This window comes from Bacillus pretiosus (assembly GCF_051294775.1).
Classification (GTDB): domain Bacteria; phylum Bacillota; class Bacilli; order Bacillales; family Bacillaceae_G; genus Bacillus_A; species Bacillus_A wiedmannii.
Genome location: NZ_JBPPHF010000003.1, coordinates 56,355 through 114,025, shown reverse-complemented (window position 1 = coordinate 114,025; position 57,671 = coordinate 56,355). Strand labels below are relative to the sequence as shown.

60 protein-coding genes, 2 pseudogenes and 1 riboswitch (2 of these 63 cut by a window edge) are annotated in these 57,671 nt (G+C 36.0%); of the genes and pseudogenes, 22 read left to right on the top strand and 40 right to left on the bottom strand.

Annotation, left to right across the window (positions count from 1 at the left end; translation table 11 throughout):
- The 3 genes from ACSG5Z_RS17145 to ACSG5Z_RS17135 form a co-directional block, all read right to left on the bottom strand.
- On the bottom strand, positions 1 to 61 hold the 5' portion of the coding sequence (locus ACSG5Z_RS17145) for an amino acid ABC transporter substrate-binding protein (protein WP_000732834.1). 737 nt of this gene lie to the left of the window's left edge; 61 of the gene's 798 nt are visible here — the first part of the coding sequence; the start codon lies at positions 59 to 61; its stop codon lies beyond the left edge, outside the window.
- 271 nt (positions 62 to 332) lie between these two features.
- On the bottom strand, positions 333 to 2,333 hold the full coding sequence (locus ACSG5Z_RS17140) for an ABC transporter ATP-binding protein (protein WP_087985761.1): 2,001 nt from the start codon (positions 2,331 to 2,333) through the stop codon (positions 333 to 335).
- Positions 2,330 to 4,090 (bottom strand): ABC transporter ATP-binding protein, encoded by a 1,761-nt coding sequence (locus ACSG5Z_RS17135; protein ID WP_435711808.1) that lies wholly within the window; start codon positions 4,088 to 4,090, stop codon positions 2,330 to 2,332. Before ACSG5Z_RS17135 ends, ACSG5Z_RS17140 begins: the two co-directional genes overlap by 4 nt.
- 585 nt (positions 4,091 to 4,675) lie before the next feature.
- Between ACSG5Z_RS17135 and gapN the strand changes: the two genes are divergently transcribed.
- The 6 genes from gapN to ACSG5Z_RS17105 all read left to right on the top strand — a co-directional run bounded on the left by gapN (position 4,676) and on the right by ACSG5Z_RS17105 (position 12,479).
- Positions 4,676 to 6,115 carry an NADP-dependent glyceraldehyde-3-phosphate dehydrogenase gene (gapN, locus tag ACSG5Z_RS17130; protein WP_353841518.1) on the top strand — a complete coding sequence of 480 codons (1,440 nt, stop codon included), beginning with the start codon at positions 4,676 to 4,678 and terminating at the stop codon, positions 6,113 to 6,115.
- A gap of 178 nt (positions 6,116 to 6,293) precedes the next feature.
- Positions 6,294 to 6,475, top strand: a riboswitch (Lysine riboswitch).
- 147 nt (positions 6,476 to 6,622) lie between these two features.
- A complete protein-coding gene (locus tag ACSG5Z_RS17125; RefSeq protein WP_001186291.1) occupies positions 6,623 to 8,047 on the top strand; it encodes an amino acid permease in 1,425 nt (474 codons plus the stop codon).
- A 60-nt stretch (positions 8,048 to 8,107) separates the two neighbouring features.
- Positions 8,108 to 9,307: an ABC transporter permease gene (locus tag ACSG5Z_RS17120; RefSeq protein WP_262750365.1), complete on the top strand. Its 1,200-nt coding sequence runs from the start codon at positions 8,108 to 8,110 to the stop codon at positions 9,305 to 9,307.
- A 192-nt stretch (positions 9,308 to 9,499) separates the two neighbouring features.
- Positions 9,500 to 11,497, top strand: a complete 1,998-nt coding sequence (locus ACSG5Z_RS17115) for a catalase (protein ID WP_435711807.1) — start codon at positions 9,500 to 9,502, stop codon at positions 11,495 to 11,497.
- Between the two features lie 23 nt (positions 11,498 to 11,520).
- The gene (locus ACSG5Z_RS17110; protein ID WP_000037553.1) at positions 11,521 to 12,036 is read left to right on the top strand and encodes a type 1 glutamine amidotransferase domain-containing protein; all 516 of its coding nucleotides are present in this window, start codon (positions 11,521 to 11,523) and stop codon (positions 12,034 to 12,036) included.
- 239 nt (positions 12,037 to 12,275) lie between these two features.
- Positions 12,276 to 12,479: a hypothetical protein gene (locus tag ACSG5Z_RS17105; protein WP_001063864.1), complete on the top strand. Its 204-nt coding sequence runs from the start codon at positions 12,276 to 12,278 to the stop codon at positions 12,477 to 12,479.
- A gap of 46 nt (positions 12,480 to 12,525) precedes the next feature.
- Here ACSG5Z_RS17105 and ACSG5Z_RS17100 read toward each other — a convergent pair whose 3' ends face one another.
- Positions 12,526 to 13,782 (bottom strand): MDR family MFS transporter, encoded by a 1,257-nt coding sequence (locus ACSG5Z_RS17100; RefSeq protein WP_137012795.1) that lies wholly within the window; start codon positions 13,780 to 13,782, stop codon positions 12,526 to 12,528.
- Between the two features lie 105 nt (positions 13,783 to 13,887).
- Here ACSG5Z_RS17100 and ACSG5Z_RS17095 point away from each other — a divergent pair, with 105 nt between their 5' ends.
- Together ACSG5Z_RS17095 and ACSG5Z_RS17090 are read left to right on the top strand one after the other, a co-directional pair.
- Complete coding sequence (locus ACSG5Z_RS17095) at positions 13,888 to 15,627, top strand: SgrR family transcriptional regulator (RefSeq protein WP_435711806.1); 1,740 nt, start codon at positions 13,888 to 13,890, stop codon at positions 15,625 to 15,627.
- Positions 15,628 to 15,657: 30 nt separating this feature from the next.
- Positions 15,658 to 16,176, top strand: a complete 519-nt coding sequence (locus ACSG5Z_RS17090) for a general stress protein (protein WP_262750358.1) — start codon at positions 15,658 to 15,660, stop codon at positions 16,174 to 16,176.
- Positions 16,177 to 16,225: 49 nt separating this feature from the next.
- On the opposite strand, the gene ACSG5Z_RS17085 is transcribed toward ACSG5Z_RS17090, so the two are convergent.
- Together ACSG5Z_RS17085 and ACSG5Z_RS17080 are read right to left on the bottom strand one after the other, a co-directional pair.
- Positions 16,226 to 16,774 (bottom strand): NAD(P)H-dependent oxidoreductase, encoded by a 549-nt coding sequence (locus tag ACSG5Z_RS17085; RefSeq protein WP_435711805.1) that lies wholly within the window; start codon positions 16,772 to 16,774, stop codon positions 16,226 to 16,228.
- A 19-nt stretch (positions 16,775 to 16,793) separates the two neighbouring features.
- On the bottom strand, positions 16,794 to 17,333 hold the full coding sequence (locus ACSG5Z_RS17080; protein ID WP_137012787.1) for an ester cyclase: 540 nt from the start codon (positions 17,331 to 17,333) through the stop codon (positions 16,794 to 16,796).
- 170 nt (positions 17,334 to 17,503) lie between these two features.
- Between ACSG5Z_RS17080 and ACSG5Z_RS17075 the strand changes: the two genes are divergently transcribed.
- A complete protein-coding gene (locus ACSG5Z_RS17075) occupies positions 17,504 to 17,842 on the top strand; it encodes a winged helix-turn-helix transcriptional regulator (RefSeq protein ID WP_001059468.1) in 339 nt (112 codons plus the stop codon).
- 136 nt (positions 17,843 to 17,978) lie between these two features.
- On the opposite strand, the gene ACSG5Z_RS17070 is transcribed toward ACSG5Z_RS17075, so the two are convergent.
- The 5 genes from ACSG5Z_RS17070 to ACSG5Z_RS17050 form a co-directional block, all read right to left on the bottom strand.
- Complete coding sequence (locus ACSG5Z_RS17070) at positions 17,979 to 19,181, bottom strand: MFS transporter (protein ID WP_088062081.1); 1,203 nt, start codon at positions 19,179 to 19,181, stop codon at positions 17,979 to 17,981.
- A gap of 210 nt (positions 19,182 to 19,391) precedes the next feature.
- On the bottom strand, positions 19,392 to 19,970 hold the full coding sequence (locus tag ACSG5Z_RS17065; RefSeq protein WP_001993037.1) for a TetR/AcrR family transcriptional regulator: 579 nt from the start codon (positions 19,968 to 19,970) through the stop codon (positions 19,392 to 19,394).
- Between the two features lie 150 nt (positions 19,971 to 20,120).
- Positions 20,121 to 20,435 (bottom strand): DMT family transporter, encoded by a 315-nt coding sequence (locus ACSG5Z_RS17060; protein ID WP_000539670.1) that lies wholly within the window; start codon positions 20,433 to 20,435, stop codon positions 20,121 to 20,123.
- Between the two features lie 2 nt (positions 20,436 to 20,437).
- Positions 20,438 to 20,782 (bottom strand): DMT family transporter, encoded by a 345-nt coding sequence (locus ACSG5Z_RS17055; protein WP_000796014.1) that lies wholly within the window; start codon positions 20,780 to 20,782, stop codon positions 20,438 to 20,440.
- Between the two features lie 414 nt (positions 20,783 to 21,196).
- Positions 21,197 to 21,556, bottom strand: coding sequence for a MerR family transcriptional regulator (locus tag ACSG5Z_RS17050; RefSeq protein ID WP_046957245.1), 360 nt, complete (start codon positions 21,554 to 21,556; stop codon positions 21,197 to 21,199).
- A gap of 137 nt (positions 21,557 to 21,693) precedes the next feature.
- Between ACSG5Z_RS17050 and ACSG5Z_RS17045 the strand changes: the two genes are divergently transcribed.
- A complete protein-coding gene (locus tag ACSG5Z_RS17045) occupies positions 21,694 to 22,464 on the top strand; it encodes an SDR family NAD(P)-dependent oxidoreductase (RefSeq protein ID WP_435711804.1) in 771 nt (256 codons plus the stop codon).
- A 67-nt stretch (positions 22,465 to 22,531) separates the two neighbouring features.
- Here ACSG5Z_RS17045 and ACSG5Z_RS17040 read toward each other — a convergent pair whose 3' ends face one another.
- Both ACSG5Z_RS17040 and ACSG5Z_RS17035 read right to left on the bottom strand, forming a co-directional pair.
- Entirely contained in the window at positions 22,532 to 22,987 is a 456-nt protein-coding gene (locus tag ACSG5Z_RS17040) for an N-acetyltransferase (RefSeq protein WP_048545675.1), read from the bottom strand.
- A gap of 128 nt (positions 22,988 to 23,115) precedes the next feature.
- Positions 23,116 to 23,610, bottom strand: a complete 495-nt coding sequence (locus ACSG5Z_RS17035) for an Lrp/AsnC family transcriptional regulator (RefSeq protein ID WP_048545677.1) — start codon at positions 23,608 to 23,610, stop codon at positions 23,116 to 23,118.
- Between the two features lie 204 nt (positions 23,611 to 23,814).
- On the opposite strand from ACSG5Z_RS17035, the gene ACSG5Z_RS17030 reads away from it, so the two are divergent.
- Positions 23,815 to 24,726, top strand: a complete 912-nt coding sequence (locus ACSG5Z_RS17030; protein WP_137035381.1) for a DMT family transporter — start codon at positions 23,815 to 23,817, stop codon at positions 24,724 to 24,726.
- A gap of 34 nt (positions 24,727 to 24,760) precedes the next feature.
- Here the strand turns inward: ACSG5Z_RS17030 and ACSG5Z_RS17025 are convergent, their stop codons facing one another.
- The 9 genes from ACSG5Z_RS17025 to ACSG5Z_RS16985 form a co-directional block, all read right to left on the bottom strand.
- A complete protein-coding gene (locus ACSG5Z_RS17025; RefSeq protein WP_435711803.1) occupies positions 24,761 to 25,246 on the bottom strand; it encodes a PRK06770 family protein in 486 nt (161 codons plus the stop codon).
- Positions 25,246 to 25,647, bottom strand: a complete 402-nt coding sequence (locus ACSG5Z_RS17020) for a nuclear transport factor 2 family protein (RefSeq protein WP_340436061.1) — start codon at positions 25,645 to 25,647, stop codon at positions 25,246 to 25,248. Before ACSG5Z_RS17020 ends, ACSG5Z_RS17025 begins: the two co-directional genes overlap by 1 nt.
- Positions 25,648 to 25,802: 155 nt before the next feature.
- A complete protein-coding gene (locus ACSG5Z_RS17015; RefSeq protein WP_087985777.1) occupies positions 25,803 to 26,207 on the bottom strand; it encodes a DoxX family protein in 405 nt (134 codons plus the stop codon).
- A 160-nt stretch (positions 26,208 to 26,367) separates the two neighbouring features.
- Positions 26,368 to 27,432: a DUF871 domain-containing protein gene (locus ACSG5Z_RS17010; RefSeq protein WP_435711802.1), complete on the bottom strand. Its 1,065-nt coding sequence runs from the start codon at positions 27,430 to 27,432 to the stop codon at positions 26,368 to 26,370.
- Positions 27,433 to 27,480: 48 nt separating this feature from the next.
- Positions 27,481 to 28,845 (bottom strand): PTS transporter subunit EIIC, encoded by a 1,365-nt coding sequence (locus ACSG5Z_RS17005; protein ID WP_000711311.1) that lies wholly within the window; start codon positions 28,843 to 28,845, stop codon positions 27,481 to 27,483.
- A gap of 24 nt (positions 28,846 to 28,869) precedes the next feature.
- Positions 28,870 to 29,754, bottom strand: a complete 885-nt coding sequence (gene murQ, locus ACSG5Z_RS17000) for an N-acetylmuramic acid 6-phosphate etherase (RefSeq protein ID WP_088608447.1) — start codon at positions 29,752 to 29,754, stop codon at positions 28,870 to 28,872.
- 150 nt (positions 29,755 to 29,904) lie between these two features.
- Entirely contained in the window at positions 29,905 to 30,768 is an 864-nt protein-coding gene (locus ACSG5Z_RS16995) for a MurR/RpiR family transcriptional regulator (RefSeq protein WP_000648163.1), read from the bottom strand.
- 29 nt (positions 30,769 to 30,797) lie between these two features.
- Entirely contained in the window at positions 30,798 to 31,112 is a 315-nt protein-coding gene (locus ACSG5Z_RS16990) for a hypothetical protein (protein WP_046956701.1), read from the bottom strand.
- 126 nt (positions 31,113 to 31,238) lie between these two features.
- Positions 31,239 to 32,462 carry a cation:proton antiporter gene (locus ACSG5Z_RS16985; RefSeq protein ID WP_435712023.1) on the bottom strand — a complete coding sequence of 408 codons (1,224 nt, stop codon included), beginning with the start codon at positions 32,460 to 32,462 and terminating at the stop codon, positions 31,239 to 31,241.
- Between the two features lie 178 nt (positions 32,463 to 32,640).
- Between ACSG5Z_RS16985 and bcaP the strand changes: the two genes are divergently transcribed.
- Complete coding sequence (gene bcaP / locus ACSG5Z_RS16980; RefSeq protein WP_088608446.1) at positions 32,641 to 34,044, top strand: branched-chain amino acid transporter BcaP; 1,404 nt, start codon at positions 32,641 to 32,643, stop codon at positions 34,042 to 34,044.
- A 210-nt stretch (positions 34,045 to 34,254) separates the two neighbouring features.
- Here the strand turns inward: bcaP and ACSG5Z_RS16975 are convergent, their stop codons facing one another.
- Positions 34,255 to 34,458, bottom strand: a complete 204-nt coding sequence (locus ACSG5Z_RS16975) for a hypothetical protein (protein WP_000391504.1) — start codon at positions 34,456 to 34,458, stop codon at positions 34,255 to 34,257.
- Positions 34,459 to 34,538: 80 nt separating this feature from the next.
- Positions 34,539 to 37,001, bottom strand: a complete 2,463-nt coding sequence (locus ACSG5Z_RS16970) for a LamG-like jellyroll fold domain-containing protein (protein WP_435711801.1) — start codon at positions 36,999 to 37,001, stop codon at positions 34,539 to 34,541.
- A gap of 351 nt (positions 37,002 to 37,352) precedes the next feature.
- Between ACSG5Z_RS16970 and ACSG5Z_RS16965 the strand changes: the two genes are divergently transcribed.
- Complete coding sequence (locus tag ACSG5Z_RS16965) at positions 37,353 to 37,778, top strand: S-Ena type endospore appendage (protein ID WP_087985783.1); 426 nt, start codon at positions 37,353 to 37,355, stop codon at positions 37,776 to 37,778.
- A 57-nt stretch (positions 37,779 to 37,835) separates the two neighbouring features.
- Here ACSG5Z_RS16965 and ACSG5Z_RS16960 read toward each other — a convergent pair whose 3' ends face one another.
- From ACSG5Z_RS16960 to ACSG5Z_RS16945, 4 genes are all read right to left on the bottom strand, one after another.
- Positions 37,836 to 38,180, bottom strand: a complete 345-nt coding sequence (locus tag ACSG5Z_RS16960) for a DUF3992 domain-containing protein (RefSeq protein WP_000525813.1) — start codon at positions 38,178 to 38,180, stop codon at positions 37,836 to 37,838.
- Between the two features lie 20 nt (positions 38,181 to 38,200).
- A complete protein-coding gene (locus ACSG5Z_RS16955) occupies positions 38,201 to 38,569 on the bottom strand; it encodes a DUF3992 domain-containing protein (protein ID WP_435711800.1) in 369 nt (122 codons plus the stop codon).
- Positions 38,570 to 38,680: 111 nt separating this feature from the next.
- Positions 38,681 to 39,286 carry a DedA family protein gene (locus tag ACSG5Z_RS16950; protein ID WP_000435010.1) on the bottom strand — a complete coding sequence of 202 codons (606 nt, stop codon included), beginning with the start codon at positions 39,284 to 39,286 and terminating at the stop codon, positions 38,681 to 38,683.
- Positions 39,287 to 39,297: 11 nt separating this feature from the next.
- The gene (locus ACSG5Z_RS16945; protein ID WP_000733852.1) at positions 39,298 to 39,579 is read right to left on the bottom strand and encodes a YkvA family protein; all 282 of its coding nucleotides are present in this window, start codon (positions 39,577 to 39,579) and stop codon (positions 39,298 to 39,300) included.
- Positions 39,580 to 39,929: 350 nt separating this feature from the next.
- Between ACSG5Z_RS16945 and ku the strand changes: the two genes are divergently transcribed.
- Entirely contained in the window at positions 39,930 to 40,742 is an 813-nt protein-coding gene (gene ku, locus ACSG5Z_RS16940; RefSeq protein ID WP_435711799.1) for a non-homologous end joining protein Ku, read from the top strand.
- A 17-nt stretch (positions 40,743 to 40,759) separates the two neighbouring features.
- Here ku and ACSG5Z_RS16935 read toward each other — a convergent pair whose 3' ends face one another.
- The gene (locus tag ACSG5Z_RS16935; protein ID WP_435711798.1) at positions 40,760 to 41,539 is read right to left on the bottom strand and encodes a DUF2935 domain-containing protein; all 780 of its coding nucleotides are present in this window, start codon (positions 41,537 to 41,539) and stop codon (positions 40,760 to 40,762) included.
- Between the two features lie 14 nt (positions 41,540 to 41,553).
- Positions 41,554 to 41,967, bottom strand: coding sequence for a VOC family protein (locus ACSG5Z_RS16930; RefSeq protein WP_097891327.1), 414 nt, complete (start codon positions 41,965 to 41,967; stop codon positions 41,554 to 41,556).
- Between the two features lie 48 nt (positions 41,968 to 42,015).
- Between ACSG5Z_RS16930 and ACSG5Z_RS16925 the strand changes: the two genes are divergently transcribed.
- From ACSG5Z_RS16925 to brnQ2, 4 genes are all read left to right on the top strand, one after another.
- Positions 42,016 to 42,231 carry a spore coat associated protein CotJA gene (locus ACSG5Z_RS16925; RefSeq protein ID WP_046957262.1) on the top strand — a complete coding sequence of 72 codons (216 nt, stop codon included), beginning with the start codon at positions 42,016 to 42,018 and terminating at the stop codon, positions 42,229 to 42,231.
- A gap of 8 nt (positions 42,232 to 42,239) precedes the next feature.
- Positions 42,240 to 42,503, top strand: coding sequence for a spore coat protein CotJB (locus tag ACSG5Z_RS16920; protein WP_000194492.1), 264 nt, complete (start codon positions 42,240 to 42,242; stop codon positions 42,501 to 42,503).
- A 12-nt stretch (positions 42,504 to 42,515) separates the two neighbouring features.
- Positions 42,516 to 43,085: a spore coat protein CotJC gene (gene cotJC, locus ACSG5Z_RS16915; RefSeq protein WP_000265275.1), complete on the top strand. Its 570-nt coding sequence runs from the start codon at positions 42,516 to 42,518 to the stop codon at positions 43,083 to 43,085.
- Between the two features lie 217 nt (positions 43,086 to 43,302).
- Positions 43,303 to 44,619, top strand: coding sequence for a branched-chain amino acid transport system II carrier protein BrnQ2 (gene brnQ2 / locus ACSG5Z_RS16910; protein WP_435711797.1), 1,317 nt, complete (start codon positions 43,303 to 43,305; stop codon positions 44,617 to 44,619).
- Between the two features lie 39 nt (positions 44,620 to 44,658).
- Here the strand turns inward: brnQ2 and ACSG5Z_RS16905 are convergent, their stop codons facing one another.
- From ACSG5Z_RS16905 to ACSG5Z_RS16895, 3 genes and pseudogenes are all read right to left on the bottom strand, one after another.
- The gene (locus ACSG5Z_RS16905; protein WP_435711796.1) at positions 44,659 to 46,581 is read right to left on the bottom strand and encodes an FtsX-like permease family protein; all 1,923 of its coding nucleotides are present in this window, start codon (positions 46,579 to 46,581) and stop codon (positions 44,659 to 44,661) included.
- Positions 46,582 to 46,720: 139 nt separating this feature from the next.
- Positions 46,721 to 46,957 (bottom strand): annotated as a pseudogene (locus tag ACSG5Z_RS16900) (peptide ABC transporter permease); the annotation flags it as partial.
- A gap of 15 nt (positions 46,958 to 46,972) precedes the next feature.
- A complete protein-coding gene (locus ACSG5Z_RS16895) occupies positions 46,973 to 47,707 on the bottom strand; it encodes a YwaF family protein (protein WP_088093047.1) in 735 nt (244 codons plus the stop codon).
- Between the two features lie 211 nt (positions 47,708 to 47,918).
- On the opposite strand from ACSG5Z_RS16895, the gene ACSG5Z_RS16890 reads away from it, so the two are divergent.
- The 4 genes from ACSG5Z_RS16890 (at position 47,919) to entC (ending at position 52,781) form a co-directional block, all read left to right on the top strand.
- Positions 47,919 to 49,022: an efflux RND transporter periplasmic adaptor subunit gene (locus ACSG5Z_RS16890; protein ID WP_097891335.1), complete on the top strand. Its 1,104-nt coding sequence runs from the start codon at positions 47,919 to 47,921 to the stop codon at positions 49,020 to 49,022.
- Entirely contained in the window at positions 49,019 to 49,693 is a 675-nt protein-coding gene (locus tag ACSG5Z_RS16885; protein ID WP_000609098.1) for an ABC transporter ATP-binding protein, read from the top strand. Before ACSG5Z_RS16890 ends, ACSG5Z_RS16885 begins: the two co-directional genes overlap by 4 nt.
- 26 nt (positions 49,694 to 49,719) lie before the next feature.
- Positions 49,720 to 50,874, top strand: coding sequence for an ABC transporter permease (locus ACSG5Z_RS16880; protein ID WP_435712022.1), 1,155 nt, complete (start codon positions 49,720 to 49,722; stop codon positions 50,872 to 50,874).
- Positions 50,875 to 51,371: 497 nt separating this feature from the next.
- A complete protein-coding gene (entC, locus tag ACSG5Z_RS16875) occupies positions 51,372 to 52,781 on the top strand; it encodes a cell wall-binding protein EntC (RefSeq protein WP_431145158.1) in 1,410 nt (469 codons plus the stop codon).
- A 76-nt stretch (positions 52,782 to 52,857) separates the two neighbouring features.
- Here entC and ACSG5Z_RS16870 read toward each other — a convergent pair.
- From ACSG5Z_RS16870 to ACSG5Z_RS16840, 7 genes and pseudogenes are all read right to left on the bottom strand, one after another.
- Positions 52,858 to 52,980 (bottom strand): annotated as a pseudogene (locus tag ACSG5Z_RS16870) (HEAT repeat domain-containing protein); the annotation flags it as partial.
- Between the two features lie 80 nt (positions 52,981 to 53,060).
- A complete protein-coding gene (locus ACSG5Z_RS16865) occupies positions 53,061 to 54,146 on the bottom strand; it encodes a DUF871 domain-containing protein (protein WP_087985792.1) in 1,086 nt (361 codons plus the stop codon).
- Positions 54,136 to 54,414 (bottom strand): hypothetical protein, encoded by a 279-nt coding sequence (locus ACSG5Z_RS16860; RefSeq protein ID WP_087985793.1) that lies wholly within the window; start codon positions 54,412 to 54,414, stop codon positions 54,136 to 54,138. Before ACSG5Z_RS16860 ends, ACSG5Z_RS16865 begins: the two co-directional genes overlap by 11 nt.
- On the bottom strand, positions 54,390 to 55,700 hold the full coding sequence (locus ACSG5Z_RS16855; RefSeq protein ID WP_002063903.1) for a PTS sugar transporter subunit IIC: 1,311 nt from the start codon (positions 55,698 to 55,700) through the stop codon (positions 54,390 to 54,392). The genes ACSG5Z_RS16860 and ACSG5Z_RS16855 overlap by 25 nt, the downstream gene beginning before the upstream one ends.
- Before the next feature lie 79 nt (positions 55,701 to 55,779).
- Positions 55,780 to 56,085, bottom strand: coding sequence for a PTS sugar transporter subunit IIB (locus ACSG5Z_RS16850; protein WP_000275649.1), 306 nt, complete (start codon positions 56,083 to 56,085; stop codon positions 55,780 to 55,782).
- Position 56,086: 1 nt separating this feature from the next.
- A complete protein-coding gene (locus ACSG5Z_RS16845; RefSeq protein ID WP_000131328.1) occupies positions 56,087 to 56,407 on the bottom strand; it encodes a PTS lactose/cellobiose transporter subunit IIA in 321 nt (106 codons plus the stop codon).
- Positions 56,408 to 56,517: 110 nt separating this feature from the next.
- Positions 56,518 to 57,671 carry the 3' portion of a BglG family transcription antiterminator gene (locus ACSG5Z_RS16840; RefSeq protein WP_098649138.1) on the bottom strand. The gene runs 787 nt beyond the window's last position, so only the last 1,154 of its 1,941 coding nucleotides appear in the window; its start codon lies beyond the right edge, outside the window; its stop codon occupies positions 56,518 to 56,520.

The window sequence follows — 57,671 nt, the reverse complement described above, 5'->3', positions numbered from 1 at the left end:
AGCCCGCTACAATCCCGATTGCTAATGTAGTTACTGCAAGTACTGAAAATAATTTTTTCATAATGGTAATCCTCCAAGTATTCTGATAGGAATTTAAAAACTATATTGATTGTATGCAATCTTGAACAATTTTTCAATGAAAATGTTCTTATTTAGTTTATCCTTTTTCTTCATAATCAAACAAAAGGGGAAAATAACGCTACATACAAAAAATAAGTAACATTTTTTAATATAGCATTTATAAAGAAAAAGGTAAAACAATACTTCTTATTTAACAGCCCTGATTCACTAAAAAAGAACTTGTGAAAATCACAAGTTCTCCTCCATACATATTAAGCGCTCTGGTTTCCTTCCATTTGCGTTTTGTACATATCGTAATAACGCCCGCGCTTTTTCATTAGTTCATCATGAGAGCCTTTTTCTAAAATCGTTCCTCTATCAAGCACAATAATTTGATCTGCGCTTTTAATTGTTGAAAGACGGTGAGCGATAATAAATGTCGTTCTTCCTTTTTTCACAACTTCTAACGCTTGTTGGATCATCGCCTCTGTTTCTGTATCAATACTAGACGTTGCTTCATCTAAAATTAAAATGGCTGGATCAAAAGCGAGTGCTCTAGCAAACGAAATAAGCTGACGTTCTCCGGTTGAAAGTGTGCTTCCTTTCTCCGTAATTTCTTCATCTATATTGTTCGCAAACCGTTCAGCACCAACATCACGCAATGCTTTTACGATGCGATCTTCTGAAATTTTTTCATTCTCTAAGCTTACATTAGAAGCGACCGTCCCGCTAAATAAAAACGGATCTTGCAGTACGATTCCCATATGTTCACGCGTTGCTTGTTTCGGCATCTCTTTTACATCGTGACCATCAATCGTAAGCTTCCCTTTTTCAAACTCGTAAAACTGGAAGAGTACATTCATAATGGAACTTTTTCCTGATCCAGTATGACCGACAAGTGCCACTGTCTCTCCTTGTTTCGCTTCAAAAGAAATATTTTTTAGCACTTCATCTTTTCCATTATAAGAAAACGACACATTATCAAACTTTACATTTCCTTGTAAGCGAGGCATACGTTCCTCTTCTACTGCTTCCCCTTTTTCCTCTAACAATTCAAAAACACGTTCTGATGCAACACGCGATTGTTCTAAGTTAGCAAGCTGATTTACCATATTTGTAATTGGCGAGAACAATCGTGTTAAATAATCAACGAACGCATACAGTATCCCTAGAGAAATGACGCCTGAAGCACTTAATGAAGCACCACCGAAATACCAGATCACACCTGTGAAAGCGATATTTCTTAATACAGACACTAAATTATGAGAAGTTGCTGCATTTAAATTCAAAATTTTATTTTGATATTTAAAATAATCGCCATTTAATTCTTCAAACTCTTTCTTCGTTTCACGCTCTTGACGAAACGCTTGAATAATCGGCATCCCTTGAATAGATTCATTCACTGTTCCGTTAATATCAGATAAACGTGAGCGCATTTTATGATTGTATACAGACGCATACTTTCTATAAAGAATTGCCCAAACAATTAAAATCGGGATGATAAGTAAACATAACGTCGCCAATTTTACATCGAGTAAAAATAGCGCAGCGAATATCCCAATAATATAAATGATACTAGAAACGAATGTCGCCAGTACCGTTACGTATAAATCACGAATGGCTTCCGTATCATTCGTTACACGCGATACAATTTTCCCTGCTGGTAAATGATCGAAATAACGAATCGGCAACGTTTGAATATGAGAAAAGACATCTTCCCTCATAATTTGAATAATTTTGTTCGCTGCCTTCTGTAGGAAAAATTGCTTTCCGTATGCAAATAATGAGACAACTACTAATAAAGCGAAATAACCACCACCAAGTAATAATAGGGGGTTTATTTCTGGTTTATAAAACGCAAACACTTCTTCTTTCGTTAATGCTTTCGCTTTATACACTTGCACTGCCTTACCATTTTGGACGGTAATCATATCATCTTTTACAGTACGTGACCCTTCAGCATTCACTTTATTCGGTACAAAGTAATATTGAAAACCGACTTGCATCACGCGTACTTCTTTTCCTTTTTTCTCACCTTCCTGGAAGCGATCACTTCGCTTATAAAAGGCGCCATTATACGAAACAGCCTCTTCACTCTTTTCTGTTTCATACCAAGGTTTCTCTATCCCGACGATATGATCGTCAATCATCGTTTTCGCGACGAAAGGACCAGCAAGCTCTGCGATAACGAAAATAAATAACATTAGCATCGCTGCAAAAATTGTCCCTTTTACTTTCATCGCATATTGAAACAATCGTTTTGAAACGCTCATATTTTCACCCCACTATCCGCACTTTCATTTTCCCCTTGTTGTCTTTCAAACTGCTCAGCATACCAGCCTCCGCTTTGAATAAGCTGTTCATGCGTACCCTCTTCCATTACTTCTCCTTCATCCATAACGAGAATCCAATCCGCATGTTGTACGGCAGATAAACGGTGCGTCGTAATAATCGTCGTTTTTCCGCTTCTTTCTGTTCTTATATTTTCAATGATCGCTGCTTCCGTACGAGCATCAACAGCTGATAAAGAATCGTCCAAAATTAAAATTTCTGGATTTTGAATGACAGCTCGCGCAATTGAAATCCTTTGTTTTTGCCCTCCTGATAAAGAAACACCCTTCTCTCCAACGAGCGTTTCTAACCCTTCTGGTAAAAACTCTAAATCCTTTGTAAACGCCGCAATTTCAATCGCTTTCTCGAGTTCTTCTTCAGTCGCTTCTCGGTTTCCGAATAAAATATTTTCCCTCGCTGTTTTTGAGAACAAAATATGTTCCTGAGGTACATACCCAATCCATCCGAGTACATTTTCATTCGTTATGTTATCTAACGTCACATCAGAGACTGCAATATCCCCATCTCCAAGTGGGTATTGACGAAGAAGCTGGCGTACGAGCGTCGTTTTTCCGCTTCCTGTTTTTCCAACAACCCCAAGCGTTTCCCCTTGTTTTAATGTAAATGAAACCTTTTTTAAATTTGTTTCAGTTGATGAAGGATATGAAAAGGTAACGTCATCGAACTGAATATAATCCGGCTCTTGTACAAGCTTTGGATTTTTCGGATCCTTGACATCCGGTTCATACGCTAACGTTTCATTCACACGGTCTAATGAAGCATTTCCTCTTTGCATAACATTAATTAATTCGCCAATTGCAAACATCGGCCAAATCATCATCCCTAAATACACGTTAAATGAAACAAGTTCACCAAGTGTTACCTTTGATTGAAATACAAGATACGCGCCATACACTAAACCAATTAAATAACTAAGACCAACAAGCATTTTCACAGTTGGCTGGAATAATGCATCGATTCTAGCTACTTTCATATTTTTTTCGTATACGTCATCTCCTAAATAATGAAATCTTTCCTGATCCGCGTTCTCTTGTACGTATGCACGAATAACGCGCACACCAGCGATCGATTCAAGTACTTTATCATTCATATCTCCGAACGCATCTTGCGCAACTGTAAATCTCTCATGCAATTTCTTTCCATATATGTTCATCGCATACGCCATAATCGGAAGCGGTATAAGTGCCGCAAATGTAAGCTCCCAACTAATTGTAAATCCCATCATAAAGACAATCGTAAGCATATATAAACTCGAATCCACGAGCGTTAATATACCGAAACCAGCTGTCATAGCAATTGCTTTTAAATCATTTGTCGCTCTCGCCATTAAATCACCAGTACGATTTTTATGATAAAACGTCGGTGTCATCTTAAGTAAATGCCCCATAAATTTAGAGCGCATCGTCTTCTCCAGTACGAATGCTCCCCCAAACAATTGATGTTGCCAAACGAAAGTAAGACCATATCCAATTACCGTAACCCCTATTAAAATAAGAATAAATTGCATAATTGCTGCATTCGTTAACGTTCCTGTTTTTATATTATCAATCGTAACCCCTAACACTTTCGGGGGAATGACTTCAACTATATTTACAATTAAAAGAGCTCCAATAGCGATACTATATCTCTTCCAATGCTCTTTAAAAAACCATTTTAACTTTAGTAATACTGATAACAATGTAACCTCTCCCTTCTCGTTCTCGTTTCACTCCCATTTCTTTACCCACTATCCAGATCCATCACATTTACATTTCGTAATCCATACAATCTCATCACATTTTTCCACCTTCCAAAATTTTATATAGTAATATGGAAAACAAAAAAAAGCATACCGCCGCTTGACGATATGCACAAAAATGCATAAAAGCGTACGTTACGATATACGCAACGTACGCTTTTTATAAGACAAAGATGCCTTATATATCCGCACGGGTTGCGTAATGATATGAATGTTTTCTGCCATTTAACAGAGCTAAGCCCATTACATTTACGATTACAATCATTACGCACACCCCCTTCATTTATTTTCCATTTATAATCTTACAACTTTATTGAGTATTCTGTCAATTGTTTTTTTACAAACCGAATAAAAATATACGCTAAATCATTTTGAAATAAGGGAATCTTCTGTAAGAAAGGGCATACAAAATAAAAAAAGAATAAGAAATCGTTTTCACAAACATTTCATTTGAAAAATGTTATCAAACACCCTACAATCACCTTATACTCACTCTTACAAGTTGCTATTTTAGGAGGACTAATCATGACAACTAGCAATACGTACAAATTTTATTTAGACGGAGAATGGAGAGAAAGCTCTTCAGGAGAAACAATCGAAATTCCATCTCCATACTTACACGAAGTAATTGGACAAGTACAAGCAATTACTCGCGGAGAAGTAGATGAAGCAATTACATCTGCAAAAGAAGCTCAAAAATCATGGGCGGAAGCTTCTCTACAAGATCGCGCAAAATATTTATATAAATGGGCTGATGAGCTCGTAAATATGCAAGATGAAATTGCCGATATCATTATGAAAGAAGTCGGTAAAGGATATAAAGATGCGAAGAAAGAAGTTGTTCGTACAGCTGATTTCATTCGTTACACAATTGAAGAAGCTCTTCATATGCACGGAGAAAGCATGATGGGCGATAGCTTCCCTGGCGGAACGAAATCTAAACTTGCGATCATCCAACGCGCACCACTTGGTGTTGTATTAGCAATCGCACCATTTAACTACCCAGTAAACTTATCTGCTGCAAAACTTGCACCAGCATTAATTATGGGTAACGCTGTTATTTTCAAACCAGCAACTCAAGGTGCAATTAGTGGTATTAAAATGGTGGAAGCACTACATAAAGCTGGCCTTCCAAAAGGTCTTGTAAACGTAGCTACAGGACGTGGTTCTGTAATTGGTGACTACTTAGTAGAACACGAAGGCATCAATATGGTATCGTTCACAGGTGGTACAAATACAGGTAAACATTTAGCGAAAAAAGCTGCAATGATTCCACTTGTATTAGAACTTGGTGGTAAAGACCCTGGTATCGTTCGTGAAGATGCTGACTTACAAGATGCTGCAAACCATATCGTAAGCGGTGCATTCTCTTACTCTGGTCAACGTTGTACAGCTATTAAACGTGTACTTGTACACGAAAACGTAGCAGATGAGCTTGTTAGCTTATTAAAAGCGCAAGTAGCTGAACTATCAGTTGGATCTCCAGAACAAGATAGCACAATCGTTCCATTAATCGACGACAAGTCTGCTGACTTCGTTCAAGGTTTAGTTGACGACGCTGTAGAAAAAGGTGCAACAATTGTTATCGGTAACAAACGTGAGCGTAACTTAATTTACCCAACATTAATCGACCACGTAACAGAAGAAATGAAAGTTGCTTGGGAAGAGCCATTCGGCCCAATCCTTCCAATCATCCGTGTTTCTTCAGATGAGCAAGCAATTGAAATTGCTAACAAATCAGAGTTCGGCTTACAAGCAAGTGTCTTCACAAAAGACATTAACAAAGCATTTGCAATTGCTAACAAAATCGAAACTGGTTCTGTTCAAATTAACGGACGCACAGAGCGCGGCCCTGACCACTTCCCATTCATCGGTGTAAAAGGTTCAGGTATGGGCGCACAAGGTATTCGTAAGAGCCTTGAGTCTATGACACGTGAAAAAGTAACTGTATTAAACTTAGTTTAATCCTATATGTAGAAGCTGATCTAGTTTTAGATCAGCTTCTTTTTATATTAAATAATTATTCATTCCTAATAACAAACTCTTCTCTATAATCTGATTATTACTATATCCATTGACGTATAAAAATTCATTTGTTACTCTTAAAGACGTTAATTTAATATTTAAATCCTCATTCGTATCTCGGTGAGGTAGAGGTTGCAGTCATTAAGAGTATCATTTCAGGAGATGTAGTGGCATTGATGAAGGAATGAGAAAGGAATGATTGCCGAAGTAAGTCGTGTCCACCATGCACACTTGCTGGGTCTGCATTTAATAAGTGCAGAACTGTCACAAACGTTTCGTTTGTGGAGAGCTATCGAGAGGTATGTCGTGGGTTTCTTATAAGATAGAAAGCATGTAGCGGCAAATTACGTGCTTTTTTTGTTTTGTTTGGGACTTCTCTTCCTGACTTAGGAAGACATACATATCTCCTCGCTTGACTTGGTTATACTAACTTTGGAGGTATTTTCTATGCAACAAAAAAAATGGGGCTTTTGGGTATTAACAGCTTTCGTTGTCGGTAACATGGTTGGCGCTGGTATTTTCATGGTGCCAAGTACGTTGGCACAAACAGCAAGCCCTCTCGGTGTCACTTTAGCTTGGTTAACAACAGGGTTTGGTGTTTTAATGCTAGCTCTTGTTTTCGGTAATTTAGCAATTCGTCGTCCTGATTTAACGACAGGACCACAAAGTCATGCATATGCTTTATTCTCAACACCAAAAAAGAAAAAAATGGCTGGTTTCAGTATGGTATGGGGATATTGGGTAGCAAACTGGGCAAGTAACGTTGCCATCATTACATCATTTGCGGGATATTTATCACTCTTCTTCCCAATTATGAAAGATACACGACTACTATTTTCAATTGGTTCTTTTAACATAGAAGTCGGAAAACTAATTACATTTACGATTTGTTCCATCTTACTTTGGGGAACTCACATTATATTAACAAACGGTGTAAGCGGAGCTGGAAAACTAAACTTCTTAGCAACAACAACGAAAGTAACAGGATTCCTTTTATTCATCGTCGTTACGTTATTTGCATTCGAGGCTTCTAAGTTTGGACAATGGTACACACCGATGATCGATAAATCAGGTGTATCACACGGCCTTCTTTCACAAGTAAATTTAGCCGCTCTTACAACGCTTTGGGCATTTATCGGAATTGAATCAGCAGTACTTTTATCAAACCGTGCTACCTCTCCTAAAACAGTAAAACGCGCAACGGTTGCGGGATTACTTATTACAGTTGCGATTTACTTAGGAATTACAATTTTGACAATGGGTGTACTTCACGTTGATAAATTACAAGCTTCTGAACGTCCATTAGCAGACGCATTAAACGCTGCAATGGGGCATGGCGGCGGGAAACTGATGGCATTACTCGCTCTTACTTCCCTATTCGGTTCTATCTTGGGCTGGATTTTATTAAGCTCAGAAGTACCCTATCAAGCTGCAAAAGAAGGTTTCTTCCCTTCCTTCTTTACGAAAACAAATAAAAAAGGAAGTCCAATTTACTCATTACGATTAACAAACATTATGTCGCAAGTGTTCTTATTCTCAACACTATCCGGAACAATTGCGGAAGCTTATACATTCGTTATTACCGTATCAACACTAGCCTACCTCATTCCATATCTCGTTTCACCAATCTTCCAGTTAAAACTAGTCGCAACTGGTGAAACATATAAAAATGAAATGCGGGCAAGAATTACAGATGGCATAGTCGCAGTAATCGCACTTTGTTACGCACTATGGGTTATTAAAACCGGCGCATCCGACATAAAAACGTTCCTTCTCGGAATTGGTTTATTCGTAATCGGATTTGCTTTCTATCCATTAATGAATCGGGATGAGAAAAAAAATAAAGAAAAGAAAAACGGGCAAGTTGCATAACGCAATTTGCTCGTTTTTTCTTTTATAAAACATATATAATAGAACAAAGAGGTGAAAAACATGTCAATCGAATCACTATGGAGCAGCCGCTTCCAACAACATATTCAAAATATCATTACATACTTTGCACGTATGATTAACGGTTTACTATATAGCTTTATCTTCGTTGCCTGTATAGGTGCTTACTATTACGCAAAGTTTCTTAAGACAGCTCCTTCTAAAGGACTATCTTTATTACTTATTACAATCGTCCTAACAGCGATTATAACGAGATGTCCTATCCGTACATTTATTCAAAAACCTGATGCTGTCTATTTACTCGCATTAGAAGAGAAACTAACGTCTTATTTTAAAAAATCTCTTCTATATAATTACATCATTCAGCTTTTCCCATTATTATTTACGTTCCTTATTCTCGTTCCACTTGCCATGCAATCATTACAATTAACTGTGCCTTTTTTATGTACAATCTTTATCGTTTTAATGATTACGAAAGCTTGGAATATATATACACATTGGATGTGGCGTGATAGTCATGAAAAAAACATATGGTTCATTATTCGTATTGCTTGTAACACCCTAATCATTTACATGCTGTTTTACTCGGCACATGTTCTCATATTAGGCGGATTGCTCTTACTACTTGCTTTCCTACTTCTATACACGAAAAAACAGCCTACAAAACGAATACCATGGGATTACATAATTGAACAAGAAGAAAAAATGAACGTCCGTTTTTATCAATTTGCTAGCATTTTCACCGATGTTCCGCAACTGAATAAGCAAGTAAATAAAAGAAAATGGCTTACAAATTGGATTGAACCTTTATTACATAAAAAACGAGCAACTTTCTTCTATTTACATACACTAGCATTTTTACGCGGGAATGATTATTTCGGTATATATATTCGTTTAGGGTTGATCGGTGCCTTCGCCCTATATTTTATACCAAACATATACGTAAAAGGCGCTATCGCTTACATCGTCCTATATATGATTTCTATGCAGCTCCGTTCCCTGTGGAAATATTTTTCGGGAAATATTATTGTAGCATTATATCCAATTGATACTGAAAAACGAATGAATCAATTTCTTCACTTAATCTTTATATTGCTAAGCATTCAACTCATTGTATTTTCAATTGTTATACTCATTGCTACAAGTCAATTTTTACATAGCCTTATCATTATGATTGTCGGGTTACTCTGGATTAAATTTATTATTGTACCAAAAACGAAGCAACGAATTTCTGCGTTTTAACGAAAGGAATTATCTTAAAAGCCAAGGAGAAAATAAATTATCTCCTTGGCTTTTTTATTTTTCTTCCCCAAACAAGAATTACTGAAACAACCGATATTTTATGATTTTTACATACAAAAACGATAATACATGTTTACGCCCTAATAAAAAGGGTATGTATTAAATTAACAGGGCAAAGGAGGTGCCTATATTGTGAATAAGAAAATGGAGCAATTGGAACATCACATTACAGATAATCAATGCAAACATGCTTTAACAACAAACCAAGGAGTAAAAATAGCCGAGGATGAATTTTCTTTAAAGATGGGCTTAAGAGGCCCAACCTTAATGGAGGATTTCCACTTTCGCGAGAAAATGACCCACTTTGATCATGAACGAATTCCTGAAAGGATTGTTCATGCGCGCGGAGTTGGCGCACATGGTTATTTTCAGCTTTATGAATCTTTAGAGGCATATACAAAAGCAGATTTTCTTACTAACCCTTCAAAAAAAACACCTGTATTTGTACGGTTCTCGACCGTTCAAGGCTCTAAAGGATCCAATGACACAGTAAGAGATGTGCGCGGATTTGCCACAAAATTTTATACAGATGAAGGTAACTATGATTTAGTAGGTAATAATATGCCAGTATTCTTTATCCAAGATGCTATTAAATTTCCTGATTTTGTACATGCAGTTAAACCAGAGCCACATAATGATATTCCTCAGGGAGCTAGTGCTCATGATACATTTTGGGATTTTGTTGCGCATAATCCCGAGTCTACTCATATGGTTATGTGGCAGATGAGTGATCGCGCAATTCCGCGTAGTTTACGAATGATGGAAGGTTTTGGAGTTCATACATTTCGACTTATTAATAAAGAAGGAAAAGCCCACTTCGTAAAGTTTCACTGGAAACCTACCCTAGGGGTTCATTCATTAGTATGGGATGAGGCTCAAAGGATTGCTGGGAAAAATCCTGATTTCCATCGTCAAGATTTATACGAAGCAATTGAAAAAGGCGATTATCCGGAATGGGAGCTTGGATTACAGTTAATTCCGGAAGAAGATGAGCATGCATTTGATTTTGATATTTTAGATCCAACGAAACTATGGCCTGAAGAAGAAGTTCCTGTAAAACTAGTTGGTAAAATGACACTGAACAAAAATGTTGATAACTTCTTTGCCGAAACGGAACAGGTAGCTTTTCACCCTGGCCATGTCGTACCAGGTATTGATTTTTCAAATGATCCTCTTCTGCAAGGAAGATTGTTCTCCTATACAGATACACAATTATCTCGTTTAGGAGGTTCTAATTTCCACCAAATTCCTATTAACCAGCCTGTATGTCCTTTTCATAATAATCAACGTGATGGTATGCATCAAATGCAGATTCATCGCGGTCAAACAAGCTATCATCCTAATGGCTTAAATAACAATCAACCAGCAACCGTCCAAGCCGAACAGGGCGGATATGAACATTATCAAGAAAAGGTTGATGGACATAAAATTAGGGGGCGCAGTAAAAGCTTCCTTAACTTTTATTCTCAGGCTAAACTTTTCTACAATAGTATGAATGCTATTGAAAAGCAGCACATAAAAGACGCATTTTGCTTTGAAGTTGGGAAGTGCAAATCAGACATGGTGAAGCCAAATGTAATTGGTCTTTTAAACCACGTCGATCGTCAATTAGCAAAGGAAGTCGCTAACATGATTGGAGCTCCCTTGCCTAAGGAAAATCAAGAAATAAATTCGGATGCAAAATCACCTGCACTCAGCATGTCCAATACTATTTTTAAAGCTGATTCCAAAAATGTGGCAATTCTATTAAATGGCGATCCAAGCATTTCCCTTCTGTTCGAATGGATTCAAGCTTTTGCACAGCACCGAATTAACTATGGCATCATAGATAATAAAATTCATCATTTCAATGATTCTATTAAAGTAACGGATACTTATACAACAGCAGACTCCTCACTTTTTGATGCAGTCTTAGTGTTTAGTAGTGAATCTGTCATTAAACCCCCTGTTTTAGAATTTGCAGAAACTACTTTTAAGCACTTTAAACCGATAGCCTATGTCCTTAGCGACCCTCATGCTTTAGACCATAGTAAGGTTAAACTGGATGGAGCAGGAGTTTACAACTTAACAGTTACTTCAATTGAATCATTTATAGAAAGCATTGCCCAAGGACGATTCTGGAACCGATAATATAATGTAAGGAGCGGATTAGAATGAGTAAAAAAATTGCTACTTTAATAACAGATTATTTCGAGGACACAGAATACACAGAGCCAGCAGAAGCTTTTAAACAAAAGGGATATGAATTAACAACTATTGAAGCAGAAAAAGGTAAAACGGTACACGGTAAACAAGGAAAAAGTGAAGTTGTAATTGATAAAGGTATCGATGATGTTTCTCCAGAGAACTTTGATGCCCTCTTCATACCAGGCGGATTTTCCCCAGATATACTTCGTGCAGATGAACGTTTCGTTCGCTTTAGCAAAGCATTTATGGATGCGAAAAAACCTGTTTTTGCTATTTGTCACGGACCCCAATTACTCATCACTGCACAAACACTTGAAGGACGCGATGTGACTGGATATAAATCCATTGCGGTCGATTTGAAAAATGCCGGCGGAAATTTTCATGACAAAGAGGTTGTCGTATGCCAAAATCAGCTAGTAACAAGTAGACAACCGGAGGATATCCCAGCGTTTATTGAAGAATCATTGCGTATATTAGGATAGTTATTAGAGGTTAACCAAAATAGCTGTTTAGCTACTTTGGTTAACCTTTTTATTTGTATGAAAATTAAAAAGGAATATCATTTTTAATGACCTGTGGATTCCTCCCTTCTTCGTCCCCAAATTTCTAATCACTTTTCATAGGCAGTTCTCATATAGTGAAAATGACTATACCATTCCTATCCATAAGTTAAATAATAATTTTACACATATATAAATAAAAAAAGATGGGAGCCTTAATTATGAATAACAATCCACCTTCAACGCCCCCAAATCCAACGGAAACGAATAATAATGAAGTGAGCTTACAAACGTTACGCGTCATTGGGCTTATTGTACTAATTAGTGGCTACATATTAGTAGCTCTTTCTGAAGTAGGAACGTTAAAAAATCTTTTACTACAGCCTAGTACTACTCCAAATTTAGCTGAAGTTGATCCGTTTTAAAAATTATATAAAAAGCGAGTCCAGTTCGTTCGCTTTTTATATAGTTTTACCCAATCTGAGAAACCTCCCCCTCATACTTCTCTCTCCCAATCGCCTTCATAAATAATAAAATACTGCTCATACCAACGAGAAAGTACAGAGCACTCATGCCCCAAGATGCAAGAAATGAACCTAACATAACACCTAATGCCCCGTTCATTTTTGCCACTTGAAAGACCATTCCGTTAATCGCCATATATGAACCTCTTGCCTCATTCGGCACCATATCTGCCATAATAGATTGACGAACCGGTACATACATCATCTCACCTACTGTTTGGAAAAGCCCTGCAATTAATAAGACCCATAAACTATTGCTCGTTCCGAGTATTGTAAATCCAATTGTGTAAATGAATAAACCTACATATAAAATTTTCAAATCGTTGAAGCTTTTTAGCATTTTAATAAGAAGTGCTGAACATAACACAACTAAAATTGTATTCTCTGCTGAAATCCAGCTCAACATCCGAATACCTGTTAAATCAAACGTAAAACCATTCCCGAATAAAAAGTGCACTGTTTCAAATTCCTGCTGCAAACGTACCCCTAAATAATTATTAATTTGAAACTCTAAAGATAATGTACATATACTTGCTGCGCAAAAAATTAAAAACGTTCTATCTTTCATCACGACTTTATAACTATCCGCCATATCTTTTAATACATTTTTCTTCTCTACTATTTTTCGTGCTACATACACTTCTTCCATATATACAGCCATCACATATAAAGTAATAATTGCAATAACTGTTAATCCGATAAACAATTGTAATCTATAGTTTTCAAATAGTAATCCGCCAAATATCGCTCCAATTGCAATAGATAAATTAATCGCCCAGTAGTTAATGCTGTACATCACTTTTCGATTTTCAGGTGTACTCACATCGATTAACATCGCTTCCGTCGCTGGATTCATAAGTCCAGACCCTAAACTATTCACTAACATAAACACAAATGTTAGCCACGGTGAATCTACATAATCCGAATTTGCAATCCCCATACAAGCGATTGAAATGGCTTGTATACTTTGACCGATAATCATTACTTTTTTACGACCGAGCCGATCCCCAACATACCCACCGTATAGACCAATTACTAATGAAGCTATTACATTAATGAGTAGTAACGCACCAGCAATCGCACTACCTAACTTTATTGAAAAGTAAATCGCCATAAATGGAAAAATCATCGTGGACACAGTACGTGTTAAAAACGAAGTTATAATTCTAATTTTTATATTTCGATGCATACTCCAAAATCCCATTGTTTCCCCCTCCTTATGCTTACTTATTTTACTTTGAAAAAAAGGAAGAAAAAGGTTAGAATATTCTAAAGAGTTTCCCCTTTTATTATAGAAGGAAGTGTATATATGAAAATTATGGACTATTACATTCGGTTAAGATTACATGCGCAAGATCAACAAAATATACGAAATAGCTTACAAGAGTTAGCAGATATTTTATATTGCAGTACGAAAAACGTAAAAATTTTATTAAAGAAGATGAGTGAGGAGCAATTAATTCGCTGGACTCCCGGGCGAGGCCGCGGGAATAAAACGGAAATCCTATTTATACATAATTTCGTAGAAGCGATTGAGTCCTATACAGATGAACTGTTAACGCAAGAAAAGTTAAAGGATATTTTTCTTCTTTTAAAAGAGCCCCTACCCTTTGCACTTCAAAAAAAAATAGAAAATAAGCTACATCATCATTTTGGATACGAACCTTCAAATGATATGTATGACATATTAAAGATTCCTATATCAAGAAAGATATTCCCATTAGATCCGGCTTTTGTGGCTGTAACAACGGAGAGCCATCTTACGAGTCAAATTTTTGACACGTTAGTCGTTTATAACGATGTTACTGAAAAAATGGAGCCACACATTGCGCATACGTGGGAATTAAGTGAAGACGGGCTTACGTGGACCTTTTATTTACGAAAGGATATACATTTTCATAACGAAACAGTTTTAACTTCTAAAGATGTACAATTTTCATTTGAACGATTAAAGCAAGTTCACTCTCCTTTCGAATGGTTAACAGAAGAAATTGTTCAAATCGAAACACCATCACCACTACAAATACGGTTCCATTTAGCAAAACCCAACTTTTTTTTCTTACACTATGTAAGTTCCATGCAACTAGCTATTTTGCCGCGTGATGCTAGTATTCAAAATCATCATTATGTAGGTACTGGACCTTTCAAACTTGCTCATTACACTGAAGACAATATCGTACTCGAAGCGTTCACCCATTATTTTAAAGAGCGTGCGTTACTAGACCGTATTGAATTTTGGGGTATTCCTGATCATGTGCAAATATATGCTGATTATGAACTACCAAATGAAGAAGAAAATGAAAGACATGATATACAAATAGAAGAAATAGGTTGTATTTATGCTAGCTTCAACTTTACAAAACCTGGTCCTCATCACGACATGTACTTTCGAAAAGCTTGGAGAGAACTATATGACGTTGAAACGATACTTCGTAGCATAGAGGGTAGACGGACAATTGCTGCATCAAGCTTTTTCCCTGAAAGAAGCCGCAAAGCTACTAAAAGGTCCTACTCTTTAGAAAAAGCGAAAGAGTATTTAAAAAAGAGCACCTATAATGGCGAAACGATACATATTTACTTCTTCGCATTTAAAGATAGTGCAAATGACGCACATTTCCTAAAGGAACGTTGCGAACAATTAGGAGTACACGTAGAACTTCATCCATTTCTCGTTTCAGATTATATGGATCATTCTATTGATAAACACGCCGATATTATTTTCATGGGAGAAGTGTTTGCTGCCGATCATGAACTTGCATTCTTAAATGTATTTAAAAATAAAAGTTGCTTCGTAAATAGGTTCATGGACCCACACTATGAAAACCAAATTAACTGTTTACTTGATACATTTTTATTAGAAGAAAATAAAGAAAAACGCTATGAGCTCATGTATGAGATCGAAGAATTTGTACAAGCAGAACAAATCATTTTATTTAACTATCACGTTTTAAAGAGAAAAACATATCCCTCTTCCTTAAAAAACGTAACAATTGATTCATTCGGCTGGGCAAATTTTGCAAAATTATGGATACAGCCATCCATGCCTTAAAATGTGAGTTTTTATAAAAGGAGAGGAACCATGAAAAGCACCCTAGAAAAAAGACTTTCTTATCTATACACAGGTGAGTTATTTTCAGTCATTACTTTTATTTTCACAAGTTACTTACTTAATTATGCTTATCCTACGTTACATTTATATTCCCTATATTCTTTTTGGGGATCATTTCTTCTTTTAGAGTTTATCTTATTGCAAGGAGTAATTTACTGGTACGTAAAGTGGAAACGACTAAAAAAAGAGAAAACATCTGTTACCCCTATTAGGGTGGTTCAATATTTAAAAATACTTCAAAAGATAAATATAGCATTCATTATCACAGGATTTATTACGTTTACTATTGATTTTATAATTTGGTATCCCCACTTACCTTTAGGCGGGCTATCATTCACTCTATTTATTTATATTTTCGCATTACTTGAGTACATTAACTATTATCATACTCAGCTTTCATACGATAACATCCCTGATATTAAACATTTAATCAAATCAAAAAAACTAAAACAGTCCTGTATAAGTAAAGATTTTCAACGTATTTCATGATAGAGAAGGTACTACATCCTTAGTAGTACCTTCTTCACAATACAAACTATTATTGAATTACTCCATCTAGGTGATCTTTCAAGTTCAATACATATTGCTCAATATTCGGATGCTTCACCACATCATAACAAGCAAAGCTCTTTAACGGACTCATGCCAAGAAACTTTTGCACGCGGTGTAAATGGCTAAGCGTTGACTCTAAACTTTCCCCTTCAAAGAACTTCGTCTTATCTCCAAATGCCTTTTCAGGTGCATTCCAAGTTGTAGAAAACATATACTTTTTCTCTTTTAATAAACCACCTGTTCCATATTCATCAGCCCCTTTAAAGAACAAACCATATTCATATACTTCATCCATATACGTTTTAAATAAGCCCGGTACACTAAACCAGTAAATCGGTGTTTGATAAATCACAACATCGGCCCATAAAAACTTCTCTTGTTCTTCTTTAATACTATAACCATCTTGAATCGTTGTTGTTTTCACATGATGCTTCTCGCTTAATACAGTTATCATATAATCAACTAACGTTTTATTTAATCTACCTTCCTTTGTACCGTATTTTTCATGTCCATTTATAATAAATATATTTTTCATCGCTTTTCTCTCCCTTATTTTACTCCCCGGCTATTAACCCAAGTTGCTGTTTCAGCGTAAGATTATCTTCTAAATGCCAGTCTTCCGTTATCTTTCCGTCTTTCACATGTAAAATATCAATTGCCAAAAAATTGATTTTCTTATCCTTATGCGTTCCTGTAAAAGAAAGACGAGCTGTTACTTTATCACCGACGACTAATAAATCTTCAATCTCGCAATGTATATTAGGAACGACTTTACGAAAATTTTGTGCCGCAAACTTTAATCCTTCAGTGCCTTGTGGTCGCCCTTTCGGCAATGTATTATCGGAAAAATTTTCAGAAACAGTTTGCAGAATAAGTTCCTCCTTACCTGTATCCCAAAATGCATAAAAACGCTGCGCTGCATGAACCATTTCGGTCGCTTCCTTTTTACTTAGTGAGGGATCAATTGTCATTGCTTTTGGCTTCGGCATTTCTTTTAATAACTGGATTTCCGTTTTTTGTTCCCCGCTACATGCTACAAGTACAATACAAACAACAAACAAACTAAGGAATCCAAACAACTTTTTTATCCCCATGAAAATCACCTCCTCCTTCATACAAACCCTTTGTATTTCGTATTGCTATTGTATATGCACTAACTTCCTTTATGGAAGTAGTGATATTTTTTTCATATAGTTACCAAAAGTATAGTTTTGTGATACTATAAAGCAAATTCATCCAAAAAAATTTTATGGAGGCTAGTTCCATGAACAATATAGATCCAGTTGAATTAACGAAAGGTTTACCTGGCATACCTTGTCCTATCGCTAAAACACTTGACGTAATTCGTACAAAATGGACGTTTTTAATCATTCGCGACCTTCTTATCGAAGGAACATTACGCTTTAGTGATTTACAAAAATCAATGGACGGGATTAGTCCGAAAACATTATCACTTCGCCTAAAAGAATTAGAATCTCAAGGTATTATAACGAGAAAAGTATATCCAGAAGTTCCGCCTCGTGTAGAGTACACATTAACGGATAAAGGAAAGCAATTAGAGGGGATTTTCATTGAATTAAAACGGTTTGGATTAAGCTTATAAAGTGAAACTTTAATCAGTTGGAGTTTTCTTCATCCCCCACCTAAATTCTTTGCTTTCAGTGAATTTTGAGGTGGGGGTCTTACTGCCCATTAAAGCGGGATAAAACAAAAACCCCTTACCATCGTAAGGGGTTTTATTACTTCGCAAAACTTTCAGCTAGCTGTTTCTCTCTCCACATAAATGTAATGCCGAGACCAACTATTAAAACAACTCCTGAAAATGCATATGGATAATGAATATTCATATCAAATAATATTCCGCCCATCGCTGGCCCTGCAATATTTCCTAAACTCGTATAAGTCGAGTTCATACCAGCAACGAATCCTTGCTCTTTTCCAGCTGCTTTTGATAAAAACGTCGTTAAAGCTGGACGAAGCAAATCAAATGCTAGGAAAATGAAGCAAGTAACGAGAAGTACAATCCAATAATTAAAGACTACAGTTGAAACAAACGCTAATACTGCACCTACAATTAAACATATTTGAATCAACACTTTTTCACCGAACATATCAACCAATTTACCAAACATAAATACTTGGACAACTACCCCAAAGATGGAGCTAATCGTAATAATTGCCGCAATATCTTTCGGTGTGAATCCAAACTTATGATCAGAAAATAGACTAAACACAGTTTCATACGCTGATAATCCGAATGCGAGAACAAATACGATAATAAATGCAATTGCATACATTGGATGTAATGATTTCTTTAAATCACCAATAAAACTTGATTCTTTCGTGTTAGCAGAAATCTCTGCAAGTTCTTCTTTCGTTAACGGTTCTTTTAAAATAAAAATCGAAATTACACATGCTATAAAGGCAATTGCTGCTGCAACGAAAAACGGCACACGTATACCATACTCTGCAATAAATCCGCCAATTCCAGGTCCTATAATAAAACCAGTACTAATCGCTGCTGATAAATACCCCATCGCTTTTGGACGTTCCTGCATAGATGTAATATCCGCAACATATGCCGTAACACCAGGCATAATAAACGCCGCACTAATTCCGCCTAACACCCGTGCTGCATAAAGCATCCACACATCTTTTCCTAATCCAAAAAGAAGTTCTGAAACACCAAAAATAAATAATCCAATGATGATCATTTTCTTCCTACCGTAAAGATCGACCCACCGGCCTGTAATAGGTGACGTAATGAGCTGAGCCATTGCGAATACTGCAACGAGATAACCCATCGTCTTACCTGTTAAATTCATGTCATTCATAAAAGACGGCATAACCGGAATGATTAATCCAATCCCTAAAAAAGCGATAAATATATTACTCAAAAGAATGACCAATACCATCTTTTGTTCTTTTATCGGTTTCTTCACTTTTTAACACCTCTTCCCGTAAGTTCCTCAAAAAAATAATGCCCAAGAAGCTTTTTCTTTATCCTGCTATTTGTGGGCTAATCATGAGTAGAGATGCCCCACTCATTAGAATTTCACTCTATCCTTCCACACATACATACGCATTAGGTGAATGACTATCATTCAGTTTTCCTCAAAAATGAACCTACCTTTTCAGACAGGTTCATCTTACTACTTCTTTATATGTAGTGCATGTGTTAAAAAATCTAGTACTTCTGCCTTTTGTAGCTCGACTTGCTCATCATCTTTATGGTCATATAAATAAACTTGTTCCGCTGCAGATTCAACAAGAGCGATAAATAACTTAGCCGTTCTTTCCGCGTGAACCGAATCACGAATTTCACCAGCTTCTTTCGCCGCACTTAAAAACTCGCTTAGCCACATATAAAGAGGCTCATACACAGCTTCCCATTCTTTTATATGTTCTGTAGATGCAAGACCCGCATACATTAAAGCTTGTATTTCACGATATTCCGCTATAAAGTGAAACACCGCATCTATTACTTGCGTCACTTTACTTGAGAAAGGCGCATCATTTTGCACTTTTTCTTTCACTGCAAGTATCATCTTTTCAACCATCACTTCTGCTATTGCAGGCATAACAGATAACTTAGAAGGAAAATATAAATAGAAAGTTCCTTGTGCAATGCCAGCCAATTTCACGATATCAGAAATCTTCGTTTTTTCAACGCCCTTTTCCTGAAACACTTCAATAGCTGCATAGACAATTTTTTCTTTTTTATTCATCATCTAAACCCTTTCACACACATATTGAATGACTGTCACTCATTTTATAAGATAATCGATTGTACTGTCAATGATAGTGAACTCTAAGAGGAAATCATTTTTTAATAATAAAAATCTCCTAATAAACCATTAGGAGATAAATACAATATATCTTTAAGAAAGAGCCTTCAATCCTGTCACTCCGCATACAATAAGAGCCACACTAATGATACGTGCTTTACTTTTCGACTCACCAAACAGGAACATGTTTAATAAAACGGCACCTGCTGTTCCAATACCAATCCAAACCGCATAAGCGACACTTACTTGTAAAAATAAGAAAGATGTATACAAGAATGCGAAGGATGTAGCAAATCCACCTATATAAATTGCACCATTTGCTAACGTTTTATCTTTACTATACATTTTAAGACCAATCACACCGACTATTTCACTAATTGCAGCACAAAATACGAAAAACCAACCCATCTTTAAGCAGCTCCTTCCACAGTTTCTTCTTTATTATCAGCCAGCTTTAAACCGATAACACCGGCTACAACCATCACGATAAAGAATAGTTTCCCTACACTGAAACTTCCACCGAAAAGGAATACATCCATTAAGAAAGTACCTACCGTACCAGCTCCGGCAAAAATGGCATATACAGTCCCTGTCGCAAGATGTTCACACGCTTTAGAAAGGAAGTGAAAATCAACAGCGATAACTCCTAAAATAATAATCCAATGCCACCAAGTATCCGCGGTATTAAAACCAAACACCCAAAAAATTTCAAAGATACATGTTAATATGACATATAACCAAGCTCTATTTTTCATACCTCTCACCTCTTATGACTGACTATCAGTCATTTTTGTTTTAAAAAAAATATACTCCTTCATCACTACTATATAAACAACTATCATCCTCATTTACCATTTATATTTGTTCCATTGCCAAACTAACTAAATCCTGCCACACGAAAATGACTGAATGTCATTCATATGTATTGTACATGAATATTTTAAAAACTGTCAATACCGAAAGATTATTTAAAATTTCTTTCATCCGATTTGTATATTTCCTAATAACCTGTCAATACTGCTAGTAACATAATATTTTCTCCACTCCCCCTTGGAGAGATCCCTTGAATAGAGCAGTTAGCTTTTGCTAGCTGCTCTTTTTTATTTGCCGGCACACTATGAGATCAAATCCATTTTTATCATAAAGAATTAAGGGTCGGATTATGTTTTCTATTTACTTTCCAAAGAGGCCTTATATGCAATAATTTTATTCTCCAGCATCTTTTCTGTAATGACTAAGTTTTCTCTTTGAATCTGAATAGATTTCCTATGATCTTCTAGGAGCTGCAAACGAGCTTCGGTTGTATGCTCCCCTTCTAAATATAACCTAGCATATTCTCTTATTTTCGCTATCGGCATTTGCGTTTGTTTTAATTTCATGACAAACTGCAACCACTTTATATGTGACTCTTCATAAAGTCGATTCCCATTTGTATCGCGATTTGCAATTAATATATTTTCCTTTTCATAATAACGCAGTGTATGTGTGCTCACTCCTATTAATTTAGCCACCTCACTAATTGTGTACATACTTTAACTCCCTCCACGTGCTTACCCTCATACATTTTATAGCCTTATTAAATTGATAAAAAACATTTGACTTAGAGTATACTCTAACAAATAAAATCTAACCATAATACATTTATTTGAACTTAGGAGGATTTTATATGAAATACACAGTTATTACTGGTGCTAGTTCTGGAATTGGCTATGAATCGGCTTTAGCCTTTGCATCTCGCGGAAAGAACTTAATACTTGTAGCTCGAAGACAAGAAGAATTAGACGGATTAAAATTGAAAATTAACGAAATGCATCCAGAGTTGGATGTTGTCATTCGAAGAACGGATTTATCCATCACAGAAAATGTTTATAAGCTTTATGAAGGCCTACAAAACTTTCAAATTGAAACGTGGATTAACAACGCAGGTTTTGGTAATTTCGCCTCAATTGCTGAACAAAATTTAAATAAAATCGAAACGATGTTACATGTAAATATAGAAGCATTAACGATACTCTCTTCTCTTTTCGTTCGAGATTATTCAATGGTTGATGGAACACAGCTTATTAACGTTTCATCGGGCGGCGGATACACGATTGTTGCTGATGCTGTTACGTACTGTGCTACGAAATTCTATGTAAGTGCATTTACAGAAGGGCTGTCTCACGAACTGAAGGAACAAGGCGCAAAACTGCAAGCAAAAGTTTTAGCTCCTGCTGCAACTGAAACAGAATTTGCAAAACGTTCATTTGATATTGATGAATTCCAATACGATAATGTTGTACCTAAATTTCACACTGCAAAACAAATGGCACAATTTATGCTTGATCTTTACGAAAGCGATAAAGTTGTAGGGCTTGTCGATGGTTCTACTTATAACTATGAGCTTAAAAATCCCATTTTTAATTTTGCGGTAAGAAAAACGAATTCAAGTTCTTAAATTCCCCTAAAATATAGATGCCCACTATTACGTAAATAATAGTGGGCCTTTTTTCTCTCTGAAAATTTCACCCAACATATCGAATCATCGCCACCTCATCACAATAATCCACCTTTGGACAATGTCTACAATCGATCCATACTTTCTCTGGTAACGCATCTCTATTCACAAAATCAAACCCGCACTTTTGAAAAAATTCCGTTTCATATGTTAAAGAAATGACTCTATTCACTTTTATTTTCGCTGCCTCATTTATTACATGGTTCACTAACATACGCCCGATTCCTTTCCCTGCATATGTATGCGAGACGACTAACGACCGGACTTCTGCAAGGTCCTCCCCTAACACATGTAAACCAGCAACCCCAACAATCTCATCGCTTTCTTTCACAACATATAAACATTGTAAATATTGATAGAGAGATAAAAGAGAACGTGGTAAAACTACTCCTTCTTTTGCATAAGCTTCAATGAGACTATAAATTTCTTTCACATCACTCGTAACCGCATTAAAGATTTTCATATTATATCCCCTTGTCCCCGATATTAATATTTATAACCTAAATTGAATTTTAATACATAATTTTATATAATAATACATCTCTCTTTTCTCCCCGTCAATCACTTTATACAAACAAAAAACCAAGCAATCTAATCGATGCTCGGTTCCTCATTTCGGATCGGTAATACTGTCGAATATTTAATTTCACGAAGTGCTAAACTCGTCTGTATCCTTGTAATACCAAGTTTATTCAGCTTTCGAATAAACTGCTCCAGCTCTTTACGATCACGATTTGCAACTTTTAATAAATAATCATATTCTCCTGTTAAACAGTGACATTCTAACACTTCTGGCATCGACTCTAATTCTTTTTCCAACACGTCAAGTTTATCCGATTGATGAATATTCGTACTCATAAAAATGAAGCATAACAAATCAAAACCAAGCTTTTCTTGATTTAAAATGGCTACTTGCTTATCAATGAACCCTTCTCCATCTAATCTTTTTATTCTCGCATGCATCGCAGCTGGTGATAAATTAACGCGGCGTGCTAGCTCTGCATTACTTACTTGTGACTCCTTCTGCAATATATCTAAAATTTGTACATCTAAATCATCTAACACTTTAATAACAGACGACTCCATTACAATGCCCCCTTTTTCTTACCGATGATTATTCGAAAAAACACCTTACAACTTATATAAAAATGAATATCATTCCGTAAATACCATTAGAAACAAAACATTTTATCAACTTTTACCCATTATACAAAAGAATATATTACACAACGAAGAAAAATGCTAAAATTGTTTACAATTCACATTGATTATAACAAAGGGGATTTTAATATGCCTTATTTTTATGTCTTTTTACTATTATTAACGAGCTTATTATGGGGAGGAAATTTCGTCGTTGGAAAATCGCTCGTTGATCACGCATCACCGATGACACTAACAAGTTTAAGATGGATGATTGCGATCGTTTGTTTATTACCAATCGTATGGTTTAAAGAAAAGAAAATCATTCCACCTCGTGCCGCAATACTTCCGTTAATACTAATGGGAATCTCAGGGGTCGCTCTTTTTAACATCTTTCAATTTCTAGCACTAGAAAAAACATCCGCAACGAATGTAGGGCTTATTTCTACATTAAATGCGATTTCAATTGCACTATTTTCAGTATTATTTCTAAAAGAAAAAGTAAATACACTTCAAATTCTATCCATGATTCTTTCATTCTTTGGGGTTATTCTTGTCCTATTAAAAGGTAACTTTGCACTTTTATTTTCACTACATTTTAATAGCGGCGATTTATGGATGATTGCGGCTGTTTGTATTTGGGGAATCTATTCTGTTTGTAGCAAATGGGCAACAAAAACAACGACACCACTCATGGCAACATTATACTCTGGTATTTTCGGCGTTATTCTATTACTGCCATTTAACATAGGAAGCTTCACTGTTACAAACATAAATACTTCTTTCCTAACATCACTTTTATATACTGGGCTTATTTCTACCGTTCTTTGTATGGTGTTTTGGAATATTGGCGTGCAAAAATTAGGAGCGACTACATCCGGTATTTTTCTAAACTTCAATCCGATTTTCACAGCTATTTTAGCATTCCTTTTCCTCGGTGAAGAACTAACGTGGATACAAATTTTAGGGACAATGATCGTTGTGACAGGATGTTATTTATTTTCTCATTTCAAAACGGTTACTGTTCAACCAACTAGAGCTTTAATGCGAAAACATTCTTAATGAAAAAAACATCGTCATCCGGGTGGCGATGTTTTTATTTACTCTTCATTTCTTTTATATACCGCTTTTCCTCTTCTGGCGATAAACGTTCCGTCGCTTTGCCGGTATCTCCACCTTGAATTTCCCACAAAAAGTTATGCTCCTCAACTGTTTGTGAAAAATCTCCTTTTTCCCATCTATTTATAATAGAAAATAACTTCATTTTATATTGAAAACCTGTACTATTTTCAATATCTCTTTTTACATTAAAAATTTCCTTTTTTGTCATTTCTAAAAATCCCCATTTTTCGGAGGATTTTACTTTTTGGTGCACCATTTTATGCATAGTAGAAATAATTTCACCTTCACTAGCTTGTGGAGATTCTTCTGCAACTTTCTTCTCTTTTTCGTTTTCCGCTTGCTCAATTTGAATATTTTTATTCTCTTTTTCCACATATGCAAGCAATTTCTTTCCACCAACTATAGACGTGATAATTACTATAATTGTAATACATATGCCTACAATCCATTTAAAAAGCATTAGCTCTTCATCGCTTCCTTAACAATATAACTGTCTACATACTGCTTAAACTTCACGATTTTTCCGTTCTCCAGTTGCCATACGTGAACAAACTCTGCTTCAAATGATTTTCCCGTTTCTTTATAAACTCCTGAATAAACACCTTCAGCAATAATTACATCTTTTCCGTTTACTTCATGGTACATATTTACACTCGCCTTAAAATCATCCCATTCTGATCCTAATCGGCTAAATACATTTTCCATTATTGCTTCTACACCTATATAAGTTCCCCCGTACGGGAATCCTTCTGCCTCTGTCCATTCTATTTTTTCAGAGAGGGCTTCTACTAAATGTTTTGCATTTGAAGAAGCTGATCCTTCATACGTGCTTCGAATAATTTCTAAATTTGATTTAGGCATGTTACTTCCTCCCGTTTTATTTATTTTTTACACAAGTCGTAATCACATCAGTTACAACTTGTGTAAAAAAATATTTAAATTATTTTATTCTTAACCAACTAGTTGTAATCATTATAGTTACAATTATGATTCAAGTCAACAATTTATAAATAAGTTTACTTCACTTTCATTACTTTCTCTTTTACGAAACGATCTACATATCCTTCTGCTTTTACAACGAATAAATACGCACCCATTGCTAATAATGCAAGATCTAATTCATACCCTGGATTCTTTCCATCTCCTAATAAACCTGCTGCTCCATTTACCTTTACGATAGCCCCAGCTAAAATAAGAGCGAATAATAGTCCTACATATCTTACGCCTAAACCGATAATTAATAATATACCACCAACTAATTCAACTGTTGCTACGCCGTATGCAAGACCACCTGGTAAGCCGATGCTTGTAAACCATCCTGCTACGTTATCGATACCTGATTGAAACTTCGCTAAACCGTGCGCAAAGAATGTCACTCCTAACACGATACGAATAATTAAATTCCCAATATATTGGTTCATTTTGAACTCTCCTTTTTGTTTTGTTATGGTGAACTTTTATTTACAAGTCAAAACAATACGGTATTTCATTTCATTCGTCAAATACTTTTTTTAAGAAAACAAAAAACATTATCCCTTTTACGGATAATGTTTTCCTACAGAATAGTGCTAATTCAAGCTTTTACTCTATTGCATAAAAAAGTTGAAACATTTTTCCAGCGCCAACATACGGCAATAAAGACAAGTCCTCTTCTACAACCATGCCAACAACATTCACTTTCTCATCTTTAGGCAAATCATGTGTGGCAACTTGCATCTCTCCTGCATATCTACCGTACAATTCATTATCAATTGTAATGCTGCCTTTCTTTCTTGCAATTGTATGCATCGGCTTTAAAATCACTTTATTTCCTTCTCTTGATTCAACTGAACGAATGACATCACGAGCTGGATCTAGTCTATTTGTATGCACTCGCTCCACCACTTTTAACACTTCACTTTTCTCTATCAATGGCTCGTATCGCAGCGGAATAATTCCTCTACTCGCACTCGCTATCTCTTGTACACTTTCTATACTTCCGCTTATATCCCCGATTAACACCTTATCGACACCACAATCTTGTACAAGTTCTAAGTACGCTTCAAGTGGGCGCATATTGCGGTGCTTTTCTAACGTTGGTAAACCTTCACATAGCGGACCACGTTTTTCACCATCTCCCGGAATAAATGCCATCGTTTTTATTCCGCACTCATGTAAGTATTCGTTTTGTTTTTGTAAAAAGGACTTTGCTAGTCCTGTTTCTGGACGCGGATAAAAATTATGCCAAGCTTCTACATTCTCTACTTTTATATTTTCTATGATTAACTCTTTCCAAAATGAATCTGTAATCGTACTCGCATTTAAAGCTACTTTCATTTTATGAGATACGCGTACGATTTCTTTCGGCGTGATGCCGTAGTCCATTCTTAAGCCTGTAATGCCCCAGTCTAATAGCTCCTCCACATTTTCATACGTCATCCCTAAATGATGTAACGATTTTGGAGAAACATCGACCATTAATTCCATTTCATATTTGAGCGCTTGTTTCCCAAGTATTTGAATTAGCTCTTTGTACGTACCAGGATCATCTTCAGGAATGTGAAGTGATGTAAAAATAGATGAAAACCCGTTTTCCTTCGCTACTTTTAGCCACTCTTCTTGCTTCTTTACTCGTTCTTTTGAAAGATAAATTGAAACTCCTATCATATGAATCTCCCTTTCTATGAATAGAAAAAGAGAAAGGAATCCCTTTCTCTATATGTTTTCTGCCATTTCTTCTTTAAAGCCAAAGAAGTACGTAAAAATGAATCCGAAAGTATATGCCACTACTAATCCAAGGAAATATAATAAATATTTATTATCAGCAATTAACGGAATTAATGATAACCCTGATACACCAATTCCGAGTGCGGCTGTTTTCATAACTGCTTGGAATGCACCGCCAACTGCTGCACCTAAACAAGCTGTAAGAAACGGTTTCCCAAGTGGTAATGTAACCCCGTATAATAACGGTTCGCCAATTCCTAAAAATCCAACTGGTAATGCACCTTTAATTACGTTACGAAGTCGTTTGTTTTTCGTTTTCACATAGATGGCAATCGCTGCTCCTACTTGCCCAGCTCCAGCCATCGCGAGTACTGGTAATAAAGGTGTTACGTGCGTTTGATTAATAAATTCCATATGAATTGGTGTTAAACCGTGATGCAATCCGACCATAACGAGAGGTAAAAATGTTCCAGCAAGTACTGCTCCCGCAAATGCGCCGCCAATACTTAAAATACCATTAATTCCGCTTGTAATTCCTTCAGATAAGAAACCTGCTACCGGCTGAATGGCTAACATCGTTACAATACTTACGACTAACACAGTAATGAGCGGTGTCACGATAATATCAACTGCATTTGGCACTGCTTTTCGAACTTGTCTTTCTACTACAACCATAAGCCATGCTGCAAAAATAACTGCAAACAATCCGCCCCGTCCGGGTACGAGCGCTTCACCAAATAATTTTACATTCGCCATCGCCGGGTTAAAAATTAAAATACCCGCAATCGCCCCAAGAACTGGTGTCCCGCCAAATTCTTTCGCTGTATTCCAGCCGACTAAAATTCCTAAGAATGTAAAGATACCGCCACCAATGAGTAGTAGCATTTGTAGCCACGTTGCATTCGGATCAGCACCTGCGTTTTTCGCAAAGTTAGCGACCCCGTTTATAATTCCTGAGGCAACAAGACCTGGAATTAACGGAATGAAAATACTTCCTATTTTTCTTAAAAAGTTTTTCACTGGTGTATTATTTTTCTTCTTAATCTCTGACTTCATTTCTTGCCCAAGGTCTTCAAGGTGATGATCTGCCACCTCACCGATTCGCAGTCCCGTTAAACCTTCCATTTCAGCTGCTACTTTATTTACTGTCCCTGGGCCAACAACAACTTGAAGCGTCTCATCTTCAATAACGCCCATAACCCCTTCAACCTTTTTCAAAAGGTCCATATTCACTTTACTTTCATCATGAAGCGTTAATCGTAGCCTCGTCATACAATGAGCAATGCCACGAATATTTTTTACTCCCCCAAGTTGCTCTGATATTTCTTTGGCCATTCTCTCTTCTTTCTTCATAATAGAATCCCCCTCCCTATTATTTTATAGTGCCTTCTTCACGAACCCTTTCGCTTCTTTTAATTTCTTCAGTGCTTCCCCATACTCACACTGTAGTAACACCATAACAATCGCAGCTTTCACATTACGTTCTGCTTTTTCATAACACTCTGCTGCTATTTCATAGCTCACACCTGTTGCTTCCACAATAATGCGTTTTGATCGTTCTACTAACTTTTCATTTGTAGATTGAACATCTACCATTAAGTTTTTATATACTTTCCCCACACCAATCATAGAAGCTGTTGAAATCATATTAAGTACTAATTTTTGCGCTGTACCAGCTTTCAAACGCGTTGAGCCTGTTAAAATTTCTGCGCCTGTTTCTACTTCCACATTTAGTTTTGCATATTTACTTATTTCAGCATTTTTATTACAAGAAATACTCGCCGTGCTCGCTCCCACGCTAGCCGCGTACTTCAAACCGCCAATTACATAAGGAGTTCGACCACTTGCCGCAATTCCAATCACTGTATCTTTCTCATTTAATCCAATACTTTTTAAATCTTCTTCTGCTAACTCTTCGCGGTCTTCTGCACCTTCCACCGCCTTAGTAAACGCTTTCAATCCACCTGCTATAAATCCTTGTACCATTTTATCATCTGTGCCAAATGTCGGCGGACATTCCACCGCATCCAAAATACCTAAACGGCCACTCGTACCAGCCCCAATGTAAATTAATCGTCCCTCATCTTCAAAGGATTTAATGACAATCTGTACAACCTTTTCAATTTCTTCTATTTCATTTTCAACTGCTAACGCAACAGTTCGATCTTCTTCATTCATACTTTGTAACACTTCTTTTATACTCATCTCATCTAAATTCATCGTCTTCTCATTACGATGTTCTGTCGATAAATTTTCTAACATATTATCACCTGCTTTGAAATTTAATTTCATACTTTCATTATAACTTTAAGAAATTTAAAATCAATATTACTTTATTATTTTATGAAATTTTATTTCTTTTCATGACGAATTTATGTCAGTATACAAAAAAAGATGGGTTCCCCCACCTTCTCATTTTAACTTCCGTAACCGTAGAGCTTCTTCCCTTGTCTCCATAAATTGATCCAGCACTTTATTACCAATACGATTAAAAGTAATCACATATAAAGCATCAATCATATTCAGCTGTGTCATCCTCGAAGCAATACTCGCAATACGATGATCTTGCTCTACATCTGGCATACAAAGACGAATATCCGCTTCTTTATATAAAGGTGATGATTGGTCAAGCTTTGTAATCGCAATAACTGTTGCACCTTGTCTCTTCGCATATTGCGCCATTTCAAGTACATCTTTCGTACGACCAGATGTTGAAATGGCAACAAATATATCGCCCTCTTTTAAATTCGTCACAAGCGGCAACATCATATGAAAATCTGATAGCATCATCGCTGTAAATCCGAGCCTTGTAAATTTATAAGCCCCGTCCATCGCAGGAGTAGCTGATCCGCCTACTCCATAAAATATAATTTTATCTGCATTTACAATACGATCTGCAGCTTTCTCAAGTTCCTTTTTATCTATCGCAGTAACGCTCGCCTCAATTGCAGCTTTATTCACATACGTAACTTTATTAAACAAATCATACGGTCCATCTTCCGTATTCATAACTGAAAAATCATTAATATTATAATCAGCAATCGTCAATTCACGAACGAGCGCTATTTTAAATGCTTTAAAGCTTCCGATTCCGATTGACTTACAAAAGCGAACAACACTTGCTTCACTCGCGCCTGCATTCGTTGACACTTCTTTCGTCGTTAAGTTCGGAACAATCTCTGCATTCTCCATTATGTACATGGCAACCTTCTTTTCAGCTGGTGAAAATTGATCCATATTACTTTCAATTTTAAATAGTAATGTTGAAGCTTTCACTATTTAACCTCCACTTCTTACGGTTGCGTTCACTTATTTTCTCTTGCTTCAAGAAGGTAAAAACCATCATCGCCAGGAGGATGAAACACATTTACAATGCGATTCCCTTTTTGATAAACAGTTCTTTCCCCTTCTGTCCACTTCTTTTCCCAACCGTTCATCCAAATCGCAACATCAGGTAAAAAAGCAGTATATTTCAGCTTCTGGTCGTACTCACCATCTGCTTCTTCCGAGAAAATAGAAACCGGAAAATCTTTCACTTTTGATTCTTTCCATGCAGTAAATGGTATGCACAATACAAGAAGTATAATTACACCTATAATCTTTCCCTTCGTAATCCTCAAACACATCCCTCTCCTTGTCATATCACATACATAGATTTTACCATAATTACAAACCTTTCACGCCACATGACTATTGCTTTTTTCCAATAAAAAAGAGCTTACCTACATCAGATAAGCTCTTCCTTTCTATACAAAATACTTCTTCAAAAGCGGCGGCGTAATAATCGTCGTTAATATAACAACAATAACAATCGATGTGAAATTTTCTTTCGCTAATAAATTCGCCGCAAGTCCATTCGCTGCGATGATAAGCGCCACTTCTCCGCGCGAAACCATCCCCGCACCAATACTAATAGAAGATTGAAGGTTGAACCCTGTCAGTCTTGCTCCTAAACCTGATCCGATTAACTTTGTAAAAATTGCAATAAGCGTCATGATGATAATGAACCAAAGCTGGCTTCCGATACCATGAAATGTAATTTCCATTCCAATACTTACGAAGAACACTGGTACAAATATCGCATAAGCAATCGGTTCAATTTTATGTTCTACTTCGTGCTTATACTCTGTTTGCGAAATGGCAATCCCAGCTGCAAATGCCCCAATAATACCTGCAATCCCCATCATTTCACTGTAATACGAAAATGAGAAACAAATAATAAGAGCTGCACTAATTAACGCTTCTGTTACGCGAAGTGGTACGAGCATTTTCATAATCCATGGAACAACTTTCCAAGAGATGAAAACGATACTTACAAAAAAAATAATTTTCTTTGCAATGACAAGCGTTACATTTACATCTTGTGTACCTAAAAAACTCATCACAAATGCTAATAAAATAACAACAATTACATCATCAAATACAGCTGCACCTAAAATCGTCGTACTTTCTCTCGTATTCATTTTCCCTAAATCTCTTAGTGTTTGAACAGAAATACTAACGGAAGTGGCACAAAGTAATAACCCTAAAAAGATCGCATGCGACTGTAACATTCCAAACGCAAGTCCCGCTAAATACCCACCAAGGAATGGGAAAATAATTCCTCCCATCGCTACTGCGAATGCAGATTTCAAATTTCGATTTAACTCTTCTAAATCTGTTTCAAGTCCTGCCATAAACATAAGTAGTAAAACACCAATTTCACTCAGTTCATCAATGAGTTCAGAACTATTAATAATACCAAGTACAGCCGGACCGATAATAATACCAACGATTAATTTACCAAGTACAGAAGGCTGGCCAAGCCTAACGCTAATATCACCAGCTAATTTCGTACAAAGTAAAATGACGACAAGTTCAAAATAAAATAACATAACATCTTCTCCTACTTTATAAAGTAAAACTTTTATGAGTGGTTTTGTCACTCTGTTAACCCTCGTCCATTCCTGCCAGTAGTTTCCCCTATTCATTCGCATTTTATTTGTCACATTTTTATTTGACAAAATATTCTGAATTATAATAAAATTAATCCAGCAATTTTAAAAAACAACCTACCATAACTGTACCTCCATTTACTTATATACTCTTTTCTAGTGGGCTCATACTATATTCGCAGTTATGAAAATGAAAAAACGGGGGGAGTCCAAAGTGAAGTCATTATTACGAAAAAAACCGCTTAGTACTGAATCACCACGGCAGTTAGATAGAACATTAACTGCACTTGATTTAACATTTTTAGGAATTGGCGCCGTAATTGGGACAGGGATCTTTGTATTAACAGGTATTGTCGCAGCGAAACATTCTGGTCCTGGTATTATGTTATCATTCCTTATTGCTGCATTTACTTGTGCTTGTGTAGCCTTTTGTTATGCTGAATTTGCTTCTTCTATTCCTGTCTCAGGAAGTGTGTACACTTACGCATATATGACAGTCGGAGAAGTCGTCGCCTTCATCGTCGGCTGGTGTTTAATGCTCGAATATTTACTTGCAGTCGCGGCAGTAGCTGTCGGTTGGTCTGGTTATTTACAATCTTTACTACAAGGATTTAACATCCATCTGCCCACCATAATAGCCTCGGCCCCTGGCGTAGGAAAAGGCGGCATTATCGATTTACCAGCTGTTTGTATTTTACTACTCATTACGGGACTTTTAAGTTTCGGTATACGCGAAAGCGCACGCATTAATAATATTATGGTTCTTATCAAGTTAGCTGTTATTATCGCCTTTATCGTAGCAGGGGCAAAATATGTAAAACCTGAAAATTGGACTCCGTTCATTCCATTCGGATACGACGGTATCATTACTGGGGCTGCCACTGTATTCTTCGCCTTCTTAGGCTTTGATGCAATCGCAACCGCTGCAGAAGAAACGAAAAAACCACAGCGCGATTTACCAATTGGCATTATCGGTTCCCTTCTTATTTGTACTGTTTTATACATGATTGTATCTTTCGTTTTAACAGGTATGGTTCCGTATACACAATTAGATGTTTCTGATCCGGTTGCGTTTGCCTTACATTTCGTTGGCGAAGATACAATTGCAGGACTACTCGCTGTTGGGGCGATGACTGGAATGACAACCGTTCTCTTAGTCGTTATGTATGGACAAGTTCGCGTTTCGTATGCAATGAGCCGCGACGGTTTACTTCCAAAAGCGTTAGCACGTGTGAATAAAAGAGTAAAAATCCCTTTATTAAACACGTGGATTACTGGCGTTGTGTCAGCTTTATTAGCAGGACTTTTAGACTTACATTTACTAGCGAATTTAGTAAACATCGGTACGTTAACAGCATTCACATTCGTTTGCTGCGCTGTACTTATTTTACGAAAAACACATCCTGATTTAAAACGTGGATTCCGCGCACCTTTCGTACCTGTATTACCAGTTGTTGCAATTCTTTGCTGTTTATATTTAATGATCAATTTGTCTAAAACGACATGGATAAGCTTTGCAGTTTGGCTCCTAGTCGGCTTATGCTTCTATTTCTTCTACTCTAGAAAACATAGTCATTTAGCTACTGAAAAAACAAATGATGAAAAGAAAAAAGCATAACAAAATAGCTCGCCGATAAAACGGCGAGCTACCTTCATGTCTGATTATTTTTTTCGTTAACGATTGTAAAATGAAAAATATGCCGATGCAAGCTGTAAACGATGCCCAATTTCCTATCGGTGTAGCGTATTTAAAAACGCCAATACCTACAAGCAATAGGAAAATAATCACCTGATATATAAGCTTCCACTTTTGCATATGTTCCCTCCTTTACTTCGTTCCCTTCTTTTTCTTCTTCCATGCATTTAAACTATCAAAGAAGAAGTTAATAAATAACGTGCCTAAACCCGCTAATAAAAACGTCATTAAAAATAGAACCCATATACTTTTCTCTTTTAAGAAATAATATCCTACAAGGAGCACAACCGCGATCCATACATATTCAAGAATTCTTTTTAGCTTTTTCTCTTCCAAATTATTCGCTCCCTCATTCTATGCTATTTTTAGTATAACAAAAAAGAAGCCTATCATGATAAGCTTCTTTTTCTTCTCTCTTATTTGCTTATGCCTTTTTCAACGAGTGAAATCGCATATTCTATCGTACGATTCATCGTTTCTACTTGTGCATCTTTTACTTTCGCATCTTTTAATACAGCTTCTGCCACTGTAATTTTTTGACTCAATGATTTCACCGAACCGTCCGTTACATTTGCAGCTTGCGCTTTTTTCACTACTGCTTTTGCAGATTCAATATTGATTTGTAATTTTTCTTTCAGTGTTTTCGGTTGTTCTTCTGCCACTTTTGATTGTACAAATGTTACATTAGCTGTTTTTAATTCGTTATACGTTTGGACGATTTGCTCTCCAGTACTTCCTACATTTTCAAATGCTTGCTTTGCAGTGTTATAGCTTTTCTCTAATGCTTGAAATGCTTCCTTTGAATATTGACCTGGTTTGTCACCAAACTCATACGTACCAGCTAACACTTCTTTTACTTTTCCAAGCTCTTCATGTAACGCGTTTACTTGCTCTAATTTTGCACGATTAGAAAACTCATTATATGCTGCTAATACTTCTGAAGAACTTAATGCTTTACTATATAATTTTGCAAGCGCAATTTGTCCATTTAGCGGAATACCACCATTCCCATTACTATCAGGGTCTGCTCCAAGCGCAAATGGTACGTTCGGGTGATATACTTTCCCTGTAGCTGGTTGGCTATTTAATTTTTTACCATCTACGTAAATTGCTACTTCACTTCCGTTATACGTTCCTGTTAAATGATACGTTTTATTTGCCTCTAATTGAACGCCAACACGTTTATAACTTCCACCAATATGAGCCCATAATTCTACATAACCACTTCCTGTAGATTCAAAACCAATTCCGCCGCTCTCTGTATTTTGTAAAATACCTTGTCCGCGAATTTCATTCATTGAAAACACAGTTTCTAATGTAAATGTATTTGCTACTTTCTCTTTTTGTGCTGCTGAAAATGGAAGGTATCCAAATGTATTTGCTTTTCCGTTTAGCTTCATAACATTCTTTTTCAATGCTTTATCATATTCAATAGTCACATTACCCTTAACATCACCGTTTGTACCAAATGATGAATTGTCTTTAAATGTACCATCTGCAAAGTTCACATCAAAAACATCCGCCTTTGGTACTTTCACATTCGGGTCAATATTATCTTTTTTCGTAGTAATCTCTGCCGTTAATGGTTGTACACTTTCGTTGCCGAATGAATCAATCGCAACAACTTCCAGTGTATATGTTTTCCCGCCATCTAACCCTGCCAGTGTAAATGTCAGCTCTTTCGGCACTGGATCACGATAAAACTCTGAGAATGCTAACAATTTATTCTTTATTTCTCCCGTTTGCTTATCTCTCGCTTGTACACGGTAAGAATGAACAAGAAGGTTGTCCAACGCTTGCTGAAATGTTACTGTTGCTGCATTTTCTGTTACATTTGATACCGACAACTTCGCATCTTTTGCAAAGTATGGCTTTTCTTTATCACGATCTTCTACATGTGTAAATGTTTCTTTCTTTGATGGCAACTGAATTTTCCACGGTTCGCCTGTCCAAGAATTTGTATGGAAATCACGGCGATTAATCGTTACTTCTTTATCATCTACTTCTACTAATAAACCTTGGCTTAATGTACTAGCTCCTGACGGGATATTTCCTTGTACTTTACCACCTTCAACCTCCATATAACTTACTGAAGATGTGCCAACTGATGTAAAGTCTTTTTGATGAATCGATCTTGGATCATCTAACGGATAATGTGAATGACCTGAAAACGTAATAACTTGTGGGTATTGTTTTAATACCTCATTAATTTTCGCACTATCTTTTGTTCCCCATTCTTGGCTACCGTATACTGTATCTTTAATATGTTGGTGTAAAAATACGAAAATCGGCTTTTCTGGATCATCTTTTTGTGCCTTTTCCATTTCTTCTTTTAACCAATTAATTTGTTTATCTGAATAATATCCATGAGTTGTCCCGTCCTCTGGAGACATAACAAGGAAGTGATAACCCTTTACCACGTTATGATAATAAATTGATTTCATACCTGTTTTTTCTAAGAAACGCTTCTGCGCTCCTTCTACAGATAAACCGTTCCAATAATCATGATTTCCTAAAGAATTCATTCGTACCGCATCTTTATTTGCATTTTCATTATATACTTGCATGAAACGATCATATTGTTGTACCGATCCTGAATCAGTAAAGTCTCCCACAATTACGAACGCATCTTGTTTAGGTGCAAGTGTATTAAGTTGCTCGATTGCTCGTTTCCAGCGAAACGTATCATCCGTTCCACTATTTTTAATATGTACATCACTTACGACTGGAAAAACGATCTTCTTCTCACTTGGTGCCTTTTCTTGCTTCTTCTCTTCCGCTTTGACTGATGTACTCCACGGAAATGATACGAACGCTAATACAAAAACCATTAATAATCCAATAAGGCCTTTTACTTTTCGTAAAATATTTCTTTCCACGTGAATCCTCCTCATAATAATTGATTCATTACAAGGGCTATTTTATCTAAAACATATTAATGCCGTTTAAATAACAAATTAACTTTATTAGATTTTTGTAAATATACAGTTAATTAGAAGTTAAGTCCAACATTCCTCGTACTATTGTATACAACCACCTTTTGTCTAAAAGAGTCTGATTATTCTTTTCCTATGACTATTCACATATAATCTTTTCTATAACACTAATGATAAATTAAAGTTTAAGCCTATTGGACAATCTTAATTTTTAACATTTCCTTCTTTTTTAACACATCGGCCATGCTTCTACATTTAATAGTAGTAAAAGACAACTTAAAAGGAGGGGGTATATTGAAGAATAAAAGAAATATTGGCTGTTTCGCTCCTTTATCTATTATTTGTCCAGACCCTTGTCCACCGTCCCCTCCCCCAAATCCAAATTGCGAGCGAGTAACAAATGAATTTGCAGGGAATTTCCTCATAACTAATAACACCATCCCATCTGCCAAAGATGCATTACAGTCAATGATACTATGGCAAAGTGATGGGATACTACTTATATCAGGTACTGTCTCGGTTTACAATAGTACTAGCAGCACAGAAGCAATTACAATTCAAATCACTGGAGCAGTAACTAATGTTTTCACTGTGTTTCCTGGTAATACAATATCGTACACAGGAAAAGACTTAGAGTCAGTCAGGATTATCAATATACAAAGTAATCCTTCACTATATTTAGAAGGTAAGTACTGTTGCCAATTTACATGTTGCTTATAAAATACTAATTTCATTACGTCCTTAATAAAAAAAGCATACCATTTACGGTATGCTTTTTTATGAAATCGGATAACGTACAGTAATACAAAACTCTCCTTGATTAACAGTTGTGCCTGTCGTAGTAATTCGAACAGTTGTAAAATATCGTACAGTGAAAGTACCACTACTTTGCGGTTGAACAGTAACAGTATCAACTACCGTAGCACCTACTAAAAAATCAACTGTAATTGGAGCCGCCCCTACATCATATTTCACGTAACCTGAACCATATACTTCTTGTGTAATATTATTCGTATATACAATTTGAGTACCAGCACCTGTAATAGACCAGTCTGTACATACTTGATCTTGCACAAGTGTTTTATTAGAACAACAAGACAAACTGGAACTTCTCATTCCCATTTTGATCCTCTCCTATTCTGCTATGAAAGTGGATAACGTGTTGTAATACAAAATTCTCCCTGATACGTTCCAGCAGGTGTTGCAGGTAACACGACTTGTATAATATCAAAACGACGATACGTAAACCCGATACTCGTTCCCGAATTTAATGTTTGTGTATCTAGTACAGTACCAGCAGAATCAAGCACCTCTACAGTAATTGGACCTGGTCCAACATCATATTTAACAAAACCAGTACCAACTACGTTTTGGCTAATATTATTTGTATAAAGAACATTATCAATTGCTGTTGCAACTACAGTAGCAGACCACGGACTACACACTTTATCTTGTACATAATTTTTATCTGGACAACAAGTTAATGCAGCCCCTGAGCACTCACAAGACATAGTTGTTTCCCCTCTCTCTTTTTTTATTCCCTATATGTGTATGTCCTTTAGAGTCTTTTGCCTGTACTATTCATCTATTTTCAAAAAATAAGAAAACTCCTGTACTAATGACTAGATAGATTCCGTTCTATTTCTTTTTTTCATAAATTTATAGATTAAAATACCACCTACAACAATAACTACGACTAGTAATATCGGTAGCATATATTGTCCAACAACATCCGCCGCTTTTGCCCAATGCGGACCTAATTTCATCCCAAAATAAATATACAAAGTCGTTAACGGGAACATTGCTACAAATGTATATATACTAAATTTCCATATGTTCATTTTTGCCATACCACATGGAACAGAAATAAGCGTTCGAACTCCCGGTACAAAGCGTCCAACAAATGCTACAACTGGTCCATATTTCTCAAAGAAATCATCTGCTTTTTGAATTTGTTCTTCTTTAATAAAGAAGTATTTCCCGTACTTTATTAATAGAGGACGACCACCGTAATAACCGAGTGCGTATAACGTTAATGGTCCTGTCGTTCCCCCCAGTGTTCCAGCTAATACAGCTAGCCAAAAATTCATATCCCCCTCGTACACCCAATATCCAACCATGGGCAACACTACTTCTGCTGGAATAAATTCAAACGTTAATGCTAACACAACTCCAAAATAAGAAAACTGCTTTAAAAACTCGATTATATCTAAAATAATTTGCTCCATATTTTTAACTCCTATCCTACGTTTACGTTATGCTTTTCTTGTAATTGAACTGGCGCCATTTTTACAATTCGGTTCAAAATGAATAACACAATTCCAATATCATCTAAAATACCGATAAACGGCAGGAAGTCTGGAATTAAATCGAGCGGCATCGCAACATACCCAACTAAAAAAGCAACAGATAAAATTTTCTTCTTTATTGAAACCTCTTTTGAAGTAAAAAAGTCAAATAGGAATGGAACGAAACGACGGACATGAAATACAACTCTTAATCTACTAATAAGTTTTTTCATTTTTATTTCTCCTCTCTTTGTATACAAAAAGGACCCTACCAAATATGGTAAGGGTCCTAAAAAAGACAATAAGGGGCCTTTACCATTGCTGGTAAAGGTCTCACTAACAACGAAACGTTGCCAATAAAGCCGAGGGTTTCTCCCTGTAATGACGACTTTATTGTAATAAGTTACTCCCCTTTATACACAATTTTATACACTCACATTAAAATATTTCAGAGGGCTTGTCAATATATTTTATATCCCAATCCCTCCTGCTTACCCTTCCGTAAAAAACAAAAAACGTATAGGAAATTTCTTACTATCTCATAATATACATAATCATTTTTGAATGAAAGGAGAGGTTTCATTTGCATACCGTATGGAAAGGTGCACTTTCACTTGGACTATTAAATATAGGAATTAAACTATATAGCGCCGTAGAAGAAACCGATATAAAATTTTTAAGTCTCCATAAAGAATGCTTAACACCTATTAAATATAAAAAATTTGCTCCTGATTGTACGGATGAAGAAATTGATGATAAAAATATTGTAAAAGCCTATGAATATGCACCTCATAAATACATCATTATTGATGAAAAAGAATTAGCTGCGTTGCAAAAAGCTCACGAACCACGATCCATTCGTATTATATCTTTTATCCAAAATAACGAAATCGATTCTGTTCTTTATGACCGTTCTTATTTTATAGGCCCTATCCCAGGACATGAAAAATCATATTTATTATTAAAAGAAGCTCTTGAACGTACAAATAAACTTGGGCTTATTCATATTTCTATTAGAAAAAAACAACATTTAGCTATTATCCGTAACTTTGAAGATGGACTTATGTTACAAACCATCCACTACCCTAATGAAATTCGCGATATAACAAATACACCTAACTTACCAAGTAATGAAAATTACCCTATCCAAAAACAAGAACTCACCGCAGCAATTAATTTAATCCACCACCTTACAAATCCTTTTGAACAAGAAATGTATATAGATGAATATACAGAAGCCCTTACCGAATTAATCGAGAATAAAATTGAACAACAGGAAAAAACTGAAACAATCTCTCCAGCTCCGAACATCATTAATATTATGGAGACATTACAGGCAAGCATTGAACAAGCAAAAATAAAAAGAGAAAACAAAAAAGAACAAGAGGCCAAATGAAATTGACCTCTTGTTCTTTAAAGCGGATTACATTTCGGCATTTCGATTCCAGATGATTGAGCTAATTTTAATAAATAATAACATTCCTCTCTTGCCATATGATCTGCCATTCTAGCTGATAGTGCACTTAATACTTCATGCGATAACTCGAGCTCTTCCACTTCATGTAAAAAATGCGAAAATAATTTCAATTCAAGTGAAACATCTTTTGTAAACTTCTTTAATGCTGGAAAATGATGAAGCTCCGTTCGTAAATACCCAGTCATCTCAACTGCCTTTAAGTAAAATTGTTCAAAATGCTTCGTAAATTCTTCGCTTTTCTCTTTTAATCTTTTTTCAACAAGATCTAGCCCACCAGAAATAGAGCCCGCATGACCAGCCGCATCCGTTAACCAAACGAGATGATAATGCAATTCATGAAAAACAGGCGGAACTTCCCCTTTCTTCAAAAACTCTAAAACCGTTATATACTCTTCCACTTCGTTTACCATATGATTAATAAAAGTTGGTGTAAAATGAATAGTAATTTTCCCTTCCAACTGCTTCTGTATAATACTTAATTTAAACGTCCGAATTTCCTTAGCAGCTTGTTCTGCCTCTTTTGAGAATGCCATCAGATTCACATTCCGAACTTTATTTAACAGGTTCGTAAATGTTTCAACAAAGTAAGTAGCTTTTTTTATATCCTCTTTTTCCTTCGGAGCTAATGCATCAAGTAAAAATTGTGCATGATCAGTAAGTACCTTTAGCCAAAATTGATGCTCAAACAACGCACTTTCTTCATAATTTCTCTCCACTAAATCCCCTCCGTTTATTCATCCTTCTCTACCACTTGAAGTTTATATCCATCTGGGTCTTGTACTACAATACTTTTCTCACTTTTGTTTTCTGTATATGCAATTTTATAAAATACTAACCTCTTCTTTACATTCTCTATGTTAGAAATTGAAAACGTTAGAACATCAACTGAGTCCGTAACACTCTTCTCACGCCCGCCCAAGCTGCGATTCATAACAAAACTAATTCTCGTTGAATCGGTATCATACCAAACCCCTGTAATATCTAATTGCGGCCTCTCTGAACTAGGTGTTATTCCTAAAATCCCTTCGTAAAAATACAGAGTTTCCTTTAAGTTCTTTACTTCTAACACAATTAAATTCTTTACATTCTCCACATTCATTCCCCCTGTACTTATTACTTTTTTATATGTGTCATAAATGCTCATTATGTCTGAATACAATACGTAGTAATGAACATGTAAGGAGGTTTATTCGTGAATAAATATATGAGATCATTCGTGCCCTATCATAGTCCTCTCGACCCTTGTCCTCCTATCGGAAAAAAATATTATTCTACTCCTCCTAATTTATTTTTAGGCTTTCAACCGCCAAACTTACCACAATTCACGCCAAAAGAAGCGCTACAAAAAGGGACTTTATGGCCTATTTTTTATGACTATTATGAAAATCCTTATAAAAAAGGGCGGTGACTACTGACGTGACTCAATCGCTACCAGAAGAATACTATCAGCTTTTACTGGAGCTTCAAGAACTGGACTTTGTACTAGTTGAACTCACTCTTTATTTAGATACACATCCAGATGACACCGCTGCGATTAATCAATTTAATGATTTTTCCTATAAACGGCGAGTATTAAAACAAAAGATGGAAGAAAAATACGGGCCACTCCAACAGTTTGGAAACAGCTATTCCAATGCTCCTTGGGAATGGAGCAAAGGTCCTTGGCCATGGCAAATATAAAGGAGAGAAACTATGTGGATTTATGAAAAGAAATTACAATACCCAGTTAAAGTGGGAACTTGCAATCCAGCACTTGCAAAATTATTAATTGAGCAATATGGCGGTGCAGATGGCGAGCTAGCTGCTGCACTACGTTACTTAAATCAACGTTATACAATTCCTGATAAAGTCATTGGCCTACTTACTGATATTGGTACAGAAGAATTTGCTCACCTTGAAATGATTGCTACGATGGTTTATAAACTAACGAAAGATGCAACTCCTGAACAAATGAAAGCCGCTGGACTTGATCCTCATTATGTTGATCATGATAGTGCACTTCATTACCATAATGCTGCTGGTGTTCCCTTTACTGCAACCTATATACAGGCTAAAGGTGATCCAATTGCCGATCTATACGAGGATATCGCAGCTGAAGAAAAAGCACGTGCAACATATCAATGGCTAATTAATTTATCAGATGATCCAGATATAAATGACAGCCTACGCTTCTTACGTGAACGAGAAATTGTCCATTCACAACGTTTCCGAGAAGCAGTTGAAATTTTAAAAGAAGAACGTGATAAAAAAATATTTTTTTAAAACACGTATCCTAGTGATATGTGTTTTTTTACGTTAAAAGTTAAATCCTTCCTATTAAAGATATAAATAGTATATTTATTCGATTTAATGTATTATTTTTTAATATTTTCAAAATTCCCTATTGCTTTCTAGTCATCAGACCTTTAAAATAGTAACAGTTACTCGACAAATTATTTGAATTTTCGACAAAAATACTCATTAGGAGGATTTTCTTTATATGCGTACAACTTTAAAGCCAGCGCAAATACTTTCGATTAGTTTATTACTATTCGCAGTTTTCTTCGGTGCTGGTAATATGATTTTTCCGCCCCTTCTCGGTCTTTCTTCCGGAGAAAATATGTGGGTCTCCATTACAGGATTTATTATTACAGACGTCGGTTTATCTTTACTAGCTATCGTCGCTGTTGCCCTTGCCGGTGGTAGTTTTAACACTTTAGCAAGCCGTGTTCATCCAAAATTCGCAGCAATATTCGCTATCATTATTTATCTTTCAATCGGCCCACTATTTGTTATTCCACGAACTGGATCTGTATCTTACGAAATTGGGATTGCACCACTTTTCCCGGACCAATGGTACTCTATGTTAATCTTTAGTGCGATTTTCTTTACAATCGTTTACTTCTTATCATTAAATCCATCAAAATTAGTAGATCATATTGGAAAAATATTAACGCCAATTTTACTTGGAATTATTGCAATTATGGCAACAAAAGCGATTCTTTCACCAGGAACGTTTACAGAACCTATTGGTGACTATAAAGAAATTCCATTTTTCAAAGGATTTCTTGAAGGATTTTTAACGTTAGATGCAATCGGTGCTCTCGTATTATCAACAATTGTTGTAAATGCAATTCGCCAAAACGGTATACAAGAGAAGAAATCAATTGCGAAATATACAATTATTTGCGGAAGCATTGCAGCCTTATTCTTAACAATTGTTTATTTCTTACTTGGTTATATCGGCGCTTCAAACGGCAACTTAGGACAATTCGAGAACGGTGGTCAACTATTAGCTACTGTTATGTACCAATTCTTTGGGACAAGCGGTAATGTTTTATTAAGCATCGCCATTATTTTCGCTTGTTTAACGACAGCCATTGGTGTTGTAAGTGCATTCGCCAACTATTTTGCAACAGTATTAACAAACGTTTCTTACAAAAAGCTCGTACTATACGTTTGTATTTTTAGCTTCGTGATTTCAAACTTAGGATTAAGTTTATTAATCAAAATTACATTACCTGTATTAATTATTTTATATCCAATTACAATCATTTTAATTTTCGTATCATTTCTTGATAAATATACGAAACGTAAACCTTCTGTCTACATCGGAGCAATGATCGCAGCATTCATTATTAGCTGTATTCATGCACTGGATAATGTGGGAATGATACCAAGTTTTATCGCTAATATCGTACACACCATCCCTTTTTATAACTTAGGAATTGGTTGGATTATTCCAGCAATCGTTGGTGGTATAATCGGATACTATATTCCTCAAACAGAAGCTGAAGGTGAAGTTTCTACAAAATAAAAAAAAGAAGCAAGCATGAAACCCATGCTTGCTTCTTTTTTATTTTCTATCGCTACATACAATATTTGTGTACGAACGGACCGTTAACGTATAGTAACTAAAGTAAATGATTATATACACACCTATACTGCCTAGTAAAGGAAGGCTATATTCAAACATTCCTGTAAAGCCCATCAAACTTAAAAATGCAAAGAATGTATGACATATTGCCAGCAATAATGGTACTATGAATATCGCCCCCACTTGCTTTCTTACAGATTCTGTTGCTTCCTTTTTCGTTAGTCCAATTTTCTTTAACATTCCGTACGCTGGTCGCTCTGCCATCGCTTCTGTTATTTGTTTAAAGTATAAAATACAACCTGTTGCAAGAATAAAAACAATCCCTAAAAATACGCTAGCAAATAATAATACTGCACCATCTTGCAATTCAGATTGGCTCGCCTCTTCAAATGATTGGAATTTCACTTCTTTAGGAATGATTGTCCCTAGCTCTTTCGTTAGCTCTCTATTACCGTTTCCTTCAACGATAAATCCGCTAACTGTTGAAACATCCTTTCCTTGCTGCAACTTATTAAATAGCGAATCTCGAACAACAAGCCCCACTGGTGCAAGTTTCGCACTAACAACTGTTTCTTCGCGGTGATCAACGATTGTTAAACCACTCTTCATCCCTTCAAAGGACACATTACTTCCTTCAAGCGAATTCTTTTCGATGTTATATGATTTATATGGATCTAATAAAATAACTTCCTTTTCAGAACCGAGAATAACTTGTTTATTGCCTAACATAGAAGCTGATTTATTATAATCTGTCACTTTTATAACTTGTACATTACCATTACCTATTAAATACCCTGTTAATATTTGTTCTCCATCTATCTTCCCTTGCATAGACAGCATAGCTACAGACGTTTCATTTTTAATTGCTAACTCATGCTTTTGAATTTCTTCTCTAACTTTCTTATCTAATCCTTTTCCAGTTGTTACATATTCATAACTAACTGGATTCATTAATGCCGCTGTCTTCTGCGCTCCATAATACATACTAGAACTAATTCCAATCGTACATAATGTTACCGCACTTAATAAAGATAATAGCGCCAGCATCTTTACGTTCCCTTTTATTCTAAAGAACAATGAAGAAATCGATAAAATGTTCGTTCCATTCCAATATTTCGTTTTATCTCCCTTTATTTTATGGAGTGATTTCACTGTATATTGCTCAAATAGTAAAAACGTACCTTTTACAATACAACCAAAAATAAGTAGACCTGTAATGAAAATGGCCCCAAACCCAAAGATTTGTGTAAGTAGCGCAATGATATAACCTGTAATTAATAAAGCAATCGCTCGTTTTGCCTTCTCACTTGCATACGTAGGTGCCTCTTCTTTCTGATTTTCACCATATAGTAATTCAACTAAACGATGCTCATAAATTAACTTTTTACTTTTCCATGATGCAATAAAGAAAATTGCGCCTATCGTTATAAGAACTTCTACTATAGATAAAAATGAAATCGTAAATGTGAACGTAAACGCACTTCCCATTAGCTTCACAAGAAGCCCTGCGCACATATTCGCTATAAATAAACCAGCAAGAATACCTAACACACTTGCCGCACCACCAACTAATAACGTTTCATAAAAGAGTAACTTCGCAATTTCTTCTTTACGGATACCTAATAAACTGTATAGCGCAATTTCTTTTTTCTTCTTTCGCAAAAAGAAGCTATTACAATAAAAAATAAATATCGTTAAAAAGATAATTAACAATATTTGTGCAAACGTAAATGTCGTTTCCACTTTATCCGACTCTTTTAAAAGAGCTACTACACTTTCATTTCGTTTAATCGATACGAATGTAAAATAAATAATAATGCTGCCTACTAATGAAATAAAGTATAGAAAATAATCTTTCATATTTCGTTTTATGCTACGTTTTGATACTTCTAAAAAATCCATCGTACACCTTCACCCGCTCTCGCATTTCTCTATACATGAAGTGTATACGAAATTGTATTTCTCCCCTATCGATTTTCATTACATCTCTCTTACGATATTGTAATATAGCAAAATAAAAGAACCTAGTTTCCTAGGTTCTTCACATCGTATGTTTAAAAGTAAATAACTCTTCTTTTGACTGCACAGCAGATTGTTCCTCTTCTATAGCGTCCTTCTTTATCTCTCCTCCTAACCTTACTTTCATCATCGCCTCTTCTATACTTTTTACAATCATATTTCCTGAAAAAATAGTAAGTCCAAAAAATGTAATGGGAACGAGCGGGATCCACGGATTCACTGTTAATGATCTAAAATAGACTCCAATTAAACCTGACCATAAAAAATCACTAGGTTATGATCCTAGTGATTCTTTATGCGCATGCCCTTCTCTTTTCGCAAACGGCATATACAAAATAAAACATCCAATAAGCGCAGCTATTTCTAATGAAATAATATAGTAAGGGTGTGGCCCTAACATATCGAGTAATGAAGCAGTTTCTGGCTTACGAGCTAAAAACATATAATTGCCACCTGTTTTGTAATTCACAAAAGAAACGATTGGAATTATTATGTTTAAAAATATCATCGTACGCTTAATTGATTGCAAGGTCGGTCTATATCCTTCTACCCACGTCATAAAGAGTGGTGCCCAAATGAGTAATACATGCGCAACGAAGAATTCTATAAAGCGAAAATGCGGAAAAGCATATTGCACGTTCGGCGTTAAAATAGCTTGTGATGCACCGATAATCCCTGTAAAAAATACAATCTCATATATGCGGTAACTTTTCGTTACAATCATAATCGATGCTAACAATAAACTAATCGTACATAGCTCAAATGGTAATGAAGTGCCTAGTTCAAAAATCCCCGCTTTCCATTCCCACATATGGAGCCCAATTTCACTCCCAACAAATAAAAATGCAATCGCATATCGAACCGTTATATTCCACTCACTTTGCCGTAATATATCTTGGTATTGATACAGAAAAAATATCCCCACCAACATAATAAATAATATAAGGACGTGTTGCCTTGAGTATGGAATAAATGGTTTTAATGGATGCGCACTAAAATAAGCTTCCATCTTACCTCCTCCTCTCTTTCATACAATATTATTGTAAGAAAGAAACGACGAGTCAATTCATTTGCTTACACTAGGACAAGCTCTACCTTACATTTACATATTCATACCTTACAAAACTGTAAGGTTATTGTAAGCTAAAACGATTTGTCAGATTCTTCACCTCTTCTATACTGAATGTAGATACTAAAACGAACGAAAAGGTGATAAATAAATGAAGAAGAAAAATAAAGTGTTAATTACTAGTGTAGTAGCAATCGGTATTGCAGCTGGATCATATTTTGCATTTGCTGGCGGTAGTTCAGAAGTAGCAATGGCATATAGCGGATATAAAGTAACAGAAAAACAAATTGAAAACGCGCAAAAATTTGGCGGTGAAGTCATTCCAAACGGCATCGAAACAATTTCATTTGATCCAACAAAAGGTACGTATGAATTAGCTGTTAAAAAAGGCGATGAAGTTAAGAAAGGGCAACTCCTTTTTAAATATAATGACCCTACTGCGAAACAAGGTGTAACGGAAGCAGAAATGCAAAAGAAAATCGCACAAAAAGAAGTAACATTGTTCCAAAAACAAATTGATACAGCGAAACAAAAATTACAAAAAGATAAAAATGCAGGCCTTCCTGCTGAAGCATTAAAAGCATCAGAAATCGAAGTACAACAATTAGAATCACAAATTGAAATGAAAAAGTTTGAAGTTGAAAAATCTGATGAAATGATTAAAGCAGCAAAAGAGAAAGTAAATACACTTTCTGTAACGAGCCCTACTGATGGCGTAATTGATGATATCGTAAAAACTGCTGATGAAAAAACAGGTATGAGCGGCATTACACTTCGCCATGCTGGGCCATTTAAAGTAAAAGGTCAACTTTCTGAATATGAGCTTGCTAGTATGAAAGTCGGGCAAGAAGTAACTGTTTCCTCAAAAACTGTCGCTGGTAAGACTTGGACAGGAAAAGTAACAGAAATCGGTTCTACACCATTAAAGAGCATGGATGAAAACAAAACAGTTTCTAACTATCAATTCACTGTCACATTAGATAATAGTGAAGAATTACAAAACGGCTTCCACGTTTACGTAACAAGTAAATCTGGCGAAGCAACTGGTACGATTGTTCCGAAAAGCAGCATCGTGAAAAAAGGTGACAAAAATATTGTCTTCGTTGTAAAAGACGGTAAAGCGAAAGAACAAGCTGTTACTGTTGAATTCGAGACTGATAGCGAAGCAAAAGTTTCTGGAGTGAAAAAAGGAGAGCAAATTATCTCTAAACCTGAAAAAGACTTAAAAGATGGTATGGAGGTCGTCGCCCGATGATTAACTTAAAAGGCATCACGAAATCTTTCCAAAATGGTGCAGAATCCGTTCAAATATTACACGGCATTGACGTAACACTGAACCAGGGAGAATTCACTTCTATTATGGGACCATCTGGTTCTGGTAAATCAACATTAATGAACATTATCGGCTGCTTAGATAAACCAACGACAGGTGCGTATGAACTAGCTGGTCAAAATATTTCAAACATGTCTGAGACAGAACTTGCACGCGTTCGTAATAAAGAGATTGGGTTCGTATTCCAAAACTTCATGTTATTACCGAGACTTACAGCACTTCAAAATGTAGAGCTACCTCTTATTTACGCTGGAGTCGATAAAAAAGAAAGACGCGAGCGCTCATTAGCCGCTTTAACAAAAGTAGGTTTAGCTGATCGTGCTACTCACCTACCGAACGAATTATCAGGTGGACAAAAACAGCGTGTCGCAGTCGCCCGTGCAATCGTAAATAATCCAAAGTTCATTTTAGCCGATGAACCGACAGGAGCACTTGATACGAAAACAAGTACACAAATTATGGATCTCTTTTACGAATTAAACAAACAAGGCTCAACAATCATTATGATTACCCATGATCGTGAAATTGGGGAAGCTGCAGCAAGGCAAATTGTAATTCGTGACGGAAATATCGTCCAAGATTGGAGAGGTTAATTTTGAACACGAGTGAAAATATACGCATGGCCCTTTCCTCTATCTTTGCCCACAAAATGCGTTCCATCTTAACGATGCTAGGAATTATTATCGGTATTAGTGCCATTATTACTATCATTTCAATGGGTGATGGTACAAATGCAAAGTTTAAAGAAGAATTAGGCCAAGGAAAAGATAATGAAATAACGATTTACTACAACAACCCTGATTATGGAACAGATAGTGCCAAAATCACACCTGATATGCTAAACCGTCTTCAAACTGTGCCAGGCGTTAAAGATGTTTATCCAGATGTAAGTATGAAAGTAAAAGCATCTGCTGGTTCAAAAGATGTCTCTCTTGATTTAAAAGGTGGAACAGGTGCCTTTATGACAGATTCGAAAATAAAATTAGTTCACGGTCGTGAATTAAACGACAGCGAATTAAACCAAGCAATCCCTGCTGTTATATTAAATGAAGAAGCTTTCAACAAATTATTTAGTAGTGGTTGGGAATCAAATCAATACACAGATATAAAAGGAAAGCCGTATAAAATAGTCGGTGTATACGAAACGAAAAGCGAATTTGGAATGCCTATGCCTGAAGGTTATACATCACTTGAAAACGCGCCTGTCATTTCAGGAGTAAATGAGTATGACTCTGTCAGATTAACAATGACCTCTCCGACAGAACGTAAAAGTGTAGAAAAACAAGCCGTTTCTGTTTTAAATGAAATGAAAGCTCCTAAATTTGAGCACAAATTCGAAGCACAAGACTTAGGTGAATTTACGAAGCAATTAGACGAATCTATCGGTATGATGAAAATGGTATTCGGTGGTATTGCCGCTATCTCCTTACTTGTTGGCGGTATCGGTGTAATGAACATCATGCTTGTATCTGTAACAGAACGTACACGTGAAATTGGTATTCGTAAAGCACTTGGTGCAACGCGTGGTAAAGTATTAACACAATTCTTAATTGAATCTTGTATTTTAACAGGACTCGGTGGTTTCATCGGATTCATGCTCGGTATCTTCTTCGCTTGGATCGTCTCCATCTTTGCCGGATGGCCACTTGTTGTCTCAAAAGAACTTGGACTTCTTGCAGTAGGTATCTCCATGTTAATCGGTATTATATTCGGTCTACTACCAGCTAACAAAGCTGCAAAACTTGATCCAATTGAATGTTTACGATATGAATAAACAAAAACGTAGGAATTTACACTCCTACGTTTTTTTATTTATCCCGCTTTAATGGGCAGTAAGACCCCCACTGATTAAAGTTTCACTTTATCTATTAAATCGTGTTTCTTCTATTATATATGTTTCACGTTTTACATACCTTTAACTATTTCAAAGTACTAAAGCTATTATAGAATCCTATTATTGCAAAAATAATATGTGACAGACTAAAATCAAGGCGTAATTTTTTCCATACCTCGACTTATTTTGTAACAATTATGGCGATATTTTATCGATTTTCACCTCATTTATATTTCTCTACAACTAAAATAGTTATTTTTACATAACTACTTTCCTGTTCCAATAGAAAAAAATGCCGTTTTTGTAATGATTTCGAAATGATTACGTAACACTACAGAAACGTTATTAACCTATTAGAAATTGAAATACTCCTCTTTTTATGTATTGTATGCTCTAACCTCCCCTATAAACTATAAGAAAGCGCTTTTAGGATATTACTGGAATTATTACAGAATATTAATGACCCGTTACGAAACCTTTGTAATTTTATGTTTTCCGCAAATAAGAAAATAATGGTTGCTATAATGAGGTCAACGAAAACAAATGCAATGGAGGCTATTATGAAAAAATTTATGGGTATAGCAACAGCAGCGGTTTTTGGTCTTGGGATTTTCACAACATCTGCTAAAGCAGAAACAATCGTAACGACTGATGTACTAAATGTACGAGAAAACCCAACTACTGAATCAAAAGTTGTAGGAAAATTATTAGATGGATATAAAGTTAACGTTTTACATACAGAAAACGGATGGTCAAAAGTGAAATTAAACAGCGGTAAAGAAGCTTTCATTAGCGCTGACTATACTAAAGACACTTACTACGTAACAGCAAACGTATTAAACGTACGTGCTGGTGCAAACACAGACTCAGAAATTCTTGGTAAATTGAAACAAGATGATGTAATTGAAACAACACACCAAGTACAAAACGACTGGATCCAATTTGAATATAACGGCAAAACAGCTTATGTTCATGTTCCTTACTTAACAGGTAAAGCACCAGTTAAAGTTCAACCAGTAGTTAAAGCTGAAAAAACAACTAAAGTTCAAGATACAGCTAAAGCAGTGGAAGCAACTAAAGCTCGTGAAGTAGCTGAAACGCAAGCTAAAGCTAAGGCGGAGGAAGCAACTAAAGCTCGTGAAGCAGCTGAAGCTCAAGCAGAAGCTAAGGCTCAAGAGGCAGCTAAAGCTCGTGAAGCAGCTAAAGCCGGGGCAGAAGCTAAAGCTCAGGCAGCAGCTGAAGCTCAAGCAGAAGCTAAGGCTCAAGAAGCAGCTAAAGCTCGTGAAGCAGCTAAAGCTCAAGAAGCAGCTGAAGCTCAAGCAGAAGCTAAGGCTCAAGAAGCAGCTAAAGCTCGTGAAGCAGCTAAGGCTCAAGAAGCAGCTGAAGCTCGTGAAGCGGCTAAGGCTCAAGAAGCAGCTGAAGCTCGTGAAGCGGCTAAAGCTCAAGAGGCAGCTAAAGCTCGTGAAGCGGCTAAAGCTCAAAAACCTGCTACACAACAACCTGTTGCAAAAGAAACTGAAACAAGTGCACCATCATCTTCTCGTGAACTACGCGTTGTAGCAACAGCTTACACAGCAGATCCACTTGAAAATGGTTATAAAGCAGGCGACCAAGTAAAATCAGCTTTAGGTCACAACTTAACAGCTAACCCAAACATGAAACTAATTGCAGTTGATCCAAGTGTCATTCCATTAGGTTCAAAAGTATGGGTTGAAGGTTACGGAGTAGCAATCGCTGGTGATACTGGTGGAGCCATTAAAGGAAATAAAATCGACGTTTTAATGCCTGATAAAGGTACATCTAGTAACTGGGGACGTAAAACAGTTACAGTTAAAGTATTAAACTAGTTCGTATAAAAAGAGTCAGTCTCATTGAGGCTGACTCTTTTTTTGATTCTCACATTCTAACTTTCTCTTGAAACTTTCACTCTGACATAAATAAGTTCCCTCGGTTTTTATATACTTTATCAAACGCCTTTAAAACTTCTTCATGATTAACAAACTTAGGTAAAAAACGAAGAGCGATGACAATCTCCTTCTCTCCCGTCCAAATTAAATCTATCTCTTTGCATTCTATATAATTTCACAAAAAAAAGAGGATGCCATAGCATCCTCTCCTGCCCTTCCCTATTCCACACAAGTAAACTGCGTCCAAGCTCCTACATAATCTAGTAAGAATAACTCTTCTTCTGCAATTGTACCGACAATATTTTTCCGTTCATCTATCGGCATTTCTTTTAGAATGATTTGTAGTTCACCTTTATACTTACCAAACGAGTTGTTACCAATTACAACTTGCCCTCTTTCCTGTAATACACTTTCGCGCACTGGGAAGTCATAGTCTTTGTACTTTTTACGCACTTCTGTAGAACGTACCATATATTCTGTTATGTCACCGCGCCTTACATGTAATTCTTGCAGCGTGGCTCTCTTTTCTACTTCAGTCGCTTCGTCTACAAAGTGTACTTTCAGCTGTAACATGTAACGATTTAAGTTTCCTAGTTTCTCTAACTCTTCTTCACTCGCGTAAGCATTTCCAATAATAACGTCATCAATAAGCCCTGTCGCCCATAAATGTTTCGCTTGTACTTCAATCGGTAAGTTACGATGCTCTTCTAACGTACATAATCCGTCATTAATATCCCATGGACCGATGTTAGCTGCATGTGACGTAATAAACGCTGCCGTGCGAATGCCATGCTTTTTAAAGCGTTCACTACAGCGAATGAAATAATCATACGGAAGACCAGTGAATTTTTGCGGATAAAAGTTATGACAGCCAATTAAAGCTGGTTTATTCGCCTGATGCGAAAGGATATTCTCTAAGTATGCAATATCGTTACTTACGTTTAGTTCAATTTTTAAGCCGTACGGATTATTCGTCATTTTTGCTTCTGTTAATCCGTCAAAACCTAAATCTAAACGAATACCGTCTGCACCTAACTCTGCAAAGAATGATAGATCACTATAGCTAATACTAAGTTGATCGAATACTGCCGGAGCTACATCTAAAATAACTTCCATATTGTTATCTTTTGCATGATTAATAATTTCTTTAAATTCAGCTACAATTTCTTCTTTTGGACGATTCACAGATAATAGACATGTGAATATTCTTGAAAAACCGTGGCGTGCCGCTGCCGAAATGTATGCCATATCTTGTTCTTTCGTTGAATGCTCTGGATAAAGTGAAATTCCTAATTTACGCTCCATGCTTTTGCATCTCCTTCACACGTTGTATTAATGCCATGCTCGTAAATCTATATTTTGCAGATAAACATGTTGCACATAAAATCGTTGGTACAATAATTACGTACGGTGATTGTAAGCTTAGCATTACATATGCACCCATTGAACTACCGATAAATACAATTGATACGAGTAGTAACACTAATAAAGATTTACTTTGTACCCATTTTGAATAATGTGCAATAAACTGCCCCGCTACAAATGTAATTAAGATGATAATTGCTCCGAGCATTCTGTTTTCTCCTCTCCTGCTAATTGTTGTTTCTCATACATTTTGAAGAATGGATAGTAAATAACGAATGAGATAACAAAGTTAATAAGTACAAGTACACCAGCCATAATTGTCCAGTCCGTACTAATAATCGCTGCAATTGGTGCTAACATCGTAAATGGCAGTTTCGCCATCATGAGCGGAATCATGCCTGAAACAACTGCGAAATATGATACTGTCGTTGTAACTAACGGTGTTATAACGAATGGAATAATTAAGATTGGGTTCATTACAATTGGTGCCCCGAAAATAATCGGTTCGTTAATATTGAATAAACCTGGCACGAATGATAATCTACCTAACTCTTTTAGGAATTTAGATTTAGAGAACATAAACATAATAACTAAAGCTAAAGTTGAGCCTGATCCACCGATCCATACGAACCATTGAATAAATTGCTCTGTAAATAAGTTTGGTAATTGATGTGCATTTCCTGTAGCTGTGAATACTTCCATATTTTCAAGAATTGCTGAATCCCACATCGGACGAATGATTGGTCCTAAAATCGCTGGGCCATGTATACCGAATGACCAGAAGAACACGATTAAGAATACTGTTAATAAACCGCCGAATAAATTATTTCCTACTAATACTGATTTTAGTGGTGCGATTAAATATGTGATTGTTGTATTCACATCGAATTTTAAACCGTAACGAATACCCCAGAATAAAAGAATAACGACTAAAGTTGGAATTAATGCTGCAAACGAGTTTGCAACTGCTGGTGGTACACTATCTGGTAATTTAATCGAGATATTATGCTTAATCATAAAGTGATAAATTTCTACTGCAATTAATGCTGTAACAATTGCGCCGAATAAAGACGTTGCACTTAATGTTCCTACTGAAATGTATCTTCCTGCATCAATAACACCTGGTACAGCTTTCGTAATTTGAATTGGTTCAACTGATGCTAGTAAAAAGGCGAGTACAGATAACAACCCTGCACTTAACTGATTGAGCTGATAAAAGTTTGCGAGTGAAGCTCCTACCCCAAATGCTGCGTATAACGCCATTAAACCTACTGTAAACCGGAATGGAATATCTAAAATATGGCGAAATGGTGCAATCCATTCCATATACGCATCAATTGGTAAATTTAAAAAGATAACGAAAAATGATCCGACAATCGTTAACGGCAATGTAGAAATAACTCCGTTTCGAATTGCTAATAAATGTCGTTGTCCTGCAATCTTTTGCGTTGTTGGCATAATCTTTTGTTCCATAAAACTCATAAAACCATTCATCAATACCCCTCCTCTTTCTCTTTACTACGTAAGGACAAAAAGTTATAACATTATAATGTTTATATTTAAAAAAATATATTTATGCTAAAACTAATTGTTCTGCTTGTTTCAGTACTTTTAAACCGTCACACATGCCATAATCTCTTTGTTCTATTATTGCAACCGGTATATCGTATGATTTCGCAAGAAACTGTACCGCTGGAAACAAATACTTCACCTGTGGCCCGATTAAAACAACATCAGCATTTTTTATTTCCAGTTTTACAAGTTCTGAATCAACTGCTTTAATTTTATAATCCTTCCCTTGTTTCATTGCCTCTTCTTGCATTTTTCTTACGACCATACTCGTTGACATGCCTGCTGCACAACATAATAAAATGTACATCTTATACTGTCACTTTCTCTTCTACTCGTTTATGAAGAGTGATAAATTCTTCAGCAAGTTCTTTCACTGTAATTGCATTCATTAAATGATCTTGTGCATGCACTAACAGTAAACTGATTTCTGCATGATTTCCTCTTGCTTCTTCTTGAATTAAGTCTGTTTGAATGCGATGAGCTGCTGAAATCTCTTCACTAGCAAGTGTCATCTTTTCACTCGCATTCTCAAAATCTCCTTGTCTTGCAAAAGCAATTGCTTCAAGCGCCGCGCTTCTCGCATTGCCACCATGTAAAATTAACGCAAATGGAGTTTGCATATCAGTCATTTTAAATTCCCCCAAGCTATCTTTTTTCTATATTGTTATCTTATTATGAAAACGCATACAATTAAACATAAAAAACTTCCGTTGTGTAACGGAAGTTTTTATATACTTTTTCAAAACGATAGTAAAATCTCTTGAAATTCTTCAATCATTCCAGCCTGAGTTAATTTTTCTATCGTATGCTGACTAGACATAATATCATATAAAAAATCATAAAGCTTTTGTAAATCTTCATTATTATTGCGCTTTACACTAAATAAAATAATAACTTGTACTTTCTTATCTCCCCAGTCAACCGCTTTATTAAGTGTACAAAACAGCAAAAATGTTTTCTCACTTAATAACTGCATCGGATGTGGAATTGCAACTAAATTCCCAACGGCTGTAGGAGATGTATTCTCTCTTTCCATAACAGAATCATAAAAGTTTTCTGGTACATAGTTTTTCTCAGCGGCTTTCTCACATAAAAATTGGATAACCTCTTCTTTCGTAGAAGCGCTATGATTTAAAAAGATCAAATCTTCCTTTATATACTGCTGTACACTAGTATTCACATGCGTAAACAACTGCTGACCGATGGACTTAATTTCTTTATCATCAAATATTGAGTTCACTTTTATAACTGGAACAGGCAAACCACTCGGTATATGAATCGTACTAATAATACAATCTATTTTATCTTTATAAAGGTCTTCCACTTTCAATTGATAATAACCTGTAATCCCTACAATCTCTAATTTATCTCGGAACTGTGATAAAATTTTATATTTCAATAGCTGGGCGCTTCCTTGACCAGTCGCACAAACTAGTAAACATCTTTTCTTTTGATTCTGTTCCTGTAAACGACTCATCGCTCCGCCAAAGTGAATCGCAATATAACCAATTTCACTTTCCGGAATCGATTCTCCCGTATATTCACCAATTATATCTCCTACGAGAACCGCAATTTCAAAAGCATACGGATAATTCTTTTTCACTTCTGCCAATAGAGGATTTCTCGTATTTAACTTATACTTCAAACGGTTTAATAACGTTTTTAAATGAACACCAAAACCAAATAATAATTCTTCATCATAATAAAAAATAAGATTCCGTTCTTCCGCTACTTTAAAAAGAATATGTTGCATAAATGCATATAGATCTTTCCCTAATAGTTCTTCCACATTTTCATAACGATCTCTCGCTGTAACAGCAGTACTCAATAAATGCATCGTCACATATAAAACTTCTTCTTCTGGAAATGAAAGATGCAACTCTTTCTCTAAAT

Excerpts from the sequence above, each read along its gene's own strand:
- ACSG5Z_RS16865 (WP_087985792.1), bottom strand. The coding sequence starts at position 54,146 with ATGGAGCGTAAATTAGGAATTTCACTTTATCCAGAGCATTCAACGAAA.
- ACSG5Z_RS17025 (WP_435711803.1), bottom strand. The coding sequence starts at position 25,246 with ATGCTTTTTAAATGGATTGTAGGCATATGTATTACAATTATAGTAATT.
- ACSG5Z_RS17065 (WP_001993037.1), bottom strand. The coding sequence starts at position 19,970 with ATGATGAATAAAAAAGAAAAAATTGTCTATGCAGCTATTGAAGTGTTT.
- gapN (WP_353841518.1), top strand. The coding sequence starts at position 4,676 with ATGACAACTAGCAATACGTACAAATTTTATTTAGACGGAGAATGGAGA.
- ACSG5Z_RS16945 (WP_000733852.1), bottom strand. The coding sequence starts at position 39,579 with ATGAAAAAACTTATTAGTAGATTAAGAGTTGTATTTCATGTCCGTCGT.
- ACSG5Z_RS17035 (WP_048545677.1), bottom strand. The coding sequence starts at position 23,610 with ATGGAGTCGTCTGTTATTAAAGTGTTAGATGATTTAGATGTACAAATT.
- ACSG5Z_RS16985 (WP_435712023.1), bottom strand. The coding sequence starts at position 32,462 with ATGAATAGGGGAAACTACTGGCAGGAATGGACGAGGGTTAACAGAGTG.
- murQ (WP_088608447.1), bottom strand. The coding sequence starts at position 29,754 with ATGTTAGAAAATTTATCGACAGAACATCGTAATGAGAAGACGATGAAT.
- ACSG5Z_RS16950 (WP_000435010.1), bottom strand. The coding sequence starts at position 39,286 with ATGGAGCAAATTATTTTAGATATAATCGAGTTTTTAAAGCAGTTTTCT.
- ACSG5Z_RS17045 (WP_435711804.1), top strand. The coding sequence starts at position 21,694 with ATGAAATACACAGTTATTACTGGTGCTAGTTCTGGAATTGGCTATGAA.
- ACSG5Z_RS17095 (WP_435711806.1), top strand. The coding sequence starts at position 13,888 with ATGAAAATTATGGACTATTACATTCGGTTAAGATTACATGCGCAAGAT.
- ACSG5Z_RS17100 (WP_137012795.1), bottom strand. The coding sequence starts at position 13,782 with ATGGGATTTTGGAGTATGCATCGAAATATAAAAATTAGAATTATAACT.
- ACSG5Z_RS17110 (WP_000037553.1), top strand. The coding sequence starts at position 11,521 with ATGAGTAAAAAAATTGCTACTTTAATAACAGATTATTTCGAGGACACA.
- ACSG5Z_RS16855 (WP_002063903.1), bottom strand. The coding sequence starts at position 55,700 with ATGAATGGTTTTATGAGTTTTATGGAACAAAAGATTATGCCAACAACG.
- ACSG5Z_RS17005 (WP_000711311.1), bottom strand. The coding sequence starts at position 28,845 with ATGAAGAAAGAAGAGAGAATGGCCAAAGAAATATCAGAGCAACTTGGG.
- ACSG5Z_RS16930 (WP_097891327.1), bottom strand. The coding sequence starts at position 41,967 with ATGAGCATTTATGACACATATAAAAAAGTAATAAGTACAGGGGGAATG.
- ACSG5Z_RS17120 (WP_262750365.1), top strand. The coding sequence starts at position 8,108 with ATGTCAATCGAATCACTATGGAGCAGCCGCTTCCAACAACATATTCAA.
- ACSG5Z_RS16845 (WP_000131328.1), bottom strand. The coding sequence starts at position 56,407 with ATGACTGATATGCAAACTCCATTTGCGTTAATTTTACATGGTGGCAAT.
- ACSG5Z_RS16905 (WP_435711796.1), bottom strand. The coding sequence starts at position 46,581 with ATGGATTTTTTAGAAGTATCAAAACGTAGCATAAAACGAAATATGAAA.
- ACSG5Z_RS16885 (WP_000609098.1), top strand. The coding sequence starts at position 49,019 with ATGATTAACTTAAAAGGCATCACGAAATCTTTCCAAAATGGTGCAGAA.
- ACSG5Z_RS16890 (WP_097891335.1), top strand. The coding sequence starts at position 47,919 with ATGAAGAAGAAAAATAAAGTGTTAATTACTAGTGTAGTAGCAATCGGT.
- ACSG5Z_RS17085 (WP_435711805.1), bottom strand. The coding sequence starts at position 16,774 with ATGAAAAATATATTTATTATAAATGGACATGAAAAATACGGTACAAAG.
- ACSG5Z_RS17080 (WP_137012787.1), bottom strand. The coding sequence starts at position 17,333 with ATGGGGATAAAAAAGTTGTTTGGATTCCTTAGTTTGTTTGTTGTTTGT.
- ACSG5Z_RS16960 (WP_000525813.1), bottom strand. The coding sequence starts at position 38,180 with ATGGGAATGAGAAGTTCCAGTTTGTCTTGTTGTTCTAATAAAACACTT.
- ACSG5Z_RS17030 (WP_137035381.1), top strand. The coding sequence starts at position 23,815 with ATGCCTTATTTTTATGTCTTTTTACTATTATTAACGAGCTTATTATGG.
- ACSG5Z_RS17055 (WP_000796014.1), bottom strand. The coding sequence starts at position 20,782 with ATGAAAAATAGAGCTTGGTTATATGTCATATTAACATGTATCTTTGAA.
- ACSG5Z_RS17060 (WP_000539670.1), bottom strand. The coding sequence starts at position 20,435 with ATGGGTTGGTTTTTCGTATTTTGTGCTGCAATTAGTGAAATAGTCGGT.
- ACSG5Z_RS17075 (WP_001059468.1), top strand. The coding sequence starts at position 17,504 with ATGAACAATATAGATCCAGTTGAATTAACGAAAGGTTTACCTGGCATA.
- ACSG5Z_RS17020 (WP_340436061.1), bottom strand. The coding sequence starts at position 25,647 with ATGCCTAAATCAAATTTAGAAATTATTCGAAGCACGTATGAAGGATCA.
- ACSG5Z_RS16955 (WP_435711800.1), bottom strand. The coding sequence starts at position 38,569 with ATGTCTTGTGAGTGCTCAGGGGCTGCATTAACTTGTTGTCCAGATAAA.
- ACSG5Z_RS17015 (WP_087985777.1), bottom strand. The coding sequence starts at position 26,207 with ATGAACCAATATATTGGGAATTTAATTATTCGTATCGTGTTAGGAGTG.
- ACSG5Z_RS17125 (WP_001186291.1), top strand. The coding sequence starts at position 6,623 with ATGCAACAAAAAAAATGGGGCTTTTGGGTATTAACAGCTTTCGTTGTC.
- ACSG5Z_RS16895 (WP_088093047.1), bottom strand. The coding sequence starts at position 47,707 with ATGGAAGCTTATTTTAGTGCGCATCCATTAAAACCATTTATTCCATAC.
- ACSG5Z_RS17040 (WP_048545675.1), bottom strand. The coding sequence starts at position 22,987 with ATGAAAATCTTTAATGCGGTTACGAGTGATGTGAAAGAAATTTATAGT.
- ACSG5Z_RS17090 (WP_262750358.1), top strand. The coding sequence starts at position 15,658 with ATGAAAAGCACCCTAGAAAAAAGACTTTCTTATCTATACACAGGTGAG.
- ACSG5Z_RS16860 (WP_087985793.1), bottom strand. The coding sequence starts at position 54,414 with ATGCTCGGAGCAATTATCATCTTAATTACATTTGTAGCGGGGCAGTTT.
- ACSG5Z_RS17140 (WP_087985761.1), bottom strand. The coding sequence starts at position 2,333 with ATGAGCGTTTCAAAACGATTGTTTCAATATGCGATGAAAGTAAAAGGG.
- ACSG5Z_RS17105 (WP_001063864.1), top strand. The coding sequence starts at position 12,276 with ATGAATAACAATCCACCTTCAACGCCCCCAAATCCAACGGAAACGAAT.
- ACSG5Z_RS16880 (WP_435712022.1), top strand. The coding sequence starts at position 49,720 with ATGGCCCTTTCCTCTATCTTTGCCCACAAAATGCGTTCCATCTTAACG.
- ACSG5Z_RS17050 (WP_046957245.1), bottom strand. The coding sequence starts at position 21,556 with ATGTACACAATTAGTGAGGTGGCTAAATTAATAGGAGTGAGCACACAT.
- ACSG5Z_RS17010 (WP_435711802.1), bottom strand. The coding sequence starts at position 27,432 with ATGATAGGAGTTTCAATTTATCTTTCAAAAGAACGAGTAAAGAAGCAA.
- cotJC (WP_000265275.1), top strand. The coding sequence starts at position 42,516 with ATGTGGATTTATGAAAAGAAATTACAATACCCAGTTAAAGTGGGAACT.
- brnQ2 (WP_435711797.1), top strand. The coding sequence starts at position 43,303 with ATGCGTACAACTTTAAAGCCAGCGCAAATACTTTCGATTAGTTTATTA.
- ACSG5Z_RS16850 (WP_000275649.1), bottom strand. The coding sequence starts at position 56,085 with ATGTACATTTTATTATGTTGTGCAGCAGGCATGTCAACGAGTATGGTC.